Genomic DNA, 50,849 nt, shown 5'->3' on the forward strand with positions numbered 1-50,849 from the left:
AACGCGCCGTTGAGCCTGTGGACTTGCCTCAGTGGAGGGAGAATGAAGCAGGAAGCTGCGCCCGAGAGCGCGGGGTAGTTCACTTTAGTTCCATGCAGCGGTTGTGATATTCATGCTCTGAAAAGCCGGTTAGTCTTTGCCCCCCTCACAAAAGGTTCACATAACTGTCAAACAATTGCTGTTTTGTAAACCCGGAAGCGAGGTGAATGAGGTGACCGTCGGAGAGAGGGTGAAGATGGCCCGAGCGATAAATGGCTTTAGCCAGAGGGAACTCGCCGGCAGGTAACAGAACTTGTTCCTCGGAATCGCAAGTTATCGATGCAGGATCTCTTTGCATTTGTCCTCGCGAGACATCACCGTTGCCTGCTGGTTACCGGCGATGGAAGGCTGAGGACGCTGGCCGAGCAGCAGGCAACAGAGTGTCACGGCACTCTCTGGGTTATGGATAAGATGATTGAATATGGGATACTGAGCCCTGCATCCGCCGATACCGCTCTGGAAACGATTTTGGTGAAAAACACCCGCCCCCCGGCTGCCGAGTGTGAAGAACGGCAAAATGTGTGGAGGGAAATGCAGGGTATACAGTGATCGCCAACCCGAAATAAATGGTCACGCGACCTGTTGGTGCGCGCTTTTTTACCGTCTGGCGTAACAAGAAGAGGTCGGGTTAAAGCCTGGAGATTATGCTAGGCGACGGACTGCTATGCCGTCCTCGACCGCTCCCGGTAGGACGATTCCGTCGTGCAAGGCCGACCACCGTCGCGGGCCCTTACGGGTCCGGCAGACATCCTATCTACCAGAACGACAGAGTCACTCTGATGCGTGTAAAATTCTGTGGAACGGCCAGTATTGCAGATATGCGGTGTGCGGTGGATGCGGGCTGCGATGCCATGGGGTTCGTCATGGGCGTGACCCATCAGAGCAGCGACGTCGTAACTCCCGCTGAAACGGCAGAGATGGTAAGACAGCTCCCGCCGTTCATCGAACCTGTCGCGGTCACCCACCTGCAGGGAACGGAAGACCTCATCAGGCTGGTGAAAGATTCGCATTGCACGACGCTGCAGATCCAGGATACCGTCGACCCGCCCGAGATGGACGTCATCCGCGACGCTCTCCCGTATCTGAAGATCGTGAAAGCCGTTCATGTAATGGACGAGTCGGCTATCAAGACCGGAAAACGCTATGAACGCTACGCCGACGCGCTCATCCTCGACACCAGAACGCGCGAGAAGATCGGAGGAACGGGGGTCCCTCACGACTGGAATATCAGTGCAAAAATTGTGGCGACCACCGCAATTCCCGTGATACTCGCCGGAGGACTCACGCCGGAGAACGTCACGGAAGCCATCCGGAAAGTCCGCCCGTACGGCGTCGACGTGCATACCGGCGTCAAGAAAGACGGTGTTCGAAACCCCGAAAAAACGCTTGCATTTGCCCGGGAAGCAAGAAATGCCCTGAAGAATGAGTGAACTGCCCCCATGATTTCCGGACAGGCCCCACGAACGGTAAAAAAGAGGGTATTCACCGGGCCGGCACTGTCGCCATGCTCTTCTCCACCCGGCGGGCCATCTCCTGCTTGACCCGCCGGATGTTCTCCGCCCGGTCGCGTTCGGCAAGGTCCGGGCCCGCTTTACCGACGACCTCCTCACTCGGGACGCCCTTTGCATTCATGACCCGCAGGTAGCCGAAACTCGCCCAGTTGTCCGGGAGGTCGCGCACCCGCATAAACTCCGTGTTGTAGGGTGCAAGATCGAGCTGGGTGTCGATGACGCTGTTAACGTAGTCTTTGTTCGACTCAAAAACGACCGGAGGCTCGATGATGTCGGTCTGCATGATATCCCGAATATCGCGGCCCTCGTGCTGTTTGAGGAGCCTTGCGCACTCGGAGAAATGCGTGATCTCCATCTTCGTAAACATCTCCCAGATCCCCTTGATCCTCGGGTCGCTCTCGGTCTGTGCGCAGGAGTGGTAAAGGTAGGCCTCGTTGAGTTCCAGCAGCGCCATCTTCTCAAGCATCGTCTCGGCGGGGTCGCCGAGCAGTTCGTACTGGGTCACGTGCTGCTCTTCAACCTCCGCGATCTCCGCGTAGAGTTGCCGCGCGATGTCGTCGGGGTACATGGACCCGTGCGACCGGTAGAAGAGCATCGTCTGCTGCTCCGCCGAGACAATCGTGTGATAGTTCAACTTCGTCTTGATCGCGGCCGTATCCCTGTCGTAGTGCTTCCGCATCGAGTCGTCGGGGTGGCGGTGCTCGATGCTCGTCGGCCGGGCCGGTTTGACCTCGGTTTTGCCCTGGACAATCATCTCGGGGTCGCCGCCCTCGATATAGTCGTAGAGGCAACCGTAGCGGTAGAGGTGATCGAAATCTTCGAGCAGCGCAAAATCCAGCGTCTGCTTCACGTAGGGGTCCGGCTCGTTCTTCGCCAGGTTCGCGGTGAGGTCGACCGCCACCTGCTCGTAGCCGAGGGTGGTCTCGATGACCGACTGGTCCGCCGGGTTGAGCCAGTTGACCGTTTCCTGCTGCTGGGAGTCGATCCGCCGCAGCAAGGACATTATGCGCTTCACCTCAGGGTCCGGATGCAGCCGCTCGATCGCGTGCGACATAAGGACGGCATTGTTCTCGATGCCGTTCATGAGAATGATCCGGGTCCGGGTGTAGGCGTCGACCGCCTTCTTGTCGTATGGGGCCGGAACCATATCTTTCCAGTTCATGGGCTGCTCTTCCATCGGCATACCTTCTATGGCAAATGGTTTGAATTGGGCCATCTCATCTCCCTCCATAACCCCCGTAAATCCGTCGGCACTGGCGTTTCCGGCAGGACGACGGCACCGACGGCACCGACGGCATGCGCCCGGTCGCCCCCCGCGCCCGAGAAATTCCGGGGTCCCCACCATATCGGTCACGTCACAAAAACCTGCCGGGCGGTAGGGAGACGCACGGAATGGGGGCCCGGGGGGTTCATCGGAGACTCCGCCGGGATATTCGGCGGATAATCCGGCCGGGCATTGCTCCGGGTCGCCGGGAGGTCGCAAGGTCTACATTACAGAACGGGCGGTTAAAGGGCGGGCGGGCGATCCTGAGTGCGGCGTCTCCCGGGTGCGAAGGGTTAAGTATGCATGATCAAGGGAGAACCCAAGGATGGCAACCAGCCATCCGATCTCCACCAGACTTGATGAGGCAAGGACCATGTCACGGAGAGAAGACAATCCGTTCGGCTCCAAACGGCGGGACATCGACAGTCCACCGGTTTCCCGGTGGAGCGGCCGCGATTTTCGCGGTCTGTCAGCGGACTTCCGGGTCGATATCCTCGACCACGACGACGAGGTGATCGTGGTTGCGGAACTGCCCGGAGCGGAGGAGAACGCGATCAGGGTCAACCTGCTCAACCCGCAGACTCTGCGGATAACAGCAAGACGCGCCGGACCGTCCGAAGAGGAATCGGGAGGCGGCTACTCTATCCTGGAACGCGGGAACGGCATCCTGAGCCGGCTGATACGCCTGCCGGCAAGCGTAACCGAAGAGGGTGCCGGGACCGGGTTTAAGAACGGCGTTCTGGAGGTGCGCTTACGAAAGATGAGAGGGCAGTCCGAACCCGGAGGAAAGGAGATTCCCATCGAGTGAGGTGACCCGGCCGCCCCTTGCCGGAGTGAACGAAGGAGCGCCGCCGAACGTTTCTCCTCACATGAATCGCACCGACCCACCCATCCTCAAGATGGATCGGCCGAGGACCGGGAAGAGCCATCAGTACCGGCGGGGGAGCAGGTAGCCATCCGGGTCGTCACCACCTGCGGGTGGTAGCAGATGACGCTGTCGCGGGCGGTGATCCTGCCGTTCTTCACCTGGTCGATGACGGCGAGGTGGTCCTGCACGCCCCGGGGGAGGAGGTAATACTCCCGCACAAACTCTCTCCCCCGTGCTCCCATCTCCCCGGCCAACTCCTGGTGCCGGAGAAGGTAAAGGATCCGGTCGGCGGTCTCCTGGACCGTCGAGACCAGGTAACCGTTCCAGCCGTCGCGGATCTGGAGCGGTATCCCGCCGACGTTCCCGGCGACGACGGGTTTCCCCTTCCAGAGCGCCTCGGTCACCGTCAGCCCGAACCCCTCTTTTATGGACTTCTGGATGATCACGTCCGATGCCCGCTGGAGTGCGTTGATCTCGCGATGACTGTCCGGCGGGAGGTCGAGGATATGAATGTCGGGATCGTCCTCGGCCGTCTCGCGGACCTCACGCAGAACGAGGTAGCACTCCGGGTCGTCGCACGCCCGCCCGCCGACGAGGACAAGCTGGCAGGGAGTCTTTCGGCGAATTCGCTTGAACGCCTGTATGACGCCGACCGGGTCCTTGAAGACATCGTAGCGGGAGACCTGGGTGACAATCGGCTTTGCCGGGTCAATGCCGTACTTCGCGAGGGTGGCGTCGATCTCAGCCTCGGGGAGGTCGCGGTTCTTCTCGGAGAGAGGGTCGATGAACGGCGGGATGATAAAACTCGGCACGTTCCAGAGGGGGAGGTACTGGAAACTTGAAAATATACTTGCATGGTATTTTTCGACCAGTCGCCTCATGATATTGCCGATGCTGCCTGCGGTCGCGGTGGGCACCGTCTCCAGATGGACGTGGCACCGCCAGAGCAGTCTCTTCCGCTCGAGTTCCCGGGCCGTCAGGAATTCAACGAGACCGAGCGGCTGGGGGTCGTGGACCGTCACAACATCGCTGTCGTCCTCGATCAGCGCTTCGTTCTGCCGCTGGGCCTCCCAGTAGGTCTCAATCATCGACGGGGCGAACCCGTCCCGGCCCTGGAGGAAGTTATGGAGCGTCTTCGTGACATCGAAGAACGCCGGTTCGGCCTCCATGACGCTCCATACGGTCTCAAGACCAAGCGCGTTCAGGAAAGGAACATACGACATCAGGATCTCCGCGACGCCCCCGCCGTAACGGGTCGAGTTGATCTCCTGCAGCCTGACACCGGAAAGACGGTCGACAAGATCCTCAATCGCCGAAAATTGTTCTGCGCCCACGATCCGCTGATATTCCTTGAGGGAAGGACAGCCGGGGAGATCTGTAACGATCATGAGAATGTCACTGCCGGTCAATACGCCCCCGGCCAATAAAATGCCTTTCGGTGTAGGGCAGACGACCGGGGAGGAGAACCGGCGAGGTGCCCCCGAAAAAAACTACCCGCTCCGGATCTGCGGGGTATGGCGACGCTCGTCGTCAGTGTGAGAGGAGGCGTCGCGGGGGAGGACCCGCTCCAGTGCTGATTTCAACTCGGCAAGTGAGATGGGCTTCTCCAGGACGCCGACGATATCATCCGCGTATCGGGAATATTCCTCGGGCCAGACATGCTTTGCGGTAAAGAGCAGGACCGGGATGTCCCTGAACCCCTCATTCCGCTTCAGTTCCTCCAGGAATTGCCATCCATCGATGGGGGACATCATCACATCGAGGATAATGAGCGCGGGTTTCTCTTTCTTGAGCATCCGCAAGGCATCCCACCCGTTGTGAACCAGGAGCGGTTCACGATTGATCCTCCGGAGCAGCAGTTCCATGACCTCCAGCGTCGGCAGGTCATCGTCGACAACCATAATCTTATTTCCCACGATTCATACCTCCTTTGGTATTCTGATGGTGAAGGTGCTCCCCTCGCCCACCACACTCGTCACCGTTATTTCTCCTCCATGCAACCGGACATACTTACGTGCAATCATGAGCCCCAAGCCAATTTTACCGCTTTTGCGGTGCAGTTTTCCGGCATTACCGGTAGAAAACGGCCCAAAGATTGATTCGATAACATCCGCAGGGATACCGATGCCATTATCACACACCATGATATAATGGTTGTTATTTGATTCTGCATAACGGATCCATACGTTCTTTGGTGGTTCATTATACTTAACCGCATTTGATACCAGACACTCCAGCGCCAGAGATAGTTTATCACGATCTCCCCAGATGCTGGCGCTATCCGGGATTTCGTTGGAGATTTGAGCGTCTGGATCATACCCGCCCCGGGAAACGATGGTATCGGCGAGCCGACGGAGGGGTACTTCCTGAGCGAAGAACTCGATGTGATCCATCGTAAGCAGACTCAACTCGACCACCTTCTCGACCACCGCCTGCTCCTGCCTCGAGCACACAAGACAGTTCGCGAGGTACTTCTCCACCTCCTTCGTGAGACCGTAGTGTCCGGGATCTTCGACTATCATCTGAAGATAGCCGATGAGCGGCTGCAATGGCGTGCGCAGTTCGTGGGAGAGCGTGGTGGCGAGCCCTTTCCACTGGTCGACCTCCCAGGTCATCTGCCTGCAGGCAAGCCTTTGCCGCCGCATCTCGGTGGCGTCGTGCGCCGATCCTACGACACCGATGGGGACGCCCTCCACCCCCGTATACGGAGCGATTGTAACGGAGAAGGTATGGCGAACCCCCGCCAGTTCGAGGTCGAGATTGTAGCGGGCATTCTTCTGTTCATCAACCGCTTTACGGACCCGCTCCATGTGCTGACGGGCAAGGTCCTCAGGCAGGAGGGCATCCGCACCGCGTCCGATGAGATCATCGGGAGAGATCCCGTAATCGGGAGCACGCAGCCAGGAGAAGTGGAGGATACGGCCTGCGGCATCCTGCACGAAGAAGATATCGTTTGACTGCCGGATGAGTTCCGTCAGGGTCCTGTTCGACCGGACGGGGTCGGTATACTCCCCCTGGAGCCTGCCGATATCCACAACCGTGCACTCGAAGAGGTTCTCGGGAACAAGAGACCGACAGGAGAGGAGGACCGGGCGGAGACTGCCGTTTCGCGCACGAAAAGTCGTCTCCGCATTCCCGATGCCGCCATCCCGTTTCATCTCCTCGATAAACTGAATTTTCGCATCTTCATCCGCCCAGAGTCTCTCGACCGGGAGGCCAATGAGTTCCGATGGGGTGTAGCCGAGAAGGTCCGCACATCGGCTGTTGACGCAGAGCAGCCGGAGGGTCTCCGGGTCGCAGAGAAACTTTGCACTGCCGGTATCTTTGGCGATCCGTCTGCACCGGGAAACGGTGAGATAATAACTTCGCGAAAAGAGTGTTGTGACACCGAAAACCCAGATGAAGAAGATTGTGTGCAGTCCGGTCGTTAACAGGTCTACGGTAAAACCGAGGATCGAAAGGCATATCCGAATAACTAAAAACCCAAAAATTAGAAAGGCAGTCACGGGAAATCCCTGTCGGGGGAACCAGAGAGCGACAAGGGCTATCGGGATACAATAGGTCAGGGGGCAGAGGAGGTAAGCGTGGGTGTGTTCCGGCGTGACCGCCGTCAGCATGAGTGATACCGTCGAAAATGACAGGATCACAATCATTTTGACGATATCCGTCCCGGTAAAGAGGTCTTCCTGAAAGCGGCTCAAGAGATACCGGTTTAAAGACATATGGGACACACAAGTTATTCATGAATCTATATATAAAACATTCGAAATCATACGAAAACAAATAGATAATATTTCATAAAACGACGTAAAATTCTTCGATGGATGGGGGCGAGTGCCAAATATTTCCCGAGGGCCGGAAGAGGGAGGTGTTGAGACCGCGAGAAACCTCATAGCGTTATTTTAGGGAAAACATATGGTGATCGTCGTGTAACTCTAAATCATGCGTCCTTTTGTCTTCATCAACGTCGCCATGAGCGCTGATGGGAAAATTTCAACACGAGAGCGGCGACAGGTGAGAATCTCGGGAAAGGAAGATTTCTCACGGGTCGACCGGATCAAGGCGGAGAGCGATGCGATTATGGTCGGCATCGGCACCGTGCTTGCCGATAATCCCTCGCTCACCGTCAAGTCACCGGAACTCCGGGCCGAACGGAGATCGGCAGGAAAGGATGAGCACCCCGTCCGTGTCGTGGTGGATAGCCTGGGCAAGACTCCCCCCTCTGCCGACATCCTCCATAAAGGGACCGGAAAGCGTATCGTCGCCGTCTCGCGCAAGGCGCCCCTCGAAAAGGTAGAAGCACTCAGAAAACACGCCGCCGTCATCGTCGCCGGGGATGCGACCGTCGATCTCGCAGTCCTGCTTGACGATCTGTACCGGCAGGGTGTCCGGCGCCTGATGGTCGAGGGGGGCGGAACCCTGATCTGGGGGCTCTTTGCGCAGGGGCTCGTCGACGAACTCCAGACATTCGTCGGCAATATCGTCATCGGCGGGAAGGATGCCCCCACGCCGGCAGACGGCACTGGTTTTCTCCGGGAAGAGGATTTCACGCGGTTACGCATCATCGAGGCAACGCGGTTCGACGACGGCCTCCTGATACGATGGGGTGTGGGGAAGCGATAGATCGGAAGGTCTCGCCCGGATGACCGCTCTCCGAACCGTCCCAAAAAGAGTTATGGAGGTCACGGGACTTCTACAATCTCGTCTTTAACCTTATAGGAGCCGCCCGTGATGAGAGAGACGGTAATCTCCACCCGATTCTCCCCTTTTGCATTGTTAATGATAAGGTCGTCGCCGATACGCGGCTGCAGGGTATCGGTAACGACCTCCCCGGTCGACCGGGTCACGCGCACATCGATGCTCTTTACAAAGTCCTGGCCTTTGCCTCCCCGGAACGCAATGGAGAGGTCGTGCGTAACCCGGGAGGGATAGCCTGGCTCAATCTGGAAAATAACATCTCTTTCCGGCGGCATTGTCTGCGTTGGACCGGGCGTCAATGAGACCGGCGTCGTGGGTGCAGGCGTTGCCGTGACCGTCGGGGTCTCCGTAGGGGACGGCCCGCCGTCGTCGCCGGGATTCGTGCAGGCGGCGCTGAGCGAAAACGCAAGCAGAAGCACAATTAGAGCGGGTAGCAACCTGAAGTTCATAATCCACCATACTCATCAAGATATTTCACCCTTTCGCCATGCTCGCGGCATATCCCGGAACACCGGATATAAATATCAGATGTCGGCGGATCGCATCCAATTGCGGAAAGACCGGGATAGGCGGGCCCGGTAAAAAGTAAGATTTAAATGTGCAGGAAAGAACCTTCTATCTACATACGGGTGCAATGATGAATCTACGAAGACCGAATGCTGACGACGCGACCGGAACAAGTAATCGTTCCCGGGACGTCGTGCCTATGTCCGGCATCTGCAGCCGGTGCGTCGACGGGTGCAAGGGGGCATGCGAGATCTGGCTCTCCTCCTTCCGGGGCAGAGAAGTGCTCTATCCCGGCCCGTACGGTGGGATCACTGCCGGCGCGGACAAAAATTACCCGGTCGATTACTCGCACCTGAACATCCAGGGCTATGCACGGGGTGCAAAGGGTCTGCCGGAAGGCGTCGAGGCCGGGCCGGATACCGCGGTGTTTCCCACCGTCGACACCGGCACCGAGTATGGATGGGATGTCAAGGTCCCGATGCAGGTCCCCGTCTTCACCGGAGCGCTTGGGTCGACCGAGAGTGCCCGGGCAAACTGGGAACACTTCGCCATCGGAGCAGCCATATCGGGCATCACGCTCGTCTGCGGAGAGAACGTCTGTGGTGTCGACCCCGGATTGGTGCTTGACCACAACGGCAAGGTCGGCAAGTCGCCCGAGATGGATCGCCGGATCGAGACCTACCGGAGGTTCCACGACAGGTACGGCGAACTCCTGGTGCAGTTGAACGTGGAGGACACGCGCCTTGGGACCGCAGAATACGTCTCGTCAAAGCACAACCTGGAGACGATCGAGCTGAAATGGGGTCAGGGTGCAAAGTGCATCGGCGGCGAGATCAAAGTCGATAACCTGGGTCGGGCGAACCAGCTCAAGGATCGCGGCTACATCGTCCTCCCGGACCCGGGAGACCGCGAGGTGCGGGCAGCCTTCCGCGGCGGCGCAATAAAAGAGTTTGAGCGGCACTCCCGCCTGGGCTTCGTCACCCGGGAGGGCTTCCTCGAAGAAGTCGACCGGCTCCGCGACGTCGGGTTCAAACGCGTCACCCTCAAGACCGGCGCCTACTCGGCCGTCGAACTCGCGATGGCGCTTCGATACGGAGCCGAGGCGAAGATCGACCTTCTCACCATCGATGGTGCGCCCGGCGGCACGGGAATGAGCCCCTGGCCGATGATGAACGAATGGGGCATCCCGACCTTCTACATCGAGTCCCTCGCCTACCAGTTCGCCGAGCGGCTGAAGGCACGAGGCATCCGGGTCCCGGACATCGCCATCGCCGGCGGGTTTGCGGACGAAGCAAACGTCTTCAAGGGGCTCGCCATGGGAAGCCCCTATGTCAGGGCAGTCTGTATGGGCCGTGCCCTCATGATCCCCGGCATGGTCGGGAAGAATATCGGCAAGTGGCTCGAAGCCGGCGAACTCCCGAAGACCGTCTCGAAATACGGCCGCACGAAAGAAGAGATCTTCGTCTGCTATGAGCAGCTTAAAGAGAAGTATCCCGGCCGGATCGACGAGATCCCGCTTGGAGCAGTCGGGATCTACACCTACACCCAGAAGTTCAGGACCGGACTCCAGCAGATCATGGCCGGCACCCGGAACTTCAACCTCAAGACGGTCACCCGGAACGACCTGATGGCCCTGACCGAGGAGGCGGAAGCAGTCTCCGGTATCCCGTACGTGATGCGCGCCTACCGCGACGCTGCCGAAGCGGTCCTCGACTCGTAGCCCCGAACTATACGGGGGCGGGGAGAGACTCCCCACCTCCTCTCACAGCCGCACGTGAGGGGATGCGTGAGGCAGTCGCGGGTGGGAAAAACAATCCGGAAAGGAATAAACATCCGGAACTGAAATTTTTCTTTTCTTCGTCATTTACGATACTTTTAAGGCGAAGGGTGCCTCCGGTGTGTCCGATATGCCATGTACAGAGAGACCGGCCCTGCCATTCTCACCATCGGGGAGCGGGGTTCATCGGGTCGCACCCTGAAACGGAGTTGCTGCAGCACGGCTACCCGGTCCTAACCTGACGCCGCAGGTGCACGGTCGAAGAGGCAACGACCCGACCATCTCGACCCGGCCGCCCGGGGTTGAGGCCGCAACCACAAAGGGGCAGAAGCGTCCCGCACCCTTCGAGGTACCAACGCCGCCGCGCCTCCCGGTCTGAAAGCCGTCCGGAACTCGCCCTCCGGGGCCACCGGCACAACCTATTTACCCGCAGACAGGCTACGGCACGTTTTGATCACCATGGGCGAATACTCCGTACTGATCGGCGGAAAGGCCGGAGAAGGCATCAACACGGCGGGACTCTCCATTGCCGCCCTTTTCTCCCGCCTTGGCTACCGCACCTACATGTATTTCGATTACCCCTCGCTCATCCGGGGCGGGCACAACTATGCGATCATCCGGGCCTCGGAGAAGCCAACCGGCGCCACCCGCACCCCGGTCGACGTCCTCCTCGCCTTCGACCAGAACGGCATCGAAATCCACCGCGAACGCATTCACGACGGCACGACCGTCATCTACGACGCTTCTCAGGTGGTGAAGGGAGAAGGCTACGGCCTCCCGCTCGACCGGGTCCTCAAAGAAGAAAAAGCACCCCCGATCACCGGGAATTCCGCGATGCTCGGGGCGCTCGCGCGGGCGGCGGGCATCGGACGGGAGGTCCTCGACGACGTCATTCGCGGAAGCGTCCCCGCCAAGCACCTGGAGGCAAACCTCCGTGTCGCAGGCCGGGGCTACGACGCCGTGGACCACGTCTTCACCGTCGAACCGCTCGATGCTCCGGCACTCCCGATCCTGACCGGAAATGAGGTGACGGGGCTCGGGCTCGTCCACGGCGGGCTTGAGTCCTACGTCGCCTACCCGATGACCCCGACGTCAAACCTCCTCCATTTCCTCGCCGGGCATGCCGAAGACCTCGCGATCAAGGTTCTCCATCCGGAGAACGAGATCGGCGTCATCCTGATGGCCCTCGGGCTTGCCTACGCCGGTGAGAAGACGGCGGTCGGCACTGCGGGCGGCGGGTTCTGCCTGATGACCGAAGGGCTCTCCCTCGCCGGTATGGCCGAGGTCCCCGTAACGATCGTGGTGGGGCAGCGGCCGGGCCCGAGCACCGGGATGCCGACCTACACCGCTCAGGGCGACCTCCACTTCGTCCTGAACGCAGGCCAGGGGGAGTTTCCCCGGCTCGTCGTCGCCCCCGGCGACCTCGGGGAGGCCTACGCCTGGTCGGCGACCGCCCTCTCGCTCTCCTGGAAATACCAGGTTCCCGCGATCATCCTGACCGACAAGACGCTCGCGGAAGGGGCCTACTCCTTCGACATCGGGGCTGTCCCCCCGCTCCCGGACCGGGAACCGAAACTCTGGGACGGTGCAGGAGAGTATCGGCGGTATGTGCGGACAGAAGACGGGGTATCGCCGCTCGCCTTCCCGGGGAGGAAAGGCGCCGCCGTCAAGGTGAACAGTTACGCCCACGACGAGGCCGGAATCACCACGGAGGCGTCAAAGGATGTCCGTGCGCTGCAGGAGAAGATGCTCCGAAAAGGCGAGAGCCTCTCGGCGGAACTCGCAGCCTATCCTGCGGTGCAGGTCTACGGCCCTCACGACGCCGAAAAGACGGTCGTCTGCTGGGGATCGGAGAAGTGGGCATGTATCGAGGCCGCCGAGCGATTCGGAGCGCGGGTCGTCCAGCCGCTCGTTCTCGCACCTTTCCCTGTCCGGCAATGGGAAGAGGCGATGACCGGGACAGGTCGAGTCGCCTGTGTTGAGGACAACGCCACCGGACAGTTCGCCCGCCTTCTCCGGCAGCAGGGTTTCGACCCCGGCCAACCGGTCCTGAAGTACGACGGGCGGCCGTTTGAGGTCGATGAACTGGAGGCGCGACTCGGGGAGGTCTTCGTGTGAGCCCGGAGCGGCCTGCCGGAAAGGCGGCCGGAGGGCTGATCACCCCGGCGGAGAACACCTGGTGCCCCGGGTGCGGCAACTTCGCGATCCAGCACATGATGAAGTCGGCCATCGCCGAACTTTCGGAGGAGGAGGGGATACCGCTTGAGAACTTCGTCCTCCTCGGCGGCATCGGGTGCCACGGGAAACTGGTCGACTACCTGAACGTCAACAGTTTCTACGGCATCCACGGGCGATCGATCCCGGCGGCCACCGGGATGCGTCTCGCAAACCCGGAACTCAAGGTCATATGCCACGTCGGGGACGGCGACATCTACGCCGAAGGGCTCGACCACCTCATCTTCGCGGCCAAACGGAACAGCGACATCACGGTCATCGTCCATGACAACCGGGTATACGGGCTGACGACGGGGCAGTACACTCCGACGTCGCCCACTGGCTTTAAGGGCCGTTCAACACCCGGCGGAATAACGGAGCACCCCATAAACCCTCTCGAGGTGATGCTTGCCGCCGGGGCGACCCACATTGCACGGGGCTACACGAAGAAGGTCCGGCACCTCAAGGACCTCTTTAAAGAAGCGATCCTGCACCGGGGGTTCTCGTTCGTCGACGTCCTCCAGATCTGCGCTACCTACTTCAACCTGACCGACTACTACAACGCTCACGCTTACGAACTGCAGGAGGGCGATGTCGAGACCGGTCGGCCCGGGAGTGCCCTTGAAAAGATCCGGGAGTGGGACTATAATCAGGATGCGCCGATACCGCTCGGGACGTTCTATTCGGTTGAAAAGCCCATCTACGAGGAGGAGTTTCAGGCGCTCACCGCCGGGAAGCCGGACCGGCGGGCGCTCGTCCGAAAGATGATCGAGGAGTGGCGGTAACTCCCGTGCGGTGCAGGGTCCCCACCTGGAAATTTTCTTCCACAAGCGCCTCAATCATCAGGAAAGGGTCGTGGTTTCGGTCGTTCGTGAAAACACAGGCTGTTCCCGGCTTTCCTCGTTCCGCCGGGGCCGACCCCATGTCGGCACGGCATCCGGGGGAGACCTTCATAACCCTCCGGCACCTAGGGGGGCCCGGGGCGGGCAAGGGTGCCCGGACCCAGAGAGGAGTGGGCAGAGGTATGAAACGACTGGAAGGAAAGAACGTCCTCATTACCGGCGGTTCAACAGGCATCGGCCGGGCGACGGCGATCCGGTTCGCGGACGAAGGCGCAAACGTCGCCATCAACTACCATTCAAGTGCGAGGGAAGCAGAGATCACGCTTGCGGAGGCCCAAAAGACCTGCAGCATCATCCGTGAAAAGGGGTGCGGGGAGATGCTGGTCCAGGGAGATGTCGCCAGCGAAGAGGATGTCAAACGCATCTTTGCGGAGGTCCTCGGGGCGTGGGGAAGGCTCGATATCCTGGTCAACAACGCTGGCATTCAGGTCAAGAGCCCGACCCACGAGACGACCATGGGCGCCTACGACCGGGTCCTCGCGGTGAACCTCCGGGGCGCGTTCCTCTGCGCCCGGGAGGCGGTGCGGCACTTCCTCGACCGCGGGGGCGGGGGCGTGATCCTCAACAACACGTCTATTCACGAGACCGTCCCGAAACCGTACTACGCCTCCTATGCGGTGAGCAAAGCCGGGATACGGGCCCTCGGGAGGATACTCGCGCTCGAGTACGCCGGGCAGGGCATCCGGGTCAACACGGTCGCTCCGGGCGCGGTCGTCACCCCGATAAACCGGGAGTGGGCGGACGACCCGGCGAAGAGGGCCCTGGTGGAAGCGCACATCCCGATGGGCCGCGCCGGAGACCCCGAGGAGATCGCCGGGGTCTTCGCTTTCCTCGCATCGGACGAGGCCGCCTACATCACGGGACAGACAATCTACGTAGACGGCGGGCTGACCCTCTACGCTGATTTCAGGACGCCGTGGTCGTCGGGGAGTTGAGAGATCTGAGGCGGTCTCTGCGGATCACCGTTCAGAAGACTCCGGCGAGGTGCCGGTAATTATTCAAACAGATTAATATAATTCAATTTTTATACAATAAACCCGGGGAAATAGTTCCCGGCACGGGGTCTGTCGGAGATATTCCGACACAGTTTAAGGAGAGCGGTTCCGTGAGCATCGAAAGCAGAGACCCGGGTAGAGCATGGTCTTTGAGGTAAAAGAGAGTCTGACGGGCGAAGAAGTCCGCCACGGCTTAAAACTCGTTATAAGAGACGGCCTTGCCACCCAGGCGATGGTGACGCTGACCGGCGGCATCTTCCTTGTAGCCTTTGCCCTGCTGCTCGGCGCATCGAACACCGTCGTCGGTCTGCTCGCCGCCATCCCGCCGCTCGCAGAACTCCTGCAGATCCCGGCCATCTACGTCGTCGAACGTATCCGCAACCGGAGGCTGGTGGTCGTGGCGGCGTCGCTCGCCGCCCGCATCTGCTGGGTCCCCATCATCCTGATACCGTTCTTCCTCTCGCCGCAGCAGGGGGTGTTCGTGCTCATCGCCGCAATCGCCCTCTATGCGTCGTTCTCGGCGATCTCCCACTGCGGCTGGAACTCCTGGATGCGGGACCTGATACCGCAGGACCGGCTCGGGGCCTTCTTCTCCCATCGACTGACCCTCTCCACGGTAATCGCACTCGTCGTCAGCCTTGTCGCCGGTTTTTTCATCGACTCGTGGGAGGCCGTCTTCCCGGATCTCGCAGCCTACGGCTACTCCGCCCTCTTCCTCTTCGGTCTCATCGCCGGCCTCATCGGGATCGTGTTCCTCGCCCGCACGCCCGAACCCCGGATGGTCGTCGAAGGCGGGGAGGCCGGCCTCTTCGCCACTATCAAAAAACCGTTTGCGGACCTCAACTTCAGAAACCTGGTCATCTTCCTCGGCTCCTGGAACTTTGCCGTCAACCTCGCGTCGCCGTTCTTCACGGTATATATGCTGCAGAGCATCGGCCTCGACATCTCGATCGTCGTCGCCCTCAGCGTCCTCAGCCAGGTCATGAACATCATCTTCTACCGGTCGTGGGGCCGGGTCTCCGACCGGTTCTCCAACAAATCGGTCCTTTCCGTGAGCGGCCCGCTCTTCATGCTCGCGATCTTCGCGTGGATGTTCGTCACCCTCCCCGGCGTCTACGTCCTGACCTACCCGCTGCTCATCCTCATTCACATCCTCATGGGGATCTCGCTTGCGGGGGTCTCGCTTGCCTCAGGGAACATCGGCCTGAAACTGGCTCCACAGGGCCAGGCGACCAGTTATCTTGCAGCAAGCACCTTCGCAAACTCGGTCGCCGCCGGCGTCGCCCCGGTCCTCGGCGGGCTCTTCGTGGATTTTTTTGCCGAGCGGGAGCTCATCTGGACCCTGATCTGGAAAGACCCGGTGCAGGAGATCGTCTTTGTCACCCTCGACCTGCAGCAATGGGAGTTTTTCTTCCTGTTCGCCTTCATCCTCGGGCTCTATTCGCTCCACCGCCTGACGGCGGTGCAGGAGGAGGGAGAGGCGAAGGAGCAGGAAGTCGTCGACGAGCTCATCGCGGGGGTCCGGCGGGATATGCAGAACTTCTCCCCGGCCGGGGGCCTCCGGGATATGGTGAAATTCCCCTTCTCGGCCATACGGGACCGGCGGACGAAGAAAAAACGTTGACGGGTCCGGACGGCGTCGTCCCGCTCCCGGGTCCCGCCTCGAAGGCAACGCACACCATTATATCTGGCCGGCTCCTCTCAACAGGGATCGTTAGAGATGGGACGGAGAGACAGCAAGGGTCGGGAAGCCGGGGCGCCGTCCGGTTTTCCAAAGAATAGGACGGAGTCGCTCACCGACGGGATATTTGCCTTCGCCATGACCCTCCTGGTCCTCAGCCTCGATGTCCCGGCAGGCGCCCACGACCCTTCCAACGCTGCCGTCGTGGCGATGCTTGCCGGCCTGGTTCCTAACTTCTACCACTACCTCCTCGCGTTCTTCATCCTCGCGTCCTTCTGGGTAGCCCATCACGCCCAGTTAGACCGGCTCCGGTATATCGATCGCCCCTTTCTCTGGATCAATATCGCGACGCTCATGTTCGTCACGCTGGTCCCGTTCACCGTCTCCCTCATCGGCGACTACCCCGACGCGACCTTCGCAGCAATCGTCTTCGAGGTTAATCTTCTTGTTCTCGGCCTGCTCTTTGCCGCCCAGTGGCGGTATGCCACAGGAAGCAGCCGGCTTGTCCACCCCGGCACCGACGTACGGCGCGGAAACCTGCGGGCGATGGTGGTTCCGGTCATCTCCGCCATCGCGATACTGCTCGCAATCGCCGGCATGACCTGGAGCACCGCAATCTACGTGCTCATACCTCTCGTGACGCGTCTTCTGCCCCGGGACAGGTGATGGACGGCTGCTGCTGACTGATGCAGTGGACCGCACCGAAACCCGCGACCATCGCCGTGCAGTCGATGCCGACGACCTCCCGATCGGGGAAGACCCGTCGGATTCGCGCCAGGGCGACCTCGTCGTTCGGGTGTTCGAAGGCCGGCACCAGCACGACGGTATTACCTATGTAGAAGTTCGCATAACTCGCCGGCAGCCGGTCCTCGCCGCCGACGCTCACCGGCATCGGGAGCGGGACGACGGTCAGGGGAGTGCCGTCCTGATCGGTCGAGGCCTGGAGGATCGCGTAGTTCTCCTGCAGGGCGGCGTAGTTCTCGTCGTCCGGGTTCTCTTCGACGGCACAGAGAACCGTTGTCGGGTTCACGAACCGGGCGAGATCGTCGATGTGGCCGTCGGTGTCGTCGCCGGCAATCCCTCGCTTCAGCCAGATAACGTGACCGGCCCCGAGATAGGCCTCCAGGTATGCCTCGATATCTCCCCGGGAGAGGTGCGGGTTCCGGTTTGCGTTTAAGAGGCACGCCTCCGTCGTGATCACTGTGCCGCACCCGTTCACCTCGACCGAGCCGCCCTCAAGAACGATCCCGGGCGTGAAGAGAGGGAGACGAAGGGTGTGGTTCATGAAGAGCGGGACCCGGGTATCTCCCAGAAGTTCCGGGTATTTCTTTCCCCAGGCGTTGAACGTCCAGTTCACCATCGCGAGGCTCCCGGTCTGCCGGTTGACCACAAACGTCGGCCCGTAGTCCCGGAACCAGACGTCGGCGTAATCGGTGCCGTGAAATCTGACACCTTCCGAACCGACGCCTTCCTCATTCAGCATCGCTTCGACCCGAAAGCGCATCGCTTCGCCGGTGATGAGCAGGTTGACGGTCTCGGACTCACGGAGCGCCGCGATGATCCTGACGTAAGCATGCTCCACTGCAGCAAGGTCGGGGAACGTCTCCCGGTCATGGGGCCAGGCGAGCCAGACGGCATCGTGCGGTTCCCACTCTGCAGGCATACGGTAGCCGAGAGCCCGTGGGGTCCTGCCCGGCGGGAGCCTCCGGGTGAGCGCCCCGTAGGTCTCCGGCCGCCGGTTCCGGAAGAACCCCCAGCCTTCCCGGACGATCTCGTTCTCCGAGAAATCGACCTCCACGACGAGGACTTCCTCGTCAATCCCGCCTGCCCGGGCAAGAATGTTTCCGAAAGCGTCGGCAACGAACGAACTCCCGAAAAACCGAAGACTCCCCTCGTCGCCCACCCGGTTGACGGCGGCGACGTGGACGCTGTTTGCGATCGCGTGGCCCCGCTGGACCGTCTCCCACGCCTCGCGCCAGTCGCCTTCCGGCGGTTTCTCCCCGACGATTCGGCCGATGGCGGTCGGGTAGAAGATGATATCGGCACCCTGCAGCGCGACGATTCTCGCAGGCTCCGGGAACCACTGGTCGTAGCAGATGAGCACGGCAATCCGCCCGTACCGGGTGTTGTAGACCCGATAGCGGTCCCCCGGCCGGAAGTAGGTCTTCTCGTAGAAGAGGGGGTCATAGGGGATGTGCACCTTCCGGTAGGGAGGAAGGGCCCGTCCGTCGGCGTCGATGACCGCCGCTTCGTTGTAGTATTCTCCGGACGGAGTCCGCTCATAAAGCGGCACGACGATCACCACGCCGTGTTCGCGGGCAAGCGCTGAGAATGCCCGGGTTGAAGGGCCGGGGACGGTCTCGGCGTAAGCGGAGGCGTCCATCCCCTCATACTGCGGGAAGTAGGGGGTCCGGTAGAGCTCCGGCAGGCAGAGGACCCGGGCCCCCCTCGCGATGGCCGCTCTCGCCATATCGAGTGTGTGGGCAAGGTTGCGGTCGGGGTCATCGCTCACCGCCGTCTGGATGAGGCCGATCGTTTGCGTGCTCATGGTATCATCTCTCCGTATCGATAGGACACTCCAGCGTTTTATCTCTTCGGGGCTCTCGGGGCAGAGCGTGAAGACCCCGGTCGAGAGAACCGGGGATGACACGGCACAACCCAGAGGGTTGTGCCTGTCAGGAAGATGCAGAGCATCTTCCGTGAAGCGGCGTCCCTTCTTCACTTTCACCCCGCCCGGCTCTTCTTTTATATCAAAGAACGAGAGATTACTCATGTGTCAACCGTTCCACCCAGAACGCGGGACACCTCCTCAAGGTTCATCGGATTTTTAACCTACAAGGCAGCCCTTGCAGGTAAGAAAGTAATAACAATCGATGAACAGGCCACGACGAAGACCTGCTGTGTCTGCGGAGCGGTTCACGATATGCCGCTTTGGAAACGAGTTATGGACTGTGAATGCGGGAACCGCATCGATAGAGACCAAAACAGTGCGGTCAACATCATGGTGCGGTTCCTATCACAACATGCCCTGTGGACGGGCTATCGGCAGTTCGCCGGGAATCTGCGACAAACAGGTCCGGAGCTTCCAGAAGTTCCAGTACACTCGCAGGAAGCCCCACCCTTATGGATGGGGTAGTTCACACCAACCGCAGAATCGGCACGGGAGATAACCTCCGGCCGGAGATCGTGCTTGCGCACTCTTTGCGCGAAGTTGCGAAGCCTTGCCGGGGCCATAGCGTTATCCGGTCTCGCGGCCAATAGATACCCGGAGAAATGGGGTTCGCGACAACTCTCCTCATCGCAGTTGGCCTCGGGGCGGACGCATTCGCCGTCTCGATCAGCGGAGGGGCCACCGTGCGGGAAGACCGGGGTCGGTGGGCCCTCATCATCGGAGCGCTCTTCGGCGGGTTCCAGGCCGGAATGCCGGTGCTCGGGTGGCTCGGCGGCATAAGTCTTGCTTCGCTCATCGGGGCCTACGACCACTGGATTGCTTTCATTCTGCTTGCTCTGATCGGCGGGAAGATGATCCGCGAGGCGGTCCGTGGAGACGGCGAGAACGTGCAGTTTGCCGCCGGGAGCGTGATCACGCTCCTCCTGCTCGCCGTTGCGACAAGCATCGACGCCCTCGTCGTCGGCGTCACCTTTGCCCTGCTGGACACCTCGATCCTCATGCCCGCAGTCACAATCGGCCTCGTCACCTTCGCCCTCTCCGCCGCCGGGGTGCTGATAGGGAGTTCGCTTGGCCGGGTGTTCGGGAGGAAGGTGGAGGTCTTCGGGGGGGTCATCCTGATCGCCATCGGCCTCGAGATCCTGATCGACCACCTCTTCTTCTAAGCGGTCTCCTCGTCCAGGACCCGCCGCATATCGAAGACCAGGTCTTTGCTCTCGGAATCGAGCGCAACGAGCCTGAGGTCCTGGGCCGACCCGACCCCCACCCCGAGTTTCGCCGCCCGGGCGATCGGGTCCATCTCAAAGATCCGGCCCCGCATCACCTCCGGCGTCGAACCGTAGCGCCGGAGCAGGGCAATCCCTGCAGCATCGAGGGCGACCCGGTCGGTGCTCGCGAGCATGATGTTCGGGGCCACAAGACCGCCCCTCTCGGGCCCCCCGGTCGAGAACCCCTCCGTTGCATCCAGCAGGGCAAGGTCGCAGGGGAAGAAACGGTTAATCTCGGCGATCATCCTGCGCTGGTGCGGTGACGAATGCAGTTCCGCCATGTAGTTGTAGCCGTTTCCGGGGTTCTTCTTCGCAACGGCCCCTACCGGATTCTTCAGGGAGAGGGAGACCTGCCCGCCGAACCGGTGGGTCTTCAGGCAGCAGGTCTGGACCACCGCATCGGCCTCCCGGAAGATCCGGGCGATCAAGAATCCCCGCTCCCAATGGAGACCGTCGGGCGGGACGGCCTCCCATCCCGCGAGGGGGAGGTCGTCGAGCGCCACCACCTCCGCTCCCGCCCGTGCCGCGACGTCGAGAGCGCCCCGGTTTTGCAGTACCTTCCGTGTCTCTCCCATCCCGCTCCGCTCCCCGAGCCGCACTACCCGGGCACCGGCATCACGGACCTGTCCGAGGATCGCTTCCAGCGTATCCGGGTGAGTGGTCGCGGGAAAAGGATCGTCGCTGTTGAAGTTCGCTTTGACCGCAACGGTCTTCCCGTCGAGGGGAGAAAGACCGATCTCGCGCCAGAGCGACCCGACGGCGTGATCGCGATCAGACGCATCGATAACGTAGACCAGGGATGCTGCAGGGGAAGCCATGCGAGCGAAGTGCCTCGTCACCCCATATAAACATACGCCGGCCGGTCCGCATGCGCCCCGTCTCGGCGGGAGCAACCGCTTCCGGACGCTTGCAACGGCACGGGACGGGCGGGTGCCGGGGGTTCCGCCGTCCCGGGAAGACGGACCGCAAACACCCCCGGGTGAAGAGATCCGGGCGCCTCATTCGACACGTATAAGAGCACACCAAACGCAATACGTAGTAAACCTCAAGGCAATCGTAAAGACCGCGCGTACGCGCGTGGAATGCTCCCGGAAGGCAAAACGGCCCTGCCCTCTGCTTCCCGGGAGAAGAGAAGGTATGAGGCCAGTACAACCATGACTTCCAGAATGCATACCCCCCACACCACCTGTCCCAGCTGCCACGAAGAGGTCTTCCTGGACGAACTGGTGGGTGGGCGCTGTCCCCTCTGCGGGTATTCCCTCGATGAAGACGACGGGACCTGCAGTGAGTATGAGGAGACCCTCGAGCGCTCCGATCTTGGGTGGATGATCTTCCAATACTTTGTTTTCAAGCAGTTCTGCAGCGAGGGAGCAGCCCCGCTCCAGGTCATGCAGGTCCTCTCCCGATACGAGGACCTCGCCCAGTGCAACACCGCCGACGCGGAGAAGATGCAGTTCACTCTGGAAGTTTCGATGAGCCGCTGGGAGCGGCTGCTCCCGAAGAGATGCGCAAAATGCGGGAGAATATTCTTCCAAGGCGGAAAAGCGGTGATCTCGGGAGACCTCTCATCCCCCGAGCACAAAAGAACGTATATCTGCCCGTCCTGCTGATCAGTAGGTCCGGGCGACCAGAGTGGACGTGCCGTTCCCGCCGCAGGCGATGCACGGGCCGGCCGAGACGGTAATCAGGTCCGACCGAATGTCGGACCCGAGGATGCTTGCATCCGTCGCCGCCTCAATCTTTTCTGCGCACTCCTTCGACCCGCACCAGTGAACGACCGCAACCCCCCGCTTCACCGCTTCGGCGGTCTCTTCAAGGGTATCCGTCACGGCGATCCGGTCGGCCATCGCCTGCCGCGCCGTCTGCGAGAGTTCTTCTCCGAACTCGGCGAGGACGGAGATGACGCCTTCGACGACACCGCGCCGGTCAAGCGTGATCTTCCGACCGAGCCGCGTGACGGCGACGACCGTGTTAGCATCGATATCGCGCGGTCCGATCTCAACTCGCAGGGGGACGCCGCGCATCTCCCAGTGGTAATACTTCGCGCCCGGACGCATATCCCGGTCGTCCAGTTTCACGGTAAATCCAGCGTTCCGGAGATCTTTCTCGACCGTTGCAGCCGCCGAGAGCACCTCCTCGCGCCGCTTTCCGACGATGATCGGCACGATGACGATTGCTATCGGCGCAACTTCCGGCGGCAGGACGAGCCCCCTGTCGTCGCCGTGAACGCTGATAGTCGCCGCAATCGATCGTTCGGAGATGCCGTAGCAGGTCTGGTAGGCATACCGCCGCTCCCCGTTCGCGTCCTCGAAGGTAATATCGTAGGTGCGGGAGAAGTGGTCGCCGAGCATATGCGCCGTTCCGATCTGGAGCATCTTCCCGTCGGGCATGACCGTGTCGACCGCCATGGTGTAGTCGGCGCCCGGGAACTTGTCCCAGTCCGGGCGGCGGGATATGATCACCGGGACCCGGAGACGGTCGTAGAACTCCCGATAGAGGCCGAGCGCAGTCTCGACCTGCACCGCCGCCTCCTCCCGCGTCGCATGCACGGTATGCGCCTCTTTAAACGAGGTGATCTCCCGGAGACGGATGAGCGGGCGGGTATGCTTCGTCTCGTAGCGGAAGGTATTGACGATCTGGTAGAGTTTCAGAGGCAGATCGGTGTGGGACCGGATCCAGAGGGAGTACATCGGGTAGATGGCGGTCTCGCTCGTGGGCCGGAGGGCGAGCGGTACGTCAAGTTCGTTCCTGCCGCCGTGGGTGACCCAGTAGACCTCGTCTTCGAAGCCCTTGATGTGCGCGGCCTCCTTCATGAACTCGGTCTCGGGGATCAGGAGGGGGAACAGCGTCTCGGCATGGTCGCGGTCCATCAGGCCCCGGAGTATCCCGTAGACACGTTTCCTGATGGCGAACCCGTGGGGATACCAGACGTAGAGCCCCTTAACCGGGTAGCGAACGTCCATGATCTCGGCCCGCCAGAGGACCTCATTGTACCACTGGGAAAAGTCTTCTTTCCGGGGAAGTGCGCCTGTATCTTCTTCCATCCGTCTCCTACCTCAAAAAGTATGGTTGCTCTAAACGATCATACTTAGGATTGCCGGCGTAATAAATGCCTCCACGACCGCCGCAGCCGCGAGGAGCGGGACGACGATCCGGAGGAAGAGGCGGGCCAGCGGCGCTGCCCGGGCGGCGGCATCGCCGTTGCCCTGCCACTCGGCGGTGAGTTCCAGCCCGAGGAGGAGGCCGAGGCCCCCCGCAATGAGGAAGGCGGGGATCTCGAAGATGCCGTGCGGTATGAGCGCCGCGGCAATGTAGGGGAGACCCTGCTGCTGCCGCACGAGTTCCATCACCGCACCGATCAGAAACCCGTTGGCCGAGAGGATCAACACCGTGATTATGCCGAGCGAAGCCCCTCCGAGAAAGAGGAGGAGACAGGCCGTCAGGTTGTTCAAGAACAATTTTACCGCAAGAACCGCCGGTGAATCGGAGCGGAGATCGCCGGCGACCTGCTCGGCAAAGAGGGTCGTGACCTCCTCTCCGACGCCAGGGTCGCGGGTCACGACAACGACGCCGAAGGCGACCGCGACGGCAAAAACGACGGCTGCAAATCCTGCAGCCCAGGCAAGCCAGTGTTCAGACATAGAGCACCATCCGCACCGTATCCCGGATACCCGGCGCCATGCCGACAACGATCATGGCAAGCAGGATGAGGTACCAGAGGTCGGAGTTGCCCTCCCGTCGGTAGATCTCAAGGACGTATACGGCGGGGATGAGCACCACGATCTTGAGGAGGAACATCGAGAACGCGGTGCCGGTCAACTCGATCAGATTCGAACCCACGACATGCTGTTCAACGTAGTGAATGGGGTGAAGGTCGATGCCATAACTTGTGGCGCTCGCATCCAGCATGTGGCCGAAAATGAGGAGTTTATAGAGGATATTTGATGCGTAATCCCATTTCAGACCGTAGACCAGGAACGCCCAGAGGGCAAGCGACGACGCGAGTGCGAGGATAAGGATGGTGACAAGGACGTCGAGCGCAATCGTTGCCTCGGTGAGGCCGAACCATACGAGCACCGCGGCGGTGATAAGAGAGGCGACGATGCCCGCTCCCCCGTAGACCCGGCTGTAGCGGGAGACGAGCCCCGCATTCTCCGCGAGTTTACCGAGAAACAGGGCGACTCCCGCAATCGCAAAGATCAGGAAGAAGATCAGGGGCGTGATCAGGAGGAAATGGAAGTCGGACGTGATCATCCCTGTATCCTCGACTACCCGCAGGAGCCCGCCGAGGACGACGAAGGGCAGGGTCGAGAGTATGAGTTCGTCATCGATGGCGATCTTATACCGCCGGAGCCCCCGGTAGACGAGGTAAACCGCTGCGATGAGAATCAGGGCGTAGGTCAGCGTATCGACGAGCGTATACGGTTGGCCGTAACGGATGGGATCTATGTAATATTTGTAGAGGAACTCCCTAATCATTACTGATCTAAATGAGCGCAGACCGCATAAACCTACTCAGAACCAAAGTCTTCGACAAATCAAAATGGATGCAGCTCCCTCGCGACGTCGTCGTCGGTCACGACGCCATCGAGCAGATCCCGGCTGTCTGCGAAGACCTTGCTCTCGGCGATTCTGTGCTCATCGTATCGGGGAAGCAGACACGGGATGTTGCCGGGAAGAGGGTCGAAGCACTCCTCGCCGGGTCCTATGACGTTACAACGTTTACCATCGACGGCGGCGAGCCCGTCGAGACGATCCGGAAGGCCGAAGCGGCGTCGGCAGAAGCCGGGTTCGTCATCGGCGTCGGGGGAGGCCGGGTCATCGATACCGCAAAGATCGCCGCTTACAATGTCGACCGTCACTTCATCAGCGTCCCGACCGCCGCATCGCACGACGGGATCGCCTCATCGAGGGCCTCGGTCCCGACCGCCGACGGGAACGTCTCGCTCGCCGCCGAGCCGCCCATCGCCGTCGTTGCCGATACCGCCGTCATTGCGTCGGCGCCCCACCGGCTGCTCGCGTCCGGGTGCGCGGATATCATAGCGAACTGCACCGCAACCCTCGACTGGGAACTTGCCCACCGCCTTACGGGAGAACCGGTCTCGGAGTATGCGCTGACGCTCGCCCGGATGACCGCCGAGATCCTCTTTCAAAACGCCGACCTTATCAAACCACATTCCGAGGAGAGCGCCTGGATCGTGACGAAAGCGCTGGTCTCTTCGGGGGTTGCGATGAGCATCGCGGGGTCTTCACGGCCCGGCAGCGGTGGCGAGCACAAGTTCTCCCACGCGCTGGACCGGCTCGCGCCCGGAAAGGGCCTTCACGGGGAGCAATGCGGTATCGGGGCGATCATCACGATGTACCTCCACGGCGGGGACTGGGAGGCGATCCGCGACTCGCTGCGGAAGATCGGCGCACCGACCACCCCCGCCGAGATCGGGGTCGACGATGAGACGGCCGTAGAGGCGCTGCTCGCCGCCCGGAAGATCCGGCCGGAACGGTTCACGATACTGGATATGGGACTGACGCCGGAGTCGGCGCGGAACCTTGTGAAGATGCTCTACCGGGAGTGAGGCGGAAATGGCAAAGGAGAAGACGAAGGTGACGCTGATCGGCGCCGCGCTTGCGAGAGAGGGGCTTGAGTTCGTCTATGAAGGCAACACCTGCGCGGAGTGCGAGGGCTGCAAGGTCCAGAAGGTCTGCCACAACCTGCAGCCGGGGAAGAAGTACCAGGTCGTGGGGGTCCGCTCAAACACCCGGCACGACTGCCCGGTCCATCATGAGGCGGCGGTCGCGGTCGATGTGGCGGAGGCCCCCATCGTCACGCTTATCGGCTCCGACATGGCGATTATGAACTCAAAGGTGAGTTACGAGTTCTCCTGTCCGAGGGGCGGCTGCCGGAGTTACCGGCTCTGCCGTCCCGACGGCATCATCGAGGGGGAGAAGTACGTCGTCGGGGAGGTTCTCGGCAACGCTCCTGACGTCTGCGAGCGGGGCCGGTCCCTGAAACTGGTGGAACTGCGACCAATCTGACGTTACCGTATCGAACCGTCGTTACGGGAAAGTCTTTTTTAGAGTACTATGCCCGGCTAACCCGGGCAAGCCGGCGGGCGAGGGCCAGGAGTTCTTCCCGGTCCTGGAGTGCCGAGAGCCACGGCGCAGGTATCGCCTCGTATCCATAGCGCGCTCCGGCAAGACCGCCGACGATCGCACCGACGGTATCGGCATCGCCGCCGAGGTTGACCGCCGCGACCACCGCTTCGCGGAAGGATGACGCCTCCATGAAGACCCTGACGGCACAGTGGGTGCAGAGGACGGCGTCAAGCGAGGGGTCGGGCGGGTGCTCCCGGTAATCTTCGAGCAGTGCCCGGAGTTCGGTATCGCGGCAGGCGGAGAGGGCCTGCCCGAAGGCCGCACCCACCCCTTCGCCCCGACAGATCCCGCTGACCATCCGGTTGACGAACGCCGAGGCTTCACCGGCGACGGGGTCGTGGTGAGTGACCCCCGACGCGGCGAGGCTCACCTCGCGCACCTCCTTTGGCGGGTAGAAGATGCCGACCGGTATTCCGCGCATGACGCTCCCGTTGCTACGGCTCCCGCCTCTGGTCTCGTGCACCAGCCTTGCGGCGGCCCCGGGGCTGACGCCCTCTTCGATCAGGTCGAGGACCGCCCGGGACGTCGGTCCGAAAAACTTCGGATGGGCTCGATATATCTGAACAAGCCTTTTCGCGAAGTCTTCCGGATCGAACCCACCGCGCCGGACAAGCGTCTGTGCAAGAGCCGACGCCTGCAGGGTATCGTCGGTGTACTGTCCGGGAAGGGTGTTGTGAATCCCGCCTCCCTGCATTTCCGTTACGACAAATGGGCCCGGCGGAAGGCCTTCCAGGGGCGCGCCCAGTGCATCGCCTATTGCAAGCCCGATAAACGCCCCGACCGCCTGCATCTCATTCATTATAAAAAGATCACCAACAAATTATATCTACCCGAGGGCAGTAGTTATTCTTCGAGGAAAGGTGATATTGTGCAAAAAGAAGAGCTTCTCCACTTACACATGCTGTTAGTCCACATCAAGAAATATTATGAAACCACAACCGGGGAGACCATATCGACCGACCAGTACAATGCTCTCCACATCTCACCAGTCCATATCCATAAGAATAAGGTCACCCATAAAAAGGCTATTCTGACGCTTGGTAACGAGATTGTCCAGCACATCAGGGCCAATCACAATCCCTACATAGAATACCACGCCGATTTTCAGTCGTCAGAACGGGTTGCAACCGAACATTAAGCGATGAGCGATACCGAACCCCTCCGGGAGATGATCTCCCGCATCCTTTCTACCGCATCCGGCCCCGCCGACGTTCAGCGGATCAAACTTGAGGTCTGCCGGGAATCCGGCGCCGATATGCCCAAAAACTCGGCTATTCTCGCCGCCGCTACGCCGGAAGAGCACGAGCGGCTCCGGCCGCTTCTCCTCGTCAAACCCACGCGGACGCTCTCGGGGGTGGCGCCCGTTGCGGTGATGACCTCGCCGCACCCCTGCCCCCACGGGAAGTGCCTCCCCTGTCCCGGCGGACCGGAGCATCCCTTCAAGTCTCCCCAGAGTTATACGGGCGAAGAACCCGCGGCGCTCCGGGCGCGGGAACACGCGTTCGACCCCTACGACCAGGTGCAGGCCCGCCTCGAACAGTTCGAGGCGCTCGGGCACCACGTCGACAAAGCGGAGTTGATCGTTATGGGCGGGACGATGACCGCCCGACCGGTCGAGTACCAGGAGTGGTTTGTCGGCGCTGCCGTGCAGGCGATGAACGACTACCCCCGGCACGGGACTCCCCCGGCAAAGCCCGACCTTGATGCGGTTTTTGCTGCAAATGAGCGGGCGGAAGTCCGGTGCGTCGCCGCCACCTTCGAGACACGGCCCGACTGGTGCCGGGAAGAGCATATCGACCGGATGCTCGCGATGGGCGTGACCAAGGTAGAACTCGGCGTCCAGCACCTGGACGACCGTATCCTCGACTACAACCGGCGGGGTCACACGGTCGCAGACTCGGTCGCGGCAAACTGCCTCCTGCGCGACGCCGGGCTGAAGGTTGGGTTTCACGTTATGCCGAACCTCCCCGGGGCAAGCATGGCGGACGACCGGAGGATGTTTGAGGAACTCTTCGCCGACCCGCGGTTCCGGCCGGACTTCCTGAAGATCTACCCGACCCTGGTGACGCCGGCTTCGGAGATCGAGCGCCTCTGGAAAGAGGGCGGATACCGCCCGTATACCGAGGAGGAACTGGTCGATCTCGTTGCCTATGCAAAGTCCCTTCTCCCGGAGTACGTCCGCCTCCAGCGGGTCCAGCGGGACATACCGGCGAAACTGATCGTCGCGGGCTCCAGGCACAGCAACTTCCGGCAGCTTGCGGAGGCGCGGCTCCATGCGCAGGGCCTTCACTGCCGGTGCATCCGGTGCCGCGAGGTCGGCAGGACGGCGGCACCTGAGGCGGCGGCGATCTCGACCACGGTCTACCCGGCCTGCGGCGGCGAGGAGCGTTTCATCCAGGCGGGCTCGGAGGACGCCCTTATCGGGTTCGCCCGGCTCCGGTTCCCGCACCGGCCCTTCCGCGAGGAACTCGACGACGCTGCGCTCCTGCGCGAGCTCCACGTCTACGGGAGCGTGGTCCCCCTCAGCGCCCCGGCAGCGCCCGACGAGTGGCAGCACCGCAGTTTCGGCCTCCGGCTTCTCTCCGCGGCCGAGGAGGAGGCCCGCGATCACGGTTACGGACGGCTCGCGGTGATGAGCGGTGTCGGGGTGCGTCCTTACTACAGGAAACAGGGATATGAACAAGTTGGCCCATACATGATCAAGACGTTCCTATGAGGCCCGCGACGCTCGAGTTTGTGAAACAGAGGTTTGCCGAGTATTATCAGAGGCAGAGCCTCATCGTTCCGTCCTCCCTTGAGCAGCGGGAATGGGGTTTCGTCTTTTTCGACGCGTCGGCCGAGGTCCGGATGCGGCGGCATATGGCGTTTATGGACCCGCAGGAACTCAACGCCTACGTGAGAAACCTGATTCCCGCCCATGTCTACTACTCGACGGCCTACTACCAGACGCCGTCGGCGCCGACGATGAACGACAAGCACTGGGCCGGCGCCGACCTTATCTTCGACCTCGACGCGGACCAGATCGTCCGCGGCCCCTACCCGGCGATGCTTGCGCGGGTCAAGGAAGAGACCGAGAAGCTGGTCGGGATGCTGATAGACGAGCTCGGCTTTTCCCGGAACCAGATCCGGGTTGCCTTCTCCGGAGGGCGCGGCTACCATATCCACGTCACGGATATCGCCGTCCGGGGATGGGGGAGTCCGGAACGGCGTGAGGTCGTCGATTACATCTGCGGCATCGGGCTTGACCCGGCCGTGATGCTTGCCCCGGGAGGGGCCCGGACCGGGTGGCGTCGGCGTTATGCCGATGCCCTCCGGTCTCACCTCTCCTGGCTTGCGGGGCTTGAACCCCACGAGGCGAAGGACTACCTCGCGGGGCTTCCCGGCGTCAGCAAACGGGCGGCCGTGGAGTTTCTCGCGGACCTTGAGGTCCTCTCCGGGAAGGACCCCGCCGACCTCCGGCAGAACCGTGTCGTCCAGGCAATCTGGGCTGCACCCGACTTCGAGAACCGGGTCCGGGACAGAGGGGCACGTGCGGACGAACCGGTCACGACCGATATCAAGCGGCTGATCCGGACGCCGGGATCGCTGCACGGCGGCAGCGGTATGCGGGTGGTGCCGCTCGACATCCGGGACCTCGCGGATTTCGACCCGCTCGTAGACGCGGTGGCCTTCGGCGACCGGGAGGTGCGGGTGGAGATGAAGGCAAACTTCACCACGTCCCTGCTCGGGAACACCTACACGTTGAAAACCGGAACCGTCAGCGTCCCCGAGGCGCTTGCGGTCTTCCTCTGCTGCCGGAACATGGCGGAGATAACCGGGGGTGCGTGAGGCATGGTCGTCGACACCCTTGAGAAACTGCGCCAGATGCTGCTTGACATGCACCATTCGGGAAGGCTCTCGGAGATCGAGCCCGGTCTCTATGAAGACGCCTGGGCATACATCGAGAAACGCAAGAGGGATTTCCGGGACCTGAAAAACCCTCTGGAGAGTCGGGCGGGGGGCCTGATCATCGAGGAGATCGGCAGCGTCACCGAGACCGTGCAGGAGATCTTCTCGGTCCGGACACGCCAGATCCTCGATCTTGCGTATCAGCAGATTGAGGGGCAGTACTTCGATAAAGAAGAGGCACGGAAGATGCTTCCGGCAGAACGGGTGATGTACGGGCAGATCATCGATTCCATCGAGGCCTGCCGGAGCGCGCTCGTCCACGGGGGGGAGTCTGCCTTCGACGGCAGCGGTGCGGTCTCCGCTCCCCGAATCGATGAGACCGGCGATGCCTCAGCGACATCTGCTCCGGCGGCACCGGCAGCCGCCGCTCCCCGCCCCGTCCCGTTCCCCCATGCGCTTGTGCATATCCGCTCCGACATGGAGCCGTTCATGGGGGTGGACGGCAGGACCTACGTACTGAAACAGGGGGATATCGTCACCCTGCCGGAAAACAATGCGGACGTGCTCTGTGAGCACGACATAGCCTTAAATATTAGGCTTAACAAGTAATATAGGTACTCGAGTCTATTGAATAGAGGTTACTATCATGAAAATGCCGTCCAAATTCAAGACGTACTGCCCATTTTGCAGGACTCATCAGATTCACGAAGTCGTGAAGGTGAAGAAGGGCAAAGTGCGTCACTTCAACTGGATTGACCGCCAGAAGGGGCGCAGGAGCACGGTTGGCAACATGGGCAAGTTCAACAAAGTGCCCGGCGGCGACAAGCCGACGAAGAGGATCAACGTGCGGTACCGGTGCACGGTCTGTGGAAAGGCGCACCTCCGACCGGGATTCCGGATTGGTAAATTCGAGCTTACGGAGTGAGGTAGTTATGGTCCGGCTGAACAGGGAAAACAGGAGCACATTCCTCCGGGTGAAGTGCCCCGACTGCGAGAACGAACAGGTTGTCTTCGAGAGAGCGAGCACCGTCGTGGAGTGCAACGTCTGCGGACGTGTCCTTGCAGAACCCCACGGTGGGAAAGCAGATATAAAGGCTGAGATACTGGCAGTACTTGAGTGATTATTCCATGCATGAGAGAGAGTGGCCCGACGAAGGAGAACTCGTCGTCTGCACGGTCGCGGACGTTAAAGACTTTGCAGCGTTCGTGACCCTGGATGAGTATGACGGGCATAGAGGGCTCATACCGATATCCGAGATTGCACGGGGCTGGATAAAGTACATCCGGGACTACGTACGAGAAGGACAGAAAGTCGTCTGCAAAGTCCTGAATGTGGACCCCGACCGCGGCCACATCGACCTCTCGTTGAAAGACGTAAACGAACACCAGCGGCGCGAGAAGATTCACGAGTGGAAGAACGAGCAGAAGGCTACGAAGTGGGTCGGGTTCGCTTCCGAAGCAGCGGGGGTGGACCGGGCGATCATCGAGGAGGCCGTATACCGTGAATACGGCCAGCTGTACCCGGCCTTTGAGGATATCGTCACCACCGGCGGCGAGGCGACGGATAAGCTGAAACTCGATGAACCGGTCAAGGAAGCGCTCATCTCCATCGCGCACGAGAACGTGAAAGTCCCGAAGGTGACCATTACGGGACATCTTATTCTGACGTCGTCGCGGCCCGACGGCGTCAACGTGATCCGCAGGGCGCTCCGGAGTGCGCAGCCGAGAGTCGACGATGTGGAGATCGACCTGATCTACATCGGGGCCCCAAAATACCGGATAAAAGTGACCGCACCCGATTATAAGGCAGCCGAAAAGGCAATCGAGAAGGCGGCGAGCGCCGCCGTCGGCGTCGTCGAGCGGGCGGGGGGATCGGGCAAATTTATCCGGAAGCAGAAAACCGGATAAGACCGTATGAGCAATCGTATTCGCCGCTGTCCAGACGATCTAAGGTATACGCTCTCTGTGATCTGCCCGGTCTGCGGCAGGCCGACACGGCCGGCCCATCCGGCCCGTTTTTCTCCGGAAGATAGATACGGCAGGTACAGGAGAGTGGTACGCGGATGGAACCCGTCACAGTGAGTTTTTCAAGAGACGACAACCTCGACGCCCCGGTCCTGATCGAGGGCCTGCCCGGTATCGGGCACGTCGGGAAACTTGTTGCCGACCACCTGATCGATGAACTTGAAGGCGAAATGATAGCGGAGATCTCTTCGCTCCATTTTCCTCCGCAGGTGGTCGTCGACGAACAGGGTGTCACCCACCTGGTCAACAACAAGGTCTACCGCTCCGAGAAGAACGGGAAGGCGGTCCTCTTTCTCGTAGGGGATTTTCAGAGCAGTTCGGCCCCGGGGCACTATATCCTGACCGAGCGATACCTGGACATTGCGGAAAGCCTCGGTGTCCGGCGGATTTATGCGCTCGGGGGCTACGGGGTCGGCCACCTGGTCGAGAACCCGAGGGTGCTCTCCGCAGTCAATATGGAGCGTCTCCGCCCGGAGGTAGAGGCGGCCGGCGGTTCGTTCGAGAACGCCGGGAGCGAGGGAGTGATCGTGGGGGCCTCGGGCCTCCTGCTCGGTCTCGGCGAGGTGAGGGGTATCGAGGGAATCTGCCTGATGGGCGAGACGAGCGGTTACATCGCCGACCCGAAGAGCGCCGACAACCTTCTCTCCGTCCTCTCCCGCCTGCTCGGGATCGAGGTCGACCATACCTCGCTGCAGCAACGCGCCGGTGAGATGGAGCAACTCATAGCACGTGTCCGGGAAGCCGAAGAGGCCAAAGGCCGCGAAGAACTGAGTTATATCGGATAGTCCGCTTTTTTCCGGGAATACTTAAGACCCGCGGAGAACCGCAGAAGAGTGATATGGTCACCCTCTACCTTGCCGGGTGGGAAACTCGGTTCTGGGCCTGGCTCATCGATATCGTCCTGATCGGGCTTCCGGTCCTGGCTATTTCAGATCGGCTTTCACCCGCCTGGCAGGTCACGATCGGACCCGGGCTCTTCTCTTTCAGCCTCTTCTCGGTCGTGCTCTTCCTCTACTGGACGCTGCTTGAGGGATACCGGGGCCAGTCCATCGGCAAGATGGCGCTCAAGATCCGGGCCGTCGGCCGTGCAGGAGAGGATATCGGCTTTGCGACCGCTGCAGTCGAGAGTTTCGGGAAGGCATTTCTCATCATCCTCGACTGCCTGATAGGATGGCTTACCATGCCTGGCAAGAAAATGGGCCGAGGATTCCCGCGACTTGAGTCGTGGGAGGAATCGGCCCTTCGCATATCACGATACACTTTCACCCCGCACGGCTATTCTTTATGCCGGGGGAAGTCCAACTGATATCTGTTGCGCTCTGGAAGGCACGAAGCAGGAGCCTCTCCTGCGGATCACGGCTATACACCTGCGCAAACGACACCACAGTGCAGCGACATTGCTGCCAGGGCCGCCGTCAACCGGCCTATTGCGGTCCGCTCCCCCGACACCGGGGAGAGGTGGAATCGCGAAGCCCCTAAAGAGCGTGCTCCCATCTCTAGGAGCATGCCCCCCACTGAAGTGGGGGTAGTTGACAGCAGAGGCTCTTTAACAGGATCTCCGGCACGGTCGTGATCGAGACCCGGGAGAGAGAAGAGCCGGAAGGCGTCACCTACGTGAAGCACGAAGAGTAGGAGCACCGGCGTTTCAAACGGGTCGTAAGACTCAGTCGTCGATACCGAGCGACCGGTCGATCTCTACAGCCGCGATCTCGAGGTCGTCGAGGACTCGGAGAGCGTCTTTGCGCAGTTCCTGGACCATCGACTGGAGACTGTTTCCCCGGAGGTAGATCAGCCTCTTGTGACGATATACGACACCGGCCTCGACCAGGTTTCTGATGTGGTGGTTGATGCGGGCGCTGGAGACCTCCAGGTCCTGCGAGATCCGTTCCACAGGTACGCCGCTTCCGGAGATCTGGTACACAAGAAGCGCGATAAGGATCCGCTGGGCGACCTGGTCGACGTCCCGTCCTTCCCCGATACCAAGGCTGCTGAAGAACCATTCAAGGTTCTCGGGCTCGGGCCCGATTTTACCTCTTGGTCTCTCAATCTGCCTGAACACAATCTGCCTTGCTGCTGGAGCCATTGATTGCTCAGGAGTATGTACTCGATACAATATAAACGTGTGCAAAATGTCGATATCGTATCTACAAAATCAATAAGTTTTAAATATTTTTGCACCCAAGGATATGAGTGCAAACAATCTCTGGAGGAGATAGACTCATGGAGATTACCCCAATAGGAGAACGGGTTCTGATAAAACCCGTAAAAAAAGAAGAAGTAACGAAGAGTGGAATTTACATCCCGGAATCCGCGCAGGAGAAGAAAAAGGAAGGATACGTTGTTGCGGTAGGACAGCGCGACGACGGAACGACGCTCCCCTTGAAACAGGGAGACCATGTTTTGTACGGAGGCTACAGCGCGGATACGGTCGAGGTCGACTCGGAGACGTACGTGTTTGTCCCGTTTAAGGACATTCTGGCAAAGATGGAGTGAGGGATATGGTATCATCAAAACAGTTGATGTTTGACGAAGATGCACGCAGATCGCTCCTTGCCGGTGTCAATAAGGTTGCCGACACCGTCAAGATCACGCTCGGCCCCAGGGGCAGGTACGTCGTGATCGACAAACCGACAAGCCCCATCGTGACGAACGACGGCGTGACGATCGCGAAAGAGATCTCGCTTCATGACAAGTTCGAGAACATCGGGGCGAAACTCGTCAAGGAGGTTGCCCAGAAGACCCAGGACAAGACCGGCGACGGAACGACAACGGCAACGCTTCTCGCCCAGGCCATCCTCACCGAGGGCCTGAAGAACATCTCCTCCGGAGCAAACCCGATCGAGATCAGGCGGGGGATCGATGCCGCGGTTACGGCGACGGTGGAGTATATCCGGTCGACGAGCGCTCCGGTGAGAGACAGGGACAAGGTTCTTCAGGTCGCCACGATCTCCGCGAACAACGACGAAGAGATCGGGAAACTCATCGCCGACGCGATGGATAAGGTCGGATACGGGGGCCTGATCACGGTCGAGGATTCAAAGAGCCTTGAAACCGGCCTCGATGTGGTAAAAGGGATGCAGTTCAAACGGGGGTACATCTCGCCCTACATGGTCACGGACCCCGAGAAGATGGTCTGCGAGTACGAAGACCCCTACATCCTGCTCACCGACCGGAAGATCTCGTCGCTCAAGCAGATGGTCCCGATCCTGGAGACGGCCGCGGGGGAAGGCAGACCGCTTCTGATCGTCGCCGAAGATGTTGACGGAGAGGCTCAGGCGGCTCTTATCTTGAACATCATCCGGGGCTCTCTCAAAGCCTGTGCGGTCAAAGCACCCGGATTCGGCGACGAACGCAAGGCAATCCTCGAAGACATCGCAGTCCTCACGGGCGCGACGGTGGTCTCTGAGGATCGGGGAATGAAACTGGAGAACGTAACCCGGCAGGTCTTCGGCACGGCCCACACCGTCAAGGTAGACGGGGAAAAGACGCTGATTGTCGGCGGCAAAGGCGACCGCAAGGCTCTGGAAGACCGCATGCGCCTGATTGAGTCGCAGATCAACATAACGGACTCGGAGTTGAAGAAGGACGACCTGCGAAAGAGGCTTGGAAACCTCGGAGGGGGCGTGGCGGTCATCAAGGTGGGTGCGGTGACCGAGACCGAGTTGAAAGAGAAGAAGATGCGGATCGACGATGCCCTGAACGCCACCAAGGCGGCGGTCGAGGAGGGCGTGGTTGCCGGGGGCGGCGTCACCCTGTTCCGGTCAATCGGTGCCCTTGACAAACTGCAGTTCGAGGACGACCGAAAGATCGGGGTTTCCATAGTCCGACGGTCGCTCGAAGAGCCCGTTCGTCAGATAGCAAAGAACGCCGGCGTCGAAGGCGCAGAAGTCATCGCCACCATAAAAGGGAGCGACGACGACGCGTTCGGCTACAATGCAAAGACCGGCAGTTACGAGAACCTGGCGGAGCACGGCGTCATCGACCCCGCAAAGGTGGTCCGACTCGGGCTCCAGAACGCGGCGTCCATTGCGGGCCTGATCCTCTCTACGGAGGTCGCCATCACCGACTTCGACGAGGAAAAGGACCAGAAGACCGCGGCCATCATCATCTGAGGGGAAACTGCCGCCGGGGGCCTTCCGCCCTCCCGGGGTTCACCACCCCCTTTTCGTTTCCTTCACGTAAAACGCCTTTCCGGGTTTCAGTCTTTCGTCACCGGAAGCCCGGCGGCCTTCCAGGCGTTCAAGCCGCCTTTGATATCGTAAACTTCGCAAAACCCGGCTTCTCCCATCAATTTGCGGACGCCGGCGCTCCGGCCGCCCCGCTGACAGCAGAGGACATATGTTCCGTTCGCATCCAGGCTCTCAAGGCGCTCTGAAAAGTGCGCCGAGTCGATGTTGATCGCGCCCGGGATATGCCCGCCGGCATACTCTTCCGGTCTCCGGACGTCGATGACGACGAACATCGGGTCCCCTCCCCTTTCTTCGATCAGGGCGGATGCCTCTCCCGGGGGTATGGTCCGGCTGACCCGGTCTCCCGAAGCGGGGCCGCCGCCAAGACACCCACCGATCAGCACGGCCGCGAGAGTGCTCCCGGCGAGGAGAAGGAACGCAAGTGAAGGACGAATGTCAAGCATATATCCCTCTTACAACGGGATTAAATATATGTTGATCCGTTCGGTTTTCCGTTCGCCGACGCGGGGCCCGGACGCTCAGGCGGTATCGTTGAATTTCAGATGTGCTTCGGTGACAGCCATCATCGCACGAAAGGTGGCCGGCGTATCCAGGGCCACGACCTCTTCGCCGTCCACCACTGCAGCCCGGTTGCAGATCGCCTCCGCTTCGTCGAGGTCGTGGGTCGTGAAGATGATCGTCACCCTCCGCTCACGGTTCAGACACCGGAGCAGGCCCCAGATCTCCCGGCGACCGGACTCATCCAGCTCCTTCGTCGGCTCGGCGAGGAAGAGGACGCCCGGGTGCACAAGAAAAGCCCGGGCGATCTCGAGACGCCGCATGATAGCCGGGGGATAGGTTTCAACCGCCGCGTCAGCATACTCCGGAAGTCCGAAGAGTCCGATGACCTCGGAGATTCGTCTCTCCCGGACTTCATCGTCCAGGCCGTGCAGCCGTGCACCAAACTCCAGGTTCTCCCTGCCGGTCGTCACGGGGTCGAGGACCGATTCCTGGAGGACGATGCCCATACTCCGCCGCACGTCTCCGAGGTTCCCGAGGATTGCAAGCGACGAATGTTCGGCAAACCCGGAGACCGGGAAGAGCACCGTCATAAGGACGGCAATCAGGGTCCTCCGGCCCTGATCGCCGGTGCAGAGGATACCGATGATCTCTCCCTTCTTTACATTGAAGGGGATCGGACCCCGTGCCTGAAGCCGTTCCAGACGCCGGATCAGGTCCTCAACGGTAAAGGTGTCCATGCCCATCCACACCGATACGACCGGTCAGAAAGAACGGTGTCATCTTCAGTCACTCATCGCCCCGACGTATGCGACCGGGATCGAGGGGCGGTCGCTCGTCTTTGAGATATACCGCGGATATGTGCTATCCGGCGTCCATTATCCAATCCGAGGAAGGAATTATTATGTTATCATTATCTCTGATTATCCCTATATGAAAATATCTATTTGAAAAGGAAGATAAAATAAGCCATTTAAGATTTCCATTTTTTTAAAATCGCTGCTTTTCTCGTAAAACTACGAAAAAGCATCCGTACCCAACCGAAACGGCAGCGTCGGGAGGAGCGGATGGGAGCCGTTATCCGTTCCCGGACCCGCGGCTGAAGCGGCAGACCTGTCCCAAAGACCGCAAAAGAGACAGTGAAACTATTTATGGTGGAGACATCCGTATACCTGAACCCCATGGAGACCGAGGTATCCACGATTGCAATCCTGCCGGTTCCCTTCAGCCCGGAGCAGATCATCATCGTCTTAGCCGTCCTCATACCGGCTCTGGTCATATTCAACCTGCTCCTCATCACCGAGGGGATCTTTGAATCGATCGGGCTCCGGTTCTCCCAGGCGTTGCTCGCGACCGCAGGGGCGCTGCTCGGCAGCCTGATCGATATCCCGCTGCTCCCTGCCGGAGGGGCGCTCATCGCGGTCAACGTGGGCGGCGCCGTAATCCCGTTCATCGTGACCGCCGGGATGATCGCACGGGGCCAGGTCTCGCGTTCCAAGACCTTCATAGCCGTCATCGCGGTAGCGCTCGTCGCCTACGCCTTCGCAACGCCGGTCCCCGGTCTCGGGATCACCATGCCGCTCTACATTGCGCCCCTCGCGGGCGCCGCAGCAGGACTCCTCCTCGCCCGCGGCTGCCACGCCGCACCCGGACTCGCCTATGCTGGCGGGACCATGGGCACCCTGCTCGGCGCCGACATCCTCAACCTCGCGAATCCGGACGTGCTTGCGGCGCTCGCCGGGGGCCGGGCGACCGTTCTCTCCATCGGCGGTGCGGGGATATTCGACGGCATCTTCATCACCGGCGTGCTCTCGGTCCTGCTCGCGGCGTATGCGGGAAGACACCTGCGCGAGAAGGGAGGGATCTGCCCGCAGGAGGAAGAGTGACGCTTCACCCGCCTACGTGTCGAATTGCCGGAGCCACATCTCCGCGCAGGCTATCCGCCAGAACTCGGTGGAGTAGGCACTTCTTCCGTCAAGGAATTCCCGGTAATTCCGGAGCACCCGCTCTGCATCCCAGTAGGGGCGCCGGGAGAACGCAGGCGTTGAGAAGAGCGCGAGGATCTTCGGCGCAAGTTCCCCCTTCATCCAGACCTCTTCGGGGGTGACGAACCCCATCTTGTCCATCCTGCACCGGACGCCGTCCGGGACCAGCCCCCGGATCGCCCGCCGCAGGACATACTTCGTGACGCCGCGGCGGATCTTCTGGTCGAGCGGGAGCGACGCGAGATACTCCACGACCCGGTAATCGAGGAACGGGACCCGGGCCTCGATCGAGAAAGCCATGGAGTTCCGGTCCTCCCAGTGCAGCAGGAGGGGAAGGTTCGATGCGGTGATCTCCCGTTTCAGCACCTGATCGAGCGATCCTGCATACCGGAGGACCTCCGGCGCGGACCCCCGGAGGAGCTCCCGCCGTTCCGACCGGACCCGCGACTGGCGGACCGCCCATGAAAAAAAGGACCGGTGGCGCCTCGCGCTTCCGACACCCTCCCGGAGCGCCGCGAGGGTGTGCCCCTGCCGGAGGAGGCCCCGGATGTAAGGCGCCTGGTAGGCGATGTAGCCACCGAGCTGCTCGTCGGCCCCCTGCCCGTCGAGGACCACCTTCACCTCATCCCGGGCAAGCCGCATCACGCAGTACTGAGCGTATATCGAGAGCGACGCAAACGGCTCGTCCTGCAGGTAAAGGAGCCGTTCAATGTCCTCCCAGAGCCCCTCCGTCGCGGGCGTCGTCCGGCGGCTCGCGACCCCCGTCGCCGCAACCACCGTATCGATATGCCTGCTCTCGTCGAACCGTTCGTCGTCGAAACAGACCGAGAATGTCTTCTGCCGGTCGCCGACGCTCCCCGGGTTTTCCGCACGCAGAAGGGCGTTGATCAGGGCGGTTATCGTCGAGGAGTCGATGCCGCCCGAAAGGCAGGTCCCTACCGGGACGTCGCTCCTGAGCCGGAGCCGGACGGCATCGGCCAGGAGGTCCCGGAGCCCTCGGGCGGTTTCATCGTCTCCGACGTCTCCCCCGGGGGCGTCGTTCACCGCGAAATCCCAGTAACGCTCCGGGACCCCGCTTCCCTCCCCGGAGACGACGAACGAGTGCGCCGGCGGGAGCTGGAGAACGCCGTCGTACATCGTCTCGGGGGTATGGTCCGCAACCCCCCAGGCGAGGAACGTCGAGAGCGTCCGGTCGTTCGGCTTCCCGCCGGCTGCAGGATGGACACGGAGCGCCTTGATCTCCGAGGCGAAGAGAAACGATCCCCCGACGAGGGTGTAGTAGAACGGCTTGACGCCCAGGCGGTCCCGGGCGCAGAAGAGTTCGCGGCGCCGCGCGTCCCAGAGGGCGAACGCCCACATCCCGTTGAACCGGGATAGACAGTCCCTCCCCCACTCCTCGTAGGCGTGCAGGATCACCTCCGTATCGGTTGCGGAGGAGAACCGATGGCCGGCGGCGGAGAGTTCCTCCCGGAGTTCGAGGTAGTTATAGATCTCGCCGTTGAAGACGATCCAGAGCGACCCGTCCTCGTTTGCCATCGGCTGCCGACCTTCGTCGGAGAGGTCGAGGATTGCAAGACGGCGGTGAGCGAGGCCGACCGGACCGGAGAAGAAACTCCCCTCGCCGTCGGGACCGCGGTGGAAGAGCCGCTCTGCCATGGCCCGGACAAGGTCCGGGTCCGCTTCTCCCCCGTTCAGGGCAAACTGCCCGGCAATGCCGCACATGCTCCGACTACTTATCCGGGCGGGTCTTACCAAGGCCCGTCCCGTTGATATCGCACGACGGGCAGGGACCGGAACCGTCCACCACACGGTAGGCGTCCGCAAGGACCGCGGAGTTCGCGAGCATCCCCGCGATCAGGATCACCTCGAGGATCTCCGCCCGGGTTGCGCCCTTCGCCATCGCCGACTGCATGTGATACTCGACGCAGTGGCGGCACTTGAGCGCTGCGCCCACCGCAAGGCTTATGAGCTCGATCACCTTCGGTTCGAGCTGGCTGGTCTCGGCCACGGCACCCTTGTAGAGCAGGTGCGAGATGAGGATCTCTGGTCGTTCCGCCATCCGCTCAAAGATCAGGGGAACCCTGCCGTATTCCGCCTCGATCTCCCGGAGGAGTTCCTCCGCAACCACGTCCGACCCCTGTTCCGCAACCCTCGTGAGCATCTTCTCGAAGTCCATCTCTACACCAGTACCCCGGTCTCGGAGAAGGGTTTAATCCGGATCAATATGTAATTGCGCATCCGCGACGGCGTGACGTCGGCGATATCTCCGACGGTGACACCCTCAACGACCTCAAGCGACCGTACGGCCGGGGCATACGGGTCGTAGGGGAGTTTCACCCGGAGCCCCTCCATCTGGACGGTCACGGGCGTCGGGTGCGTCAGCATACTGACCTCATGGATCCGGTCCTCAATGATCGCCATCAGACGGGGAGGGAAGACGGAGAGCGGGTCTTTGGCGAGGTCGTCACGCCGGGCGTCCAGGGTGCGGGAGACCTCGTCCACCAGCTCATCGAGTTTCGCGAGTTCCTCGGGGCGTTTGAACCGGTGCATGATCCTCCCGATGCCGCCGACGTAGCCCTCGGCGGGCGGGTCGACGATCCGCATCAGGGTCTCGCGGTCCGGGGCGCCGGTCACCACGATCGGCACGCGGACTCCGCGCCGGAGCACCGGGAACTTCTGCCGGATACACTCCTCGAAGTTGCCGAGGGCGTAGACGGCGAGATCGTGCTCGTTGATGATGTCCCGCTCCTCGTCGTTGAGGTTTGCAATCCGCTTGCCGAACCCCCGCGCAAGCCCGACCATGTTGGTCTTCGCACCGGCCCGCCGGAGGTACTCGGCGATGTCGCAGGCGGTGTGCGGGAGGTGATGGATCTCCAGGCTCGGACTGACCACGGCGATCTCGGTCCCGACGAGGGGCGCTTCGGTCACCTCGCCCGCAAGCGGCTTTGCAACCTCCCGTATCAGGCCGATGTCGTCCCGCGGCACGAACGACTGAAGCACGACGTCCTGGGCCATAATGTGCTTCTGCACGATGTAGCCCCCGAGGTCGTCGATCAGGTCCGCAATCTCGTCGTGCCGGTAGACGCCTCCCTTGTAGGTCACCGGCACCAGCGTCGTCATAACGTCTCCCCCATCTTTGCAAAGATCGGCGCGACAACCGTTTCTACGATGTCTCCCGGCAGAGTATCCTCGCTTGCCACGTAGTAAAACTTACCGTTCTTGATATACTGGCGGCGGACCTTGAACCCCTCGGGAGCGATGTACTGAAGCGCGTAGATGACGTCTTTATACAGCGTCTCGCTCGGGTCGGCCACCACCAGTCTCTCAAGTTCCTCTTCTCCGACCACGCCGGCCGGGAGGACGACCGTAAACCGGTCCGGCTGATCGACGTTCTCTTTTCCAAAGCGGGCCCAGAGTTCCCGGAGCAGCGGCGCAAGGTAAGTCTCGTCGCCGATGTCGAGAACGATCTCCGCGTCGCCGGGATTGATGTTTGCAAAGTCGCTGACGCGGATCTCACGCGGCATATGGCGGAGCAGCCCTGCAGCGACGAAGATCGGCACCTTCGGGTCGACGTAGATGTGCAGCCGGTCGATCACCTTGATGAGGTCGAGGTCCTGGAGCACGTCCGACGCGATCCGTTCGTAGACTTCTCTCCCGACGGCATCGGGAGATTCGACGACGAAGTAGGTCAACGGGGGCATCTACTCCCCCTGGACAAACCCGGACGCAAGCAGGGCGGACCCGACCGCGCCGATATACTGGGAATAGGGCGGGACGATGATCTCGGTCTGCAGGAGCTGGCCCATCGCGTAGACCAGCCCCTCGATCAGCGAGGTGCCGCCCACCATGATCACCGGCTCCTTGATATCGATCTCCTGCAGCTGCTGCTCAAAGACCTGCTCCGCAACGCTGTGGCAGGCCGCAGCCGCCACGTCCTCGGGCGAACTCCCTGCCGCAAGCGCGTTCACCAGGCTCTGCGTCCCGAAGACGATGCAGTAACTGTTCATCGGGACGTTCTTTCCGATGCCTTTCATGGCGAGGGGCCCGAGTTCGGTGATGTCCACGCCGAGGCGCTTCGCGGTCATCTCCAGGAACCGGCCGCTCGCACCGGCGCAGATCCCGCCCATGGTGAACGTCCCGGGGATACCGTCGATCACGCTGATGGCTTTGTTGTCCATGCCGCCGATGTCGATGACGGTCGAGGCTCCCCGCTGGTGGCCGGCGAGGTAGACGGCGCCCTTCGAGTTCACCGTCAGTTCTTCCTGGATCAGGTCGGCCTTGAGGTGCTTTCCGACCAGGAACCGCCCGTATCCGGTGGTCCCGATCGCCTGGACATCCTCCCGTGCGATGCCCGCCATCTCAAGCGCCTGGGCGATGGTGCCTTCGGCGCTCTTGAGCACCTCGGTCGTCGGGAGCCAGCCGGTGCCGACGATCCTGTTGTCCTTCATCACGACCGCCTTTGTCGTGCTCGACCCCGAATCGACGCCCATGGTGATCCCGGTCTGCTCCTCGCGGGCAAGGAGGGCCCTCCGTCTGGCGATGGTGGTCAGGGCCTCCATCCTCGTGAGAAGGGTCCCTGCGGTCGTCCGCTCGGTGAAGGAGTAACTCACCACCGGCAGCCGCGAGTGTTCGGGGATGTACCGCCGGAGTTCGTTTCTCACGATAGCCGCCTCGGCGCACCGGAAGCAGGTGCCGATGAAGACCCCGTCCGCATCGACTTTTCCCTCCACCAGAGCCAGGCCCCGGGCGATCATGAGTTTTAAGTCGGCACTTTTGACGTCCAGCCCGAACGCATCGACCGCTCGCTCGACGTCGGCGAGGGCGATATCGGGGAAGAAGACTTCGGCGCCCACCGCTTCGGCGGCCGCATAGATCTCCTTCTGGACGCCGCTGTACTCGGCGCCGCAGGAGAGCTGGGCGATCCTTACTTTTCGGGTCATGCCTTGCCCTCCTCTTTCGGGAGACCGGCAAGGAACTTCTTGATGGCGGCGACGAACTGCACGCCTTCCTCCTCGTCCGTGGGATACTTCAGTTCCAGGATCGGGATGCCGCTCTGGCGCAGGGAGAAGAGGATCAACTCGTCGGTGCGGGCGCACCCCATGCACCCGAACGCGAAGTCCGCGTCGGTAACGATGATCGCAGCCTCGGCCTCTTCAATGAGAGGCCCGTAGATCGCCATCCGCCCCCGAACACCTGACGGCACCTCAACCGCCGCATACTTCAGGCCGTGCTTGGGCTCTTCGGGCGTGATCTGCAGGGGCGGGGAGTCGATCCCGGCGGTTTGTATCCGTTCCCGGATACCGAGGGCTGCACCGAGCGGTTTATGTCCGAACCGGGCCACCAGGTCGGAGAGGATGAGGCTCGTTGCAGGATAGATAAACACCTTTGCCATTCTGTTCAGGGCTCCTCTGTCTCTATCAGTTCTTGTAATCGCTTAATATCCAGTGTGGGTTTCTTCTTCTCGCGTGCGGGCGGTGCCGCCGGCTCCTCCGCCCCCCGCCGGTCGAGTTCCTCAAGGCCGTGGGTGATATAGCGGAGAATCCGGAACTCCCGCTCATGGCCGAGATAGCCTGGCCGCGCTCCGCCGAGGTTCGCCCGGCACCGTCTCGGGTCGCCGGGCGGGAACCCCCGGTCCTTGACAAAGATGTGATTGGGATCGAACCCGCGGATCGTGTCGATGAGGCGGTCGACCGCCTCCGGTTCGCCCGTCACCTGCAGTCCGAAACACGTCTCCTTGATCAGGACGCCCTCGGAGACCTCGTACGCCCGGAGCGCGAGCTCGCCGGGGGTCATGGTCGGGGATTCGACGAAGACGTATTTCGTCACCGTACCTACGTACGCGGGTATATACTCGGCCATCACTCCACCTCCCTTACATATACCGTCGCTCCTTCGCGCATCCCGGCAAGGTTCCCCGCATCAAGCACCTTCCCGATGACGTTCGTCCCCGTGAGCGGCTCGGCAGTCGGGCCGAACTCGGCGTTCGGCGTCATACGGATGCCGACCATGCCGACGCCCCGCCGGGAGTCGTTCGTCATCGCAAGGGTGAGGGCCGGCACCTCGCCCGTGGGAGTGTTCTCCGGGATGATCGCGACGCCCTTGCCGATCTTCGGCTTGAAGAGGAAGACGTCTTCGAAGATGAAGACGAGCGGCATCTTTCCGACGGCGTGATGTTTGAGCCCGGTCACCTCGCGGAAGATCGTGACCGACCGGGGGGCGGCCGCCCCGTCGAGGGTGATGCTGATGACGTGGTCGGCGGGCTTTGTTGCGACCCGGACCGCCCCCCCGGCGAGAACCTCGAGGGTTGTTTCGGGGGTCTGGCCGACCACCACGCGGTCGCCTTCGGTCGAGTCTGCGGTGAGGGCGATACCCCGCCGGGCGGCGGCCTCCCCGGCCTCCTCAAGCGAAAGACCGACCAGATCGAACTGTTCCGGATCGGCCCGGAGGGCAAGAAGGTCTCCCTTACCGGCAAACCGGGCGAGTTCGATGCCGTGGACCACCCGACCGACGACGGTGTGCACCGGACTTGCCGATACGCCCTGCGTGTAGATGTAGATGGCTCCCGAAGATTTTCCGGCGGTCCGGATCGTAACGGTCCCTTCAAGTCTCGGTCCGGAGAACTCCTCCGGGACCTTCGTCGGGACCAGGTGCGTGTCGGCGATGTGGGTGCTGCTCGAACGGTCCACCGGGAAGTTGCCCTTCTTCACGGAGAGGAGGAAGTGCTCGACGCTCCGGGCGGTCCGGGTATCGATCCCGTCTTTTCCGAACCCCTGCACCTCCGCTTCCACGTAGGAGACGACCTGCATTCCGTCTTCGAGCGGGAACGCCGCATCGCGGGTGACGATCGCGTGCGACCGGTCCGCACGCCTGAGCACCCGCTCGACCCCGGTGACCCGGTCGCCTTCGCCGATACGGTCGAGCAGCCCCCGGCCGGTAACGACCCTGCCGATGACCCCGCCGTTCGCCGGAGCGCCGTAGTCGGCGGTATGGCTCATGCGCGAGAAGATCAGGTATGACCGGGCGGGGTCGTAACCGCCGCACCCGAGGATCACGTCGCCCCGCTCGTATCGGCCAGGCTCCCGTGCGGGCCGCACGTCCGATGCAAAAGGCCCGAAGGCTGCGGCGTGCCGGTCCTGCCAGTGCAGGCGCAGTTGTTCGGCAAGCCCGGACACGAAGATCCGGGAGACCACGGCAGGGTCCGCCACCTCGACGACCATATCCCCGGCCGTGGTGACGAACCGGACCTCCTGCACCTCCGCGCTGCCCTCCTCGGCGATCATCGGGCGGATGACCGCAACGCTGCACCGCACGTCCCGCCCGGGGAGGAGGTCCCCGAGCCGGGACCCAGACGGCATCTCTACAGCCTTCCCGTCCAGGTCGATCTTCATCGTCGGCACCTCAGGGAGCAGGTGCTCCCATCACCCGCCGCTCATCCTCGGTGAGGTGAGCGAGCACCTCCTCCGTCGGGCCCATCTTGATGATCTTGCCCCCCCGCATGAGCACCACCCGGTCGCAGATATCCCGGACGAACTCCATGTCGTGCGATACCACAATAAACGTCTCGTCCATCTCCGCGCGGGCGTGAAGAATCGAGTGTTTTACGTCGATCTTCGTGATGGGGTCCATCGTGCCGGTCGGTTCGTCGAGGACGACGAGCAGGGGTTCGCGGATGAGGACCTGGGCGAGGGCCACCCGGTGCTTCTCGCCCTCGGAGAGTTGACCGGGGTAGCGGTCCAGGATCTCGCGGCTCTTCTCGGGGGCAAACCCGGCCATGCCGAGGGTGATGATCGCCTTCCTCATCGCGAGTTCTTTGGGGAATTCCAGGCCTATGGCGTCGGTGAGGTTGTCGAGCACCGTCCTGTGCGGGTAGAGGTCGTACTCCTGGTGGAGGAGGCCGATGTAGCCCTTCGCCCGGCCCCGGTGCTCGATCCCGGGTTTGGTCATGTCGATCCAGTCGTCCCCGATCCGGATGTTCATCTCGCCGCTCGTGGGCTCAAGGATCCCCGCTATGATCCGGGAGAGGGTCGTCTTACCCGCACCGCTCTTGCCGATGATCCCGAAGATCTCCTGTTCGGAGACATCGAAGGAGACACCGTTGACCGCCCTGACCACGCCCCGGTCGACCGAGAGGTAACGCTTGACCACGTCCCGGGCGACCAGGATCTTCTCGCCGACCACTCCCGCCTCGTGCTGTTCGACGTCGCTGTAGTTCTCCATGAACCGGTTGATTACGGCCTCCGGGGCTCCGATCTCTTTGATCTCCCCGTTTTCAAGGAGGATCGCACGGTCCGCGACGTCCTCGATGACGCTTGAGAAGTGCGACGTGACCACCATCGCCATATCGTTTTTCTTCACGCTCTCGATGAGCATCCGGTGAACGAGCGTGGCGGTCTCCGGGTCGAGCGTCCCGGTCGGTTCGTCCGCAAAGAGCATGAACGGGTTCTTGGCGAGCTGACGGGCGAGCACCACCCGCTGCTTCTCGCCGCCCGAGAGGTCCCGGGCAATGTGCATCATTCGGTGGGAGAGCCGGACCTGGTCGATGAGGTCAGCCGCCCTGCTGACCGCTTTCTCCGCCGGATAGCCGATATCGTCGAGCGCCCGGAGGACGTTCTCGATCACCCGGTCATCGCCGTAGAGGGCGAACGTCCGCTGGAACATGATGGCGGTCCGCCGCATGATCCGCCGTTTCATCGCCGCGTTCTCCTCCGCCCAGAGGTTAACGTCCGCCGGTTTGAGTTCGCCGCCGCAGACGGGACACGGCTTCCCCTTCTCGCCAGGGACGCCGATGTAGTCGCACGCACTGCAGGCGACGATGTGATAGACGACCGCACCCCGTGTCGGGGGCTGGTCCACACCCCGCATAAGGTGCATAAGAACGGTCTTTCCGGCCCCGCTTCTCCCGATAATACCGACAGTCTCTCCCTCTGCCACCTCAAAATTGATATTGTTGAGTACAACGGTCCCGTTGAACTCCATACAGAGATCCTTCACCGTAATGAGTGGGGTCATCTCAAGCTCCTCGTTAAAGTCTTCTCGTGGTATCATATTAGGGTTTATATTGTTGCACTTTTTCCGGTCGTCGTGGTGTCCGCGAGAAGTTCCGCCACGATACCGGGCACCTCGCTGACGTTACGGATGACCCGGTCGGCGGTGGCGTACAGGATGTCGGGTTTCCGGTCGGACTGCTGCTCGGTGAGCACCGCAAGATCCGCTTTCCGGAAGGCGTTCAGGTCGTTGATGGCATCCCCGACCATAACAACCTTGTCATACTGCTCTTTGAGGTCTTCGATGATCCGGGCTTTCATCGAGGGCGTGGCGATACCGTAGACCCGTTCCCGGGGGATGCCGAGGTAGTCGCCCATCCGTTCGAGTTTGGTGATGCGGTCCCCCGATGCGATGTATGCGGGGACGCCCATCCGGTGCAGTTCGCTGATGGCCTCCTTCGCGCCGTCAAACGGTCTTCCGCCGGTGGTCACCGTGAACTCGATCCCGGGGAGGTCCATGTTCAGGATCACGCCGCTGTTCATGGTGACGATTGATTCTCTCTTGCAGCAGGCCCAGACCCGCCGGATGCAGACCTGTAGGTCGCCGATCCGTGCGTGTTTGTCGGTGTAGAGGATCTCTGCGACCGCCTCTGCAGGGATGACCCGCCGGGAACAGGCTACCCCGAACCCGATCGACCGATCGAGGAAGAACGCCGAGAGCAATTGGTCTTCCGGCGCCTCGATGACGTCCCGGGAGTGGAGGTGGAGGACGACAAGCACCCTTGCCTCGGCCCCGAAGGTGATGGTGGTGGTCTCGACCTCGGTCAGCATCTCATCGTGGAGGAGATCGCGCGCCACCCGGTAGGTGCGCAGAAGTGTGCCCGCACTATCGAAAACAACGGCTACCGACATGTGTGTTCACGTCAATAAATCTATGTAGTGGTCGTCTGAATGAATGACTATGTTACTGAGTGAGACGGCAGCAAGCATAAAGAATATGGAGATCCGGGGCGCCGGGCGGATCGCCCGGGCGGCGGTAGAGGCACTGGCGGATTATGCCGGGAGTCTCGATACATCCGACCCCGATACCTTCAGAATGGAGATGCGGAAGGCGGCGGATATCCTCACCGGGACCCGGCCGACCGCCGTCTCGCTCCCGAACGCGGTACGATACGTGATGCGGGCCCTGGACTCGTTTGAATCCGTGGAAGCCGCGCGGGACGAGGTTCTCCGCCGGGCGGCGGAGTTCGTCGACCACTCGGAGCATGCAATCGAGCAGATAGCGGCAATCGGGGCGCGCCACATCTCCGACGGCGACGTCCTCATGACTCACTGCAACTCCGAGGCGGCGCTCGGGTGCATCCTCGAGGCGCACCGGCAGGGCAAGGATATCGAGGTCTACGCGACGGAGGTGCGGCCGCGGGGGCAGGGGCTCATCACCATCAGGACCCTGAACGATGCCGGAATCCGCACAAACTATATCGTCGATTCGGCGGTCCGCTACTTCATCAACGATGTCGACCTCGTCATCGTCGGCGCCGACGCCATTGCGGTGAACGGGGCGGTGGTGAACAAGATCGGGACCGCCCAGATCGCCCACTCCGCAAACGAGACGCGGACGAATGTCATCGTGGCGGCGGAGACCTACAAGTTTGCGCCCCGGACGATCCTCGGGGAGCTGATCGAGATCGAGGAGCGGGACCCCTCCGAGGTGCTGCCCCGCGAGGAGGCGGAGAAACTCCCCTTCGTCCGGGTCCGGAACCCGACCTTCGACGTGACCCCTGCGGAGTATATCGACCTGATCGTCACGGAGCAGGGGGCGATCCCGCCGGAACTCGCGTATACGGTCATCAAGGATTACCTGGGCTGGAAGATCGAGGACCTGCGGTAAATACGGTGTTTTGACGAGGAGCCGCTCAGTGCAGAGGAGATCCGGGGGGTCATTACCGCGATGGCCCGCTGTAACATGAAAATATCCCACGATCCATCGCGTTGCGGATAGGCGAGCGATTAGCATCACTCGCCGAGGATGCCGACCCGAAGAAGACTGGAGGGACCGGACAATCCTTTGTTCTACTCGCTCAGGACCGGGGATTACCGGGCGTTTTTTCGATCATAGAGGGTCTCCTGGCGATCCATATCGTCGGGGGCCGGACCCGGGTTTATCGGGAGGTCGCGGCCGAGGCATCGCGACAGGGTGGTCCTCCGGCCAGGAGTCAAATGAAAAATCTCTCCGGCGGAGATTAAATTCATCTATCTAAACGTCGCCATATCCAATAGAGCCCGATGAGCATGCTGCGTCTCGCCCCTATCTGCCCAAGCCCATATTGTGATAATGTCAGGATGACCCGTGCCTTCATTCACGATATAGATGAAGATAATCTCCCGGGCGAGATCCCAATCGGATGGTGGTGTCCGCAATGCGGCTGGCTCGTGAATGATATTACCGAGGAGAAAATTATCGCAATCCACGACACTCTTATCGCGTTGCACGATCGGCCCGAAGACAGGGGGTGGGAAGGGCTGAAGGACCCGGGCTGTGTCGGGACCTGGGTCAGTCTCTGGAATGACTACTGGGTATGCCAGGAGAATATCTACAGGAAAGCTGCCTGGTTCCTTGAAATAATGAAGTCATCCTAAAAGTTTCCAGCGGCTGACGATTCCTATAGTTCAGAGCATTCTGTCGCCTCCTCGCGAAAAATTGAGTGTTTTCTGGCGTCAAACCTCTGATACG

Annotated in this window: 54 protein-coding genes; 30 read left to right on the top strand and 24 right to left on the bottom strand. The window is 61.4% G+C overall.

From position 1 onward, the window contains the following. Positions 1 to 318: 318 nt before the first annotated feature. Positions 319 to 588: a hypothetical protein gene (locus BP737_RS11075; protein WP_292408880.1), complete on the top strand. Its 270-nt coding sequence runs from the start codon at positions 319 to 321 to the stop codon at positions 586 to 588. A 230-nt stretch (positions 589 to 818) separates the two neighbouring features. After that, complete coding sequence (locus tag BP737_RS11080; RefSeq protein WP_292408882.1) at positions 819 to 1,469, top strand: phosphoribosylanthranilate isomerase; 651 nt, start codon at positions 819 to 821, stop codon at positions 1,467 to 1,469. Positions 1,470 to 1,521: 52 nt separating this feature from the next. Here BP737_RS11080 and BP737_RS11085 read toward each other — a convergent pair whose 3' ends face one another. Next, positions 1,522 to 2,712, bottom strand: a complete 1,191-nt coding sequence (locus BP737_RS11085) for a hypothetical protein (protein WP_292408884.1) — start codon at positions 2,710 to 2,712, stop codon at positions 1,522 to 1,524. Between the two features lie 475 nt (positions 2,713 to 3,187). On the opposite strand from BP737_RS11085, the gene BP737_RS11090 reads away from it, so the two are divergent. Further along, the gene (locus tag BP737_RS11090) at positions 3,188 to 3,622 is read left to right on the top strand and encodes an Hsp20/alpha crystallin family protein (protein WP_292408886.1); all 435 of its coding nucleotides are present in this window, start codon (positions 3,188 to 3,190) and stop codon (positions 3,620 to 3,622) included. Positions 3,623 to 3,708: 86 nt separating this feature from the next. On the opposite strand, the gene BP737_RS11095 is transcribed toward BP737_RS11090, so the two are convergent. The 3 genes from BP737_RS11095 to BP737_RS11105 form a co-directional block, all read right to left on the bottom strand. Next, a complete protein-coding gene (locus BP737_RS11095; protein ID WP_292408888.1) occupies positions 3,709 to 5,070 on the bottom strand; it encodes a glycosyltransferase in 1,362 nt (453 codons plus the stop codon). 102 nt (positions 5,071 to 5,172) lie between these two features. Then, positions 5,173 to 5,598 (bottom strand): response regulator, encoded by a 426-nt coding sequence (locus tag BP737_RS11100; RefSeq protein ID WP_292408890.1) that lies wholly within the window; start codon positions 5,596 to 5,598, stop codon positions 5,173 to 5,175. Positions 5,599 to 5,601: 3 nt separating this feature from the next. Further along, a complete protein-coding gene (locus tag BP737_RS11105) occupies positions 5,602 to 7,404 on the bottom strand; it encodes a PAS domain-containing sensor histidine kinase (protein WP_342686182.1) in 1,803 nt (600 codons plus the stop codon). 220 nt (positions 7,405 to 7,624) lie between these two features. Between BP737_RS11105 and BP737_RS11110 the strand changes: the two genes are divergently transcribed. Then, entirely contained in the window at positions 7,625 to 8,305 is a 681-nt protein-coding gene (locus BP737_RS11110) for a 2,5-diamino-6-(ribosylamino)-4(3H)-pyrimidinone 5'-phosphate reductase (RefSeq protein WP_292408895.1), read from the top strand. Between the two features lie 59 nt (positions 8,306 to 8,364). On the opposite strand, the gene BP737_RS11115 is transcribed toward BP737_RS11110, so the two are convergent. Further along, the gene (locus tag BP737_RS11115; protein WP_292408896.1) at positions 8,365 to 8,829 is read right to left on the bottom strand and encodes a hypothetical protein; all 465 of its coding nucleotides are present in this window, start codon (positions 8,827 to 8,829) and stop codon (positions 8,365 to 8,367) included. Between the two features lie 188 nt (positions 8,830 to 9,017). Between BP737_RS11115 and BP737_RS11120 the strand changes: the two genes are divergently transcribed. From BP737_RS11120 to BP737_RS11145, 6 genes are all read left to right on the top strand, one after another. Next, positions 9,018 to 10,607 (top strand): FMN-binding glutamate synthase family protein, encoded by a 1,590-nt coding sequence (locus BP737_RS11120; RefSeq protein WP_342686183.1) that lies wholly within the window; start codon positions 9,018 to 9,020, stop codon positions 10,605 to 10,607. A gap of 516 nt (positions 10,608 to 11,123) precedes the next feature. Continuing rightward, on the top strand, positions 11,124 to 12,782 hold the full coding sequence (locus tag BP737_RS11125) for a 2-oxoacid:acceptor oxidoreductase subunit alpha (protein WP_342686187.1): 1,659 nt from the start codon (positions 11,124 to 11,126) through the stop codon (positions 12,780 to 12,782). Continuing rightward, the gene (locus BP737_RS11130; RefSeq protein ID WP_292408900.1) at positions 12,779 to 13,663 is read left to right on the top strand and encodes a thiamine pyrophosphate-dependent enzyme; all 885 of its coding nucleotides are present in this window, start codon (positions 12,779 to 12,781) and stop codon (positions 13,661 to 13,663) included. Before BP737_RS11125 ends, BP737_RS11130 begins: the two co-directional genes overlap by 4 nt. Before the next feature lie 239 nt (positions 13,664 to 13,902). Next, positions 13,903 to 14,715 (top strand): SDR family oxidoreductase, encoded by an 813-nt coding sequence (locus tag BP737_RS11135; protein WP_292408902.1) that lies wholly within the window; start codon positions 13,903 to 13,905, stop codon positions 14,713 to 14,715. Positions 14,716 to 14,917: 202 nt separating this feature from the next. Continuing rightward, entirely contained in the window at positions 14,918 to 16,399 is a 1,482-nt protein-coding gene (locus tag BP737_RS11140; protein WP_292408904.1) for an MFS transporter, read from the top strand. Positions 16,400 to 16,495: 96 nt separating this feature from the next. Further along, positions 16,496 to 17,122 carry a TMEM175 family protein gene (locus BP737_RS11145; protein ID WP_292408906.1) on the top strand — a complete coding sequence of 209 codons (627 nt, stop codon included), beginning with the start codon at positions 16,496 to 16,498 and terminating at the stop codon, positions 17,120 to 17,122. Here the strand turns inward: BP737_RS11145 and BP737_RS11150 are convergent. Continuing rightward, positions 17,082 to 19,004: an agmatine deiminase family protein gene (locus BP737_RS11150; RefSeq protein ID WP_292408908.1), complete on the bottom strand. Its 1,923-nt coding sequence runs from the start codon at positions 19,002 to 19,004 to the stop codon at positions 17,082 to 17,084. The two genes, BP737_RS11145 and BP737_RS11150, sit on opposite strands and share 41 nt — an antisense overlap. 135 nt (positions 19,005 to 19,139) lie before the next feature. Here BP737_RS11150 and BP737_RS14805 point away from each other — a divergent pair, with 135 nt between their 5' ends. After that, on the top strand, positions 19,140 to 19,592 hold the full coding sequence (locus BP737_RS14805) for a transposase (protein WP_342771283.1): 453 nt from the start codon (positions 19,140 to 19,142) through the stop codon (positions 19,590 to 19,592). Positions 19,593 to 19,729: 137 nt separating this feature from the next. Then, a complete protein-coding gene (locus BP737_RS11155; RefSeq protein ID WP_292408910.1) occupies positions 19,730 to 20,290 on the top strand; it encodes a manganese efflux pump MntP family protein in 561 nt (186 codons plus the stop codon). Here the strand turns inward: BP737_RS11155 and BP737_RS11160 are convergent. Continuing rightward, positions 20,287 to 21,210 (bottom strand): DUF362 domain-containing protein, encoded by a 924-nt coding sequence (locus BP737_RS11160; RefSeq protein ID WP_292408912.1) that lies wholly within the window; start codon positions 21,208 to 21,210, stop codon positions 20,287 to 20,289. The genes BP737_RS11155 and BP737_RS11160 overlap by 4 nt on opposite strands. Positions 21,211 to 21,546: 336 nt before the next feature. Here BP737_RS11160 and BP737_RS11165 point away from each other — a divergent pair, with 336 nt between their 5' ends. Beyond that, a complete protein-coding gene (locus tag BP737_RS11165) occupies positions 21,547 to 22,002 on the top strand; it encodes a hypothetical protein (protein ID WP_292408914.1) in 456 nt (151 codons plus the stop codon). Here the strand turns inward: BP737_RS11165 and proS are convergent, their stop codons facing one another. From proS to BP737_RS11180, 3 genes are read right to left on the bottom strand one after another with little or no spacing between them, the layout of a single operon-like run. After that, complete coding sequence (gene proS, locus BP737_RS11170) at positions 22,003 to 23,436, bottom strand: proline--tRNA ligase (RefSeq protein ID WP_292408916.1); 1,434 nt, start codon at positions 23,434 to 23,436, stop codon at positions 22,003 to 22,005. A 30-nt stretch (positions 23,437 to 23,466) separates the two neighbouring features. Next, on the bottom strand, positions 23,467 to 24,033 hold the full coding sequence (locus BP737_RS11175; RefSeq protein ID WP_292408917.1) for a stage II sporulation protein M: 567 nt from the start codon (positions 24,031 to 24,033) through the stop codon (positions 23,467 to 23,469). Further along, entirely contained in the window at positions 24,026 to 24,871 is an 846-nt protein-coding gene (locus BP737_RS11180) for a DUF63 family protein (protein WP_292408918.1), read from the bottom strand. Before BP737_RS11180 ends, BP737_RS11175 begins: the two co-directional genes overlap by 8 nt. An 11-nt stretch (positions 24,872 to 24,882) precedes the next feature. On the opposite strand from BP737_RS11180, the gene BP737_RS11185 reads away from it, so the two are divergent. Both BP737_RS11185 and BP737_RS11190 read left to right on the top strand, forming a co-directional pair. Then, on the top strand, positions 24,883 to 25,965 hold the full coding sequence (locus BP737_RS11185) for an NAD(P)-dependent glycerol-1-phosphate dehydrogenase (protein ID WP_292408920.1): 1,083 nt from the start codon (positions 24,883 to 24,885) through the stop codon (positions 25,963 to 25,965). Positions 25,966 to 25,972: 7 nt separating this feature from the next. Further along, positions 25,973 to 26,425, top strand: a complete 453-nt coding sequence (locus tag BP737_RS11190; RefSeq protein ID WP_292408923.1) for a UPF0179 family protein — start codon at positions 25,973 to 25,975, stop codon at positions 26,423 to 26,425. Positions 26,426 to 26,471: 46 nt separating this feature from the next. On the opposite strand, the gene BP737_RS11195 is transcribed toward BP737_RS11190, so the two are convergent. Then, a complete protein-coding gene (locus BP737_RS11195) occupies positions 26,472 to 27,344 on the bottom strand; it encodes an ADP-ribosylglycohydrolase family protein (RefSeq protein WP_292408925.1) in 873 nt (290 codons plus the stop codon). 69 nt (positions 27,345 to 27,413) lie between these two features. Between BP737_RS11195 and BP737_RS11200 the strand changes: the two genes are divergently transcribed. From BP737_RS11200 to BP737_RS11245, 10 genes are read left to right on the top strand one after another with little or no spacing between them, the layout of a single operon-like run. Continuing rightward, complete coding sequence (locus tag BP737_RS11200) at positions 27,414 to 27,683, top strand: UPF0058 family protein (protein WP_292408926.1); 270 nt, start codon at positions 27,414 to 27,416, stop codon at positions 27,681 to 27,683. A 3-nt stretch (positions 27,684 to 27,686) separates the two neighbouring features. After that, positions 27,687 to 29,261 carry a tRNA uridine(34) 5-carboxymethylaminomethyl modification radical SAM/GNAT enzyme Elp3 gene (locus BP737_RS11205; RefSeq protein WP_292408927.1) on the top strand — a complete coding sequence of 525 codons (1,575 nt, stop codon included), beginning with the start codon at positions 27,687 to 27,689 and terminating at the stop codon, positions 29,259 to 29,261. Then, a complete protein-coding gene (locus tag BP737_RS11210; protein ID WP_292408930.1) occupies positions 29,258 to 30,373 on the top strand; it encodes a DNA primase small subunit PriS in 1,116 nt (371 codons plus the stop codon). Before BP737_RS11205 ends, BP737_RS11210 begins: the two co-directional genes overlap by 4 nt. Positions 30,374 to 30,376: 3 nt before the next feature. Next, a complete protein-coding gene (locus BP737_RS11215; protein ID WP_292408931.1) occupies positions 30,377 to 31,042 on the top strand; it encodes a hypothetical protein in 666 nt (221 codons plus the stop codon). A 37-nt stretch (positions 31,043 to 31,079) separates the two neighbouring features. Then, positions 31,080 to 31,358, top strand: coding sequence for a 50S ribosomal protein L44e (locus tag BP737_RS11220; RefSeq protein WP_292408932.1), 279 nt, complete (start codon positions 31,080 to 31,082; stop codon positions 31,356 to 31,358). A gap of 7 nt (positions 31,359 to 31,365) precedes the next feature. After that, positions 31,366 to 31,554 (top strand): 30S ribosomal protein S27e, encoded by a 189-nt coding sequence (locus BP737_RS11225; RefSeq protein ID WP_292408934.1) that lies wholly within the window; start codon positions 31,366 to 31,368, stop codon positions 31,552 to 31,554. 7 nt (positions 31,555 to 31,561) lie between these two features. Beyond that, on the top strand, positions 31,562 to 32,341 hold the full coding sequence (locus tag BP737_RS11230) for a translation initiation factor IF-2 subunit alpha (protein ID WP_292408936.1): 780 nt from the start codon (positions 31,562 to 31,564) through the stop codon (positions 32,339 to 32,341). Between the two features lie 6 nt (positions 32,342 to 32,347). Beyond that, positions 32,348 to 32,515: an RNA-protein complex protein Nop10 gene (locus tag BP737_RS11235; RefSeq protein ID WP_292408937.1), complete on the top strand. Its 168-nt coding sequence runs from the start codon at positions 32,348 to 32,350 to the stop codon at positions 32,513 to 32,515. Next, positions 32,497 to 33,243 (top strand): proteasome assembly chaperone family protein, encoded by a 747-nt coding sequence (locus BP737_RS11240; protein ID WP_292408939.1) that lies wholly within the window; start codon positions 32,497 to 32,499, stop codon positions 33,241 to 33,243. Before BP737_RS11235 ends, BP737_RS11240 begins: the two co-directional genes overlap by 19 nt. Positions 33,244 to 33,296: 53 nt before the next feature. Beyond that, the gene (locus tag BP737_RS11245; RefSeq protein ID WP_292408941.1) at positions 33,297 to 33,764 is read left to right on the top strand and encodes an RDD family protein; all 468 of its coding nucleotides are present in this window, start codon (positions 33,297 to 33,299) and stop codon (positions 33,762 to 33,764) included. Positions 33,765 to 34,121: 357 nt separating this feature from the next. On the opposite strand, the gene BP737_RS11250 is transcribed toward BP737_RS11245, so the two are convergent. After that, complete coding sequence (locus BP737_RS11250; RefSeq protein ID WP_292408944.1) at positions 34,122 to 34,541, bottom strand: ArsR family transcriptional regulator; 420 nt, start codon at positions 34,539 to 34,541, stop codon at positions 34,122 to 34,124. 137 nt (positions 34,542 to 34,678) lie between these two features. Between BP737_RS11250 and groES the strand changes: the two genes are divergently transcribed. Together groES and groL are read left to right on the top strand one after the other, a co-directional pair. Further along, positions 34,679 to 34,951, top strand: a complete 273-nt coding sequence (gene groES / locus BP737_RS11255; protein WP_292408946.1) for a co-chaperone GroES — start codon at positions 34,679 to 34,681, stop codon at positions 34,949 to 34,951. A gap of 5 nt (positions 34,952 to 34,956) precedes the next feature. Next, positions 34,957 to 36,570: a chaperonin GroEL gene (gene groL / locus BP737_RS11260; RefSeq protein WP_292408948.1), complete on the top strand. Its 1,614-nt coding sequence runs from the start codon at positions 34,957 to 34,959 to the stop codon at positions 36,568 to 36,570. A gap of 86 nt (positions 36,571 to 36,656) precedes the next feature. On the opposite strand, the gene BP737_RS11265 is transcribed toward groL, so the two are convergent. Both BP737_RS11265 and BP737_RS11270 read right to left on the bottom strand, forming a co-directional pair. Continuing rightward, positions 36,657 to 37,091, bottom strand: coding sequence for a rhodanese-like domain-containing protein (locus tag BP737_RS11265; RefSeq protein ID WP_292408950.1), 435 nt, complete (start codon positions 37,089 to 37,091; stop codon positions 36,657 to 36,659). Between the two features lie 75 nt (positions 37,092 to 37,166). Further along, positions 37,167 to 37,886 (bottom strand): ATP-binding cassette domain-containing protein, encoded by a 720-nt coding sequence (locus BP737_RS11270; protein ID WP_292408952.1) that lies wholly within the window; start codon positions 37,884 to 37,886, stop codon positions 37,167 to 37,169. 441 nt (positions 37,887 to 38,327) lie between these two features. Here BP737_RS11270 and BP737_RS11275 point away from each other — a divergent pair, with 441 nt between their 5' ends. Beyond that, a complete protein-coding gene (locus BP737_RS11275; RefSeq protein ID WP_292408954.1) occupies positions 38,328 to 39,032 on the top strand; it encodes a DUF1614 domain-containing protein in 705 nt (234 codons plus the stop codon). A 12-nt stretch (positions 39,033 to 39,044) separates the two neighbouring features. Here the strand turns inward: BP737_RS11275 and asnB are convergent, their stop codons facing one another. Genes asnB through BP737_RS11325 form a run of 10 tightly spaced genes read right to left on the bottom strand, consistent with a single transcriptional unit; the run spans position 39,045 to position 49,027 of the window. Further along, positions 39,045 to 40,853, bottom strand: coding sequence for an asparagine synthase (glutamine-hydrolyzing) (asnB, locus tag BP737_RS11280; protein WP_292408956.1), 1,809 nt, complete (start codon positions 40,851 to 40,853; stop codon positions 39,045 to 39,047). Positions 40,854 to 40,860: 7 nt separating this feature from the next. Next, positions 40,861 to 41,307, bottom strand: a complete 447-nt coding sequence (locus BP737_RS11285; RefSeq protein ID WP_292408958.1) for a carboxymuconolactone decarboxylase family protein — start codon at positions 41,305 to 41,307, stop codon at positions 40,861 to 40,863. A 2-nt stretch (positions 41,308 to 41,309) separates the two neighbouring features. Next, positions 41,310 to 42,251 carry a methanogenesis marker 7 protein gene (locus BP737_RS11290; RefSeq protein ID WP_292408960.1) on the bottom strand — a complete coding sequence of 314 codons (942 nt, stop codon included), beginning with the start codon at positions 42,249 to 42,251 and terminating at the stop codon, positions 41,310 to 41,312. Then, entirely contained in the window at positions 42,248 to 42,832 is a 585-nt protein-coding gene (locus BP737_RS11295; RefSeq protein ID WP_292408963.1) for a methanogenesis marker 17 protein, read from the bottom strand. Before BP737_RS11295 ends, BP737_RS11290 begins: the two co-directional genes overlap by 4 nt. Then, entirely contained in the window at positions 42,833 to 44,071 is a 1,239-nt protein-coding gene (locus tag BP737_RS11300) for a methanogenesis marker 15 protein (protein ID WP_292408964.1), read from the bottom strand. It lies immediately after the preceding gene. Further along, positions 44,068 to 44,523, bottom strand: a complete 456-nt coding sequence (locus BP737_RS11305; RefSeq protein WP_292408965.1) for a methanogenesis marker 5 protein — start codon at positions 44,521 to 44,523, stop codon at positions 44,068 to 44,070. Before BP737_RS11305 ends, BP737_RS11300 begins: the two co-directional genes overlap by 4 nt. A 5-nt stretch (positions 44,524 to 44,528) precedes the next feature. Then, positions 44,529 to 44,990 (bottom strand): methanogenesis marker 6 protein, encoded by a 462-nt coding sequence (locus tag BP737_RS11310; protein ID WP_292408966.1) that lies wholly within the window; start codon positions 44,988 to 44,990, stop codon positions 44,529 to 44,531. After that, positions 44,990 to 46,519: a methyl-coenzyme M reductase-associated protein Mmp3 gene (gene mmp3, locus BP737_RS11315; RefSeq protein ID WP_292408968.1), complete on the bottom strand. Its 1,530-nt coding sequence runs from the start codon at positions 46,517 to 46,519 to the stop codon at positions 44,990 to 44,992. Before mmp3 ends, BP737_RS11310 begins: the two co-directional genes overlap by 1 nt. A 10-nt stretch (positions 46,520 to 46,529) precedes the next feature. Continuing rightward, positions 46,530 to 48,140 carry a methyl coenzyme M reductase system, component A2 gene (atwA, locus tag BP737_RS11320; RefSeq protein ID WP_292408970.1) on the bottom strand — a complete coding sequence of 537 codons (1,611 nt, stop codon included), beginning with the start codon at positions 48,138 to 48,140 and terminating at the stop codon, positions 46,530 to 46,532. A 44-nt stretch (positions 48,141 to 48,184) separates the two neighbouring features. Continuing rightward, positions 48,185 to 49,027: an HAD family hydrolase gene (locus BP737_RS11325; RefSeq protein ID WP_292408972.1), complete on the bottom strand. Its 843-nt coding sequence runs from the start codon at positions 49,025 to 49,027 to the stop codon at positions 48,185 to 48,187. Positions 49,028 to 49,076: 49 nt separating this feature from the next. On the opposite strand from BP737_RS11325, the gene BP737_RS11330 reads away from it, so the two are divergent. Both BP737_RS11330 and BP737_RS11335 read left to right on the top strand, forming a co-directional pair. Continuing rightward, the gene (locus tag BP737_RS11330; protein ID WP_292408974.1) at positions 49,077 to 50,006 is read left to right on the top strand and encodes a ribose 1,5-bisphosphate isomerase; all 930 of its coding nucleotides are present in this window, start codon (positions 49,077 to 49,079) and stop codon (positions 50,004 to 50,006) included. A gap of 395 nt (positions 50,007 to 50,401) precedes the next feature. Further along, positions 50,402 to 50,755, top strand: a complete 354-nt coding sequence (locus BP737_RS11335; protein ID WP_342686184.1) for a hypothetical protein — start codon at positions 50,402 to 50,404, stop codon at positions 50,753 to 50,755. Positions 50,756 to 50,849: the final 94 nt, after the last annotated feature.

Source organism: Methanoculleus sp. UBA291 (genome assembly GCF_002499755.1).
GTDB lineage: Archaea > Halobacteriota > Methanomicrobia > Methanomicrobiales > Methanoculleaceae > Methanoculleus > Methanoculleus palmolei.

Bases quoted from the DNA above. Each gene is read 5' to 3' on its own strand.
- BP737_RS11075 (WP_292408880.1), top strand. From the start codon at position 319: ATGCAGGATCTCTTTGCATTTGTCCTCGCGAGACATCACCGTTGCCTG.
- BP737_RS11080 (WP_292408882.1), top strand. From the start codon at position 819: ATGCGTGTAAAATTCTGTGGAACGGCCAGTATTGCAGATATGCGGTGT.
- BP737_RS11085 (WP_292408884.1), bottom strand. From the start codon at position 2,712: ATGAACTGGAAAGATATGGTTCCGGCCCCATACGACAAGAAGGCGGTC.
- BP737_RS11090 (WP_292408886.1), top strand. From the start codon at position 3,188: ATGTCACGGAGAGAAGACAATCCGTTCGGCTCCAAACGGCGGGACATC.
- BP737_RS11095 (WP_292408888.1), bottom strand. From the start codon at position 5,070: ATGATCGTTACAGATCTCCCCGGCTGTCCTTCCCTCAAGGAATATCAG.
- BP737_RS11105 (WP_342686182.1), bottom strand. From the start codon at position 7,404: ATGTCTTTAAACCGGTATCTCTTGAGCCGCTTTCAGGAAGACCTCTTT.
- BP737_RS11110 (WP_292408895.1), top strand. From the start codon at position 7,625: ATGCGTCCTTTTGTCTTCATCAACGTCGCCATGAGCGCTGATGGGAAA.
- BP737_RS11115 (WP_292408896.1), bottom strand. From the start codon at position 8,829: ATGAACTTCAGGTTGCTACCCGCTCTAATTGTGCTTCTGCTTGCGTTT.
- BP737_RS11120 (WP_342686183.1), top strand. From the start codon at position 9,018: ATGAATCTACGAAGACCGAATGCTGACGACGCGACCGGAACAAGTAAT.
- BP737_RS11125 (WP_342686187.1), top strand. From the start codon at position 11,124: ATGGGCGAATACTCCGTACTGATCGGCGGAAAGGCCGGAGAAGGCATC.
- BP737_RS11135 (WP_292408902.1), top strand. From the start codon at position 13,903: ATGAAACGACTGGAAGGAAAGAACGTCCTCATTACCGGCGGTTCAACA.
- BP737_RS11140 (WP_292408904.1), top strand. From the start codon at position 14,918: ATGGTCTTTGAGGTAAAAGAGAGTCTGACGGGCGAAGAAGTCCGCCAC.
- BP737_RS11145 (WP_292408906.1), top strand. From the start codon at position 16,496: ATGGGACGGAGAGACAGCAAGGGTCGGGAAGCCGGGGCGCCGTCCGGT.
- BP737_RS11150 (WP_292408908.1), bottom strand. From the start codon at position 19,004: ATGAGCACGCAAACGATCGGCCTCATCCAGACGGCGGTGAGCGATGAC.
- BP737_RS14805 (WP_342771283.1), top strand. From the start codon at position 19,140: ATGCAGAGCATCTTCCGTGAAGCGGCGTCCCTTCTTCACTTTCACCCC.
- BP737_RS11155 (WP_292408910.1), top strand. From the start codon at position 19,730: ATGGGGTTCGCGACAACTCTCCTCATCGCAGTTGGCCTCGGGGCGGAC.
- BP737_RS11160 (WP_292408912.1), bottom strand. From the start codon at position 21,210: ATGGCTTCCCCTGCAGCATCCCTGGTCTACGTTATCGATGCGTCTGAT.
- BP737_RS11165 (WP_292408914.1), top strand. From the start codon at position 21,547: ATGACTTCCAGAATGCATACCCCCCACACCACCTGTCCCAGCTGCCAC.
- proS (WP_292408916.1), bottom strand. From the start codon at position 23,436: ATGGAAGAAGATACAGGCGCACTTCCCCGGAAAGAAGACTTTTCCCAG.
- BP737_RS11175 (WP_292408917.1), bottom strand. From the start codon at position 24,033: ATGTCTGAACACTGGCTTGCCTGGGCTGCAGGATTTGCAGCCGTCGTT.
- BP737_RS11180 (WP_292408918.1), bottom strand. From the start codon at position 24,871: ATGATTAGGGAGTTCCTCTACAAATATTACATAGATCCCATCCGTTAC.
- BP737_RS11185 (WP_292408920.1), top strand. From the start codon at position 24,883: ATGAGCGCAGACCGCATAAACCTACTCAGAACCAAAGTCTTCGACAAA.
- BP737_RS11190 (WP_292408923.1), top strand. From the start codon at position 25,973: ATGGCAAAGGAGAAGACGAAGGTGACGCTGATCGGCGCCGCGCTTGCG.
- BP737_RS11195 (WP_292408925.1), bottom strand. From the start codon at position 27,344: ATGAATGAGATGCAGGCGGTCGGGGCGTTTATCGGGCTTGCAATAGGC.
- BP737_RS11205 (WP_292408927.1), top strand. From the start codon at position 27,687: ATGAGCGATACCGAACCCCTCCGGGAGATGATCTCCCGCATCCTTTCT.
- BP737_RS11210 (WP_292408930.1), top strand. From the start codon at position 29,258: ATGAGGCCCGCGACGCTCGAGTTTGTGAAACAGAGGTTTGCCGAGTAT.
- BP737_RS11215 (WP_292408931.1), top strand. From the start codon at position 30,377: ATGGTCGTCGACACCCTTGAGAAACTGCGCCAGATGCTGCTTGACATG.
- BP737_RS11220 (WP_292408932.1), top strand. From the start codon at position 31,080: ATGAAAATGCCGTCCAAATTCAAGACGTACTGCCCATTTTGCAGGACT.
- BP737_RS11225 (WP_292408934.1), top strand. From the start codon at position 31,366: ATGGTCCGGCTGAACAGGGAAAACAGGAGCACATTCCTCCGGGTGAAG.
- BP737_RS11230 (WP_292408936.1), top strand. From the start codon at position 31,562: ATGCATGAGAGAGAGTGGCCCGACGAAGGAGAACTCGTCGTCTGCACG.
- BP737_RS11235 (WP_292408937.1), top strand. From the start codon at position 32,348: ATGAGCAATCGTATTCGCCGCTGTCCAGACGATCTAAGGTATACGCTC.
- BP737_RS11240 (WP_292408939.1), top strand. From the start codon at position 32,497: ATGGAACCCGTCACAGTGAGTTTTTCAAGAGACGACAACCTCGACGCC.
- BP737_RS11245 (WP_292408941.1), top strand. From the start codon at position 33,297: ATGGTCACCCTCTACCTTGCCGGGTGGGAAACTCGGTTCTGGGCCTGG.
- BP737_RS11250 (WP_292408944.1), bottom strand. From the start codon at position 34,541: ATGGCTCCAGCAGCAAGGCAGATTGTGTTCAGGCAGATTGAGAGACCA.
- groES (WP_292408946.1), top strand. From the start codon at position 34,679: ATGGAGATTACCCCAATAGGAGAACGGGTTCTGATAAAACCCGTAAAA.
- groL (WP_292408948.1), top strand. From the start codon at position 34,957: ATGGTATCATCAAAACAGTTGATGTTTGACGAAGATGCACGCAGATCG.
- BP737_RS11265 (WP_292408950.1), bottom strand. From the start codon at position 37,091: ATGCTTGACATTCGTCCTTCACTTGCGTTCCTTCTCCTCGCCGGGAGC.
- BP737_RS11270 (WP_292408952.1), bottom strand. From the start codon at position 37,886: ATGGACACCTTTACCGTTGAGGACCTGATCCGGCGTCTGGAACGGCTT.
- BP737_RS11275 (WP_292408954.1), top strand. From the start codon at position 38,328: ATGGAGACCGAGGTATCCACGATTGCAATCCTGCCGGTTCCCTTCAGC.
- asnB (WP_292408956.1), bottom strand. From the start codon at position 40,853: ATGTGCGGCATTGCCGGGCAGTTTGCCCTGAACGGGGGAGAAGCGGAC.
- BP737_RS11285 (WP_292408958.1), bottom strand. From the start codon at position 41,307: ATGGACTTCGAGAAGATGCTCACGAGGGTTGCGGAACAGGGGTCGGAC.
- BP737_RS11290 (WP_292408960.1), bottom strand. From the start codon at position 42,251: ATGACGACGCTGGTGCCGGTGACCTACAAGGGAGGCGTCTACCGGCAC.
- BP737_RS11295 (WP_292408963.1), bottom strand. From the start codon at position 42,832: ATGCCCCCGTTGACCTACTTCGTCGTCGAATCTCCCGATGCCGTCGGG.
- BP737_RS11300 (WP_292408964.1), bottom strand. From the start codon at position 44,071: ATGACCCGAAAAGTAAGGATCGCCCAGCTCTCCTGCGGCGCCGAGTAC.
- BP737_RS11305 (WP_292408965.1), bottom strand. From the start codon at position 44,523: ATGGCAAAGGTGTTTATCTATCCTGCAACGAGCCTCATCCTCTCCGAC.
- BP737_RS11310 (WP_292408966.1), bottom strand. From the start codon at position 44,990: ATGGCCGAGTATATACCCGCGTACGTAGGTACGGTGACGAAATACGTC.
- mmp3 (WP_292408968.1), bottom strand. From the start codon at position 46,519: ATGAAGATCGACCTGGACGGGAAGGCTGTAGAGATGCCGTCTGGGTCC.
- atwA (WP_292408970.1), bottom strand. From the start codon at position 48,140: ATGACCCCACTCATTACGGTGAAGGATCTCTGTATGGAGTTCAACGGG.
- BP737_RS11325 (WP_292408972.1), bottom strand. From the start codon at position 49,027: ATGTCGGTAGCCGTTGTTTTCGATAGTGCGGGCACACTTCTGCGCACC.
- BP737_RS11330 (WP_292408974.1), top strand. From the start codon at position 49,077: ATGTTACTGAGTGAGACGGCAGCAAGCATAAAGAATATGGAGATCCGG.
- BP737_RS11335 (WP_342686184.1), top strand. From the start codon at position 50,402: ATGAGCATGCTGCGTCTCGCCCCTATCTGCCCAAGCCCATATTGTGAT.